57 protein-coding genes and 1 pseudogene (2 of these 58 cut by a window edge) are annotated in these 54,578 nt (G+C 70.6%); 24 read left to right on the top strand and 34 right to left on the bottom strand.

All coding sequences use genetic code 11. The features are described 5' to 3' along the window. The 3 genes from AB0J46_RS37530 to AB0J46_RS37520 all read right to left on the bottom strand — a co-directional run. A protein-coding gene (locus AB0J46_RS37530) for an acyltransferase (protein ID WP_364339050.1) crosses the window boundary here: on the bottom strand, window positions 1–179 show its beginning. 1,120 nt of this gene lie to the left of the window's left edge; 179 of the gene's 1,299 nt are visible here — the first part of the coding sequence; it begins with the start codon at window positions 177–179; the stop codon falls past the left edge of the window. A 155-nt stretch (window positions 180–334) separates the two neighbouring features. After that, window positions 335–1,231, bottom strand: a complete 897-nt coding sequence (locus AB0J46_RS37525) for a hypothetical protein (protein WP_364339047.1) — start codon at window positions 1,229–1,231, stop codon at window positions 335–337. Next, entirely contained in the window at window positions 1,228–1,770 is a 543-nt protein-coding gene (locus AB0J46_RS37520) for a sigma-70 family RNA polymerase sigma factor (protein ID WP_364339045.1), read from the bottom strand. The genes AB0J46_RS37525 and AB0J46_RS37520 overlap by 4 nt, the downstream gene beginning before the upstream one ends. 310 nt (window positions 1,771–2,080) lie before the next feature. On the opposite strand from AB0J46_RS37520, the gene AB0J46_RS37515 reads away from it, so the two are divergent. Genes AB0J46_RS37515 through AB0J46_RS37505 form a run of 3 tightly spaced genes read left to right on the top strand, consistent with a single transcriptional unit; the run spans window position 2,081 to window position 6,021 of the window. Next, window positions 2,081–3,334, top strand: a complete 1,254-nt coding sequence (locus tag AB0J46_RS37515) for an MFS transporter (protein ID WP_364339043.1) — start codon at window positions 2,081–2,083, stop codon at window positions 3,332–3,334. Further along, entirely contained in the window at window positions 3,331–4,803 is a 1,473-nt protein-coding gene (locus AB0J46_RS37510) for an amidohydrolase family protein (RefSeq protein WP_364339041.1), read from the top strand. The genes AB0J46_RS37515 and AB0J46_RS37510 overlap by 4 nt, the downstream gene beginning before the upstream one ends. Before the next feature lie 42 nt (window positions 4,804–4,845). Beyond that, window positions 4,846–6,021, top strand: coding sequence for an FAD-dependent oxidoreductase (locus AB0J46_RS37505; protein ID WP_364339039.1), 1,176 nt, complete (start codon window positions 4,846–4,848; stop codon window positions 6,019–6,021). Between the two features lie 83 nt (window positions 6,022–6,104). Here AB0J46_RS37505 and AB0J46_RS37500 read toward each other — a convergent pair whose 3' ends face one another. Continuing rightward, entirely contained in the window at window positions 6,105–7,220 is a 1,116-nt protein-coding gene (locus tag AB0J46_RS37500) for an ROK family transcriptional regulator (protein WP_364339037.1), read from the bottom strand. Window positions 7,221–7,320: 100 nt separating this feature from the next. On the opposite strand from AB0J46_RS37500, the gene AB0J46_RS37495 reads away from it, so the two are divergent. The 4 genes from AB0J46_RS37495 to AB0J46_RS37480 are packed head-to-tail and all read left to right on the top strand — an operon-like array spanning window position 7,321 to window position 11,572. Further along, on the top strand, window positions 7,321–8,574 hold the full coding sequence (locus tag AB0J46_RS37495; protein ID WP_364339035.1) for a sugar ABC transporter substrate-binding protein: 1,254 nt from the start codon (window positions 7,321–7,323) through the stop codon (window positions 8,572–8,574). Then, complete coding sequence (locus AB0J46_RS37490) at window positions 8,571–9,407, top strand: sugar ABC transporter permease (protein WP_357980176.1); 837 nt, start codon at window positions 8,571–8,573, stop codon at window positions 9,405–9,407. Before AB0J46_RS37495 ends, AB0J46_RS37490 begins: the two co-directional genes overlap by 4 nt. After that, window positions 9,397–10,218, top strand: coding sequence for a carbohydrate ABC transporter permease (locus AB0J46_RS37485; RefSeq protein ID WP_357980179.1), 822 nt, complete (start codon window positions 9,397–9,399; stop codon window positions 10,216–10,218). The genes AB0J46_RS37490 and AB0J46_RS37485 overlap by 11 nt, the downstream gene beginning before the upstream one ends. 10 nt (window positions 10,219–10,228) lie before the next feature. Beyond that, window positions 10,229–11,572 (top strand): alpha-L-fucosidase, encoded by a 1,344-nt coding sequence (locus AB0J46_RS37480; RefSeq protein ID WP_364339032.1) that lies wholly within the window; start codon window positions 10,229–10,231, stop codon window positions 11,570–11,572. Window positions 11,573–11,733: 161 nt separating this feature from the next. On the opposite strand, the gene AB0J46_RS37475 is transcribed toward AB0J46_RS37480, so the two are convergent. After that, a complete protein-coding gene (locus tag AB0J46_RS37475; protein ID WP_364339030.1) occupies window positions 11,734–11,988 on the bottom strand; it encodes a hypothetical protein in 255 nt (84 codons plus the stop codon). A gap of 491 nt (window positions 11,989–12,479) precedes the next feature. Between AB0J46_RS37475 and AB0J46_RS37470 the strand changes: the two genes are divergently transcribed. Continuing rightward, a complete protein-coding gene (locus AB0J46_RS37470; protein ID WP_364339028.1) occupies window positions 12,480–13,268 on the top strand; it encodes a hypothetical protein in 789 nt (262 codons plus the stop codon). 73 nt (window positions 13,269–13,341) lie between these two features. Here AB0J46_RS37470 and AB0J46_RS37465 read toward each other — a convergent pair whose 3' ends face one another. Then, window positions 13,342–14,139 carry an HXXEE domain-containing protein gene (locus AB0J46_RS37465; protein ID WP_364339026.1) on the bottom strand — a complete coding sequence of 266 codons (798 nt, stop codon included), beginning with the start codon at window positions 14,137–14,139 and terminating at the stop codon, window positions 13,342–13,344. A gap of 134 nt (window positions 14,140–14,273) precedes the next feature. On the opposite strand from AB0J46_RS37465, the gene AB0J46_RS37460 reads away from it, so the two are divergent. Further along, entirely contained in the window at window positions 14,274–14,900 is a 627-nt protein-coding gene (locus AB0J46_RS37460; protein WP_364339025.1) for a TetR family transcriptional regulator, read from the top strand. A gap of 164 nt (window positions 14,901–15,064) precedes the next feature. Here AB0J46_RS37460 and AB0J46_RS37455 read toward each other — a convergent pair whose 3' ends face one another. Then, on the bottom strand, window positions 15,065–16,630 hold the full coding sequence (locus AB0J46_RS37455) for a carboxylesterase family protein (RefSeq protein ID WP_364339024.1): 1,566 nt from the start codon (window positions 16,628–16,630) through the stop codon (window positions 15,065–15,067). Continuing rightward, entirely contained in the window at window positions 16,627–16,848 is a 222-nt protein-coding gene (locus AB0J46_RS37450) for a hypothetical protein (protein ID WP_364339022.1), read from the bottom strand. The genes AB0J46_RS37455 and AB0J46_RS37450 overlap by 4 nt, the downstream gene beginning before the upstream one ends. A 135-nt stretch (window positions 16,849–16,983) precedes the next feature. Between AB0J46_RS37450 and AB0J46_RS37445 the strand changes: the two genes are divergently transcribed. Next, window positions 16,984–17,595, top strand: coding sequence for a TetR/AcrR family transcriptional regulator (locus AB0J46_RS37445; RefSeq protein WP_364339020.1), 612 nt, complete (start codon window positions 16,984–16,986; stop codon window positions 17,593–17,595). A 607-nt stretch (window positions 17,596–18,202) separates the two neighbouring features. On the opposite strand, the gene AB0J46_RS37440 is transcribed toward AB0J46_RS37445, so the two are convergent. After that, complete coding sequence (locus AB0J46_RS37440) at window positions 18,203–18,667, bottom strand: GNAT family N-acetyltransferase (protein WP_364339018.1); 465 nt, start codon at window positions 18,665–18,667, stop codon at window positions 18,203–18,205. A gap of 468 nt (window positions 18,668–19,135) precedes the next feature. Here AB0J46_RS37440 and AB0J46_RS37435 point away from each other — a divergent pair, with 468 nt between their 5' ends. Next, window positions 19,136–19,543: a hypothetical protein gene (locus AB0J46_RS37435; protein ID WP_364339017.1), complete on the top strand. Its 408-nt coding sequence runs from the start codon at window positions 19,136–19,138 to the stop codon at window positions 19,541–19,543. A gap of 417 nt (window positions 19,544–19,960) precedes the next feature. Here the strand turns inward: AB0J46_RS37435 and AB0J46_RS37430 are convergent, their stop codons facing one another. Continuing rightward, complete coding sequence (locus AB0J46_RS37430; protein WP_364339015.1) at window positions 19,961–20,299, bottom strand: beta/gamma crystallin domain-containing protein; 339 nt, start codon at window positions 20,297–20,299, stop codon at window positions 19,961–19,963. Window positions 20,300–20,537: 238 nt separating this feature from the next. Between AB0J46_RS37430 and AB0J46_RS37425 the strand changes: the two genes are divergently transcribed. Further along, window positions 20,538–21,038: a SigE family RNA polymerase sigma factor gene (locus AB0J46_RS37425; RefSeq protein WP_364339013.1), complete on the top strand. Its 501-nt coding sequence runs from the start codon at window positions 20,538–20,540 to the stop codon at window positions 21,036–21,038. Further along, on the top strand, window positions 21,035–21,907 hold the full coding sequence (locus AB0J46_RS37420) for a PASTA domain-containing protein (protein WP_364339011.1): 873 nt from the start codon (window positions 21,035–21,037) through the stop codon (window positions 21,905–21,907). The genes AB0J46_RS37425 and AB0J46_RS37420 overlap by 4 nt, the downstream gene beginning before the upstream one ends. Before the next feature lie 26 nt (window positions 21,908–21,933). Here the strand turns inward: AB0J46_RS37420 and AB0J46_RS37415 are convergent, their stop codons facing one another. The 5 genes from AB0J46_RS37415 to AB0J46_RS37395 all read right to left on the bottom strand — a co-directional run bounded on the left by AB0J46_RS37415 (window position 21,934) and on the right by AB0J46_RS37395 (window position 25,614). Further along, window positions 21,934–22,398: a S26 family signal peptidase gene (locus tag AB0J46_RS37415; protein ID WP_364339009.1), complete on the bottom strand. Its 465-nt coding sequence runs from the start codon at window positions 22,396–22,398 to the stop codon at window positions 21,934–21,936. Next, window positions 22,395–24,221: an ABC transporter ATP-binding protein gene (locus AB0J46_RS37410; RefSeq protein ID WP_364339007.1), complete on the bottom strand. Its 1,827-nt coding sequence runs from the start codon at window positions 24,219–24,221 to the stop codon at window positions 22,395–22,397. The genes AB0J46_RS37415 and AB0J46_RS37410 overlap by 4 nt, the downstream gene beginning before the upstream one ends. Beyond that, window positions 24,218–24,754: a hypothetical protein gene (locus AB0J46_RS37405; protein ID WP_364339005.1), complete on the bottom strand. Its 537-nt coding sequence runs from the start codon at window positions 24,752–24,754 to the stop codon at window positions 24,218–24,220. Before AB0J46_RS37405 ends, AB0J46_RS37410 begins: the two co-directional genes overlap by 4 nt. 22 nt (window positions 24,755–24,776) lie before the next feature. Beyond that, on the bottom strand, window positions 24,777–25,355 hold the full coding sequence (locus AB0J46_RS37400) for a hypothetical protein (RefSeq protein WP_364339004.1): 579 nt from the start codon (window positions 25,353–25,355) through the stop codon (window positions 24,777–24,779). A 70-nt stretch (window positions 25,356–25,425) separates the two neighbouring features. Beyond that, window positions 25,426–25,614, bottom strand: coding sequence for a hypothetical protein (locus tag AB0J46_RS37395; RefSeq protein ID WP_364339002.1), 189 nt, complete (start codon window positions 25,612–25,614; stop codon window positions 25,426–25,428). Window positions 25,615–25,932: 318 nt separating this feature from the next. Between AB0J46_RS37395 and AB0J46_RS37390 the strand changes: the two genes are divergently transcribed. Continuing rightward, on the top strand, window positions 25,933–26,454 hold the full coding sequence (locus AB0J46_RS37390) for a MauE/DoxX family redox-associated membrane protein (protein ID WP_364339000.1): 522 nt from the start codon (window positions 25,933–25,935) through the stop codon (window positions 26,452–26,454). Between the two features lie 227 nt (window positions 26,455–26,681). Here the strand turns inward: AB0J46_RS37390 and AB0J46_RS37385 are convergent, their stop codons facing one another. Together AB0J46_RS37385 and AB0J46_RS37380 are read right to left on the bottom strand one after the other, a co-directional pair. Beyond that, entirely contained in the window at window positions 26,682–27,482 is an 801-nt protein-coding gene (locus AB0J46_RS37385) for an alpha/beta hydrolase (RefSeq protein ID WP_364338997.1), read from the bottom strand. Then, window positions 27,479–28,087 carry a PadR family transcriptional regulator gene (locus AB0J46_RS37380; protein WP_364338995.1) on the bottom strand — a complete coding sequence of 203 codons (609 nt, stop codon included), beginning with the start codon at window positions 28,085–28,087 and terminating at the stop codon, window positions 27,479–27,481. Before AB0J46_RS37380 ends, AB0J46_RS37385 begins: the two co-directional genes overlap by 4 nt. A gap of 229 nt (window positions 28,088–28,316) precedes the next feature. On the opposite strand from AB0J46_RS37380, the gene AB0J46_RS37375 reads away from it, so the two are divergent. The 4 genes and pseudogenes from AB0J46_RS37375 to AB0J46_RS37360 all read left to right on the top strand — a co-directional run. Continuing rightward, window positions 28,317–29,006 (top strand): Pr6Pr family membrane protein, encoded by a 690-nt coding sequence (locus tag AB0J46_RS37375; RefSeq protein ID WP_364338993.1) that lies wholly within the window; start codon window positions 28,317–28,319, stop codon window positions 29,004–29,006. Window positions 29,007–29,205: 199 nt separating this feature from the next. Beyond that, entirely contained in the window at window positions 29,206–30,372 is a 1,167-nt protein-coding gene (locus AB0J46_RS37370; RefSeq protein WP_364338991.1) for a hypothetical protein, read from the top strand. Continuing rightward, entirely contained in the window at window positions 30,372–30,905 is a 534-nt protein-coding gene (locus AB0J46_RS37365) for a hypothetical protein (protein WP_364338989.1), read from the top strand. The genes AB0J46_RS37370 and AB0J46_RS37365 overlap by 1 nt, the downstream gene beginning before the upstream one ends. A 15-nt stretch (window positions 30,906–30,920) precedes the next feature. Continuing rightward, window positions 30,921–31,145 (top strand): annotated as a pseudogene (locus AB0J46_RS37360) (ABC transporter permease subunit); the annotation flags it as partial. Window positions 31,146–31,288: 143 nt separating this feature from the next. On the opposite strand, the gene AB0J46_RS37355 reads toward AB0J46_RS37360, so the two are convergent. Continuing rightward, window positions 31,289–32,119: a helix-turn-helix transcriptional regulator gene (locus AB0J46_RS37355; protein ID WP_364338987.1), complete on the bottom strand. Its 831-nt coding sequence runs from the start codon at window positions 32,117–32,119 to the stop codon at window positions 31,289–31,291. An 84-nt stretch (window positions 32,120–32,203) separates the two neighbouring features. On the opposite strand from AB0J46_RS37355, the gene AB0J46_RS37350 reads away from it, so the two are divergent. Continuing rightward, window positions 32,204–33,658 carry an MFS transporter gene (locus AB0J46_RS37350; protein ID WP_364338984.1) on the top strand — a complete coding sequence of 485 codons (1,455 nt, stop codon included), beginning with the start codon at window positions 32,204–32,206 and terminating at the stop codon, window positions 33,656–33,658. Between the two features lie 117 nt (window positions 33,659–33,775). Here the strand turns inward: AB0J46_RS37350 and AB0J46_RS37345 are convergent, their stop codons facing one another. Further along, entirely contained in the window at window positions 33,776–34,708 is a 933-nt protein-coding gene (locus tag AB0J46_RS37345; RefSeq protein ID WP_364338982.1) for a LysR family transcriptional regulator, read from the bottom strand. Between the two features lie 123 nt (window positions 34,709–34,831). Between AB0J46_RS37345 and AB0J46_RS37340 the strand changes: the two genes are divergently transcribed. Beyond that, window positions 34,832–35,530, top strand: coding sequence for an MBL fold metallo-hydrolase (locus tag AB0J46_RS37340; RefSeq protein ID WP_364338980.1), 699 nt, complete (start codon window positions 34,832–34,834; stop codon window positions 35,528–35,530). Between the two features lie 237 nt (window positions 35,531–35,767). Here the strand turns inward: AB0J46_RS37340 and AB0J46_RS37335 are convergent, their stop codons facing one another. The 6 genes from AB0J46_RS37335 to AB0J46_RS37310 form a co-directional block, all read right to left on the bottom strand. Beyond that, window positions 35,768–36,343: a zinc-binding dehydrogenase gene (locus tag AB0J46_RS37335; RefSeq protein WP_364338978.1), complete on the bottom strand. Its 576-nt coding sequence runs from the start codon at window positions 36,341–36,343 to the stop codon at window positions 35,768–35,770. A gap of 90 nt (window positions 36,344–36,433) precedes the next feature. Beyond that, entirely contained in the window at window positions 36,434–37,084 is a 651-nt protein-coding gene (locus tag AB0J46_RS37330; RefSeq protein ID WP_364338976.1) for a response regulator transcription factor, read from the bottom strand. Continuing rightward, a complete protein-coding gene (locus AB0J46_RS37325; RefSeq protein ID WP_364338974.1) occupies window positions 37,081–37,278 on the bottom strand; it encodes an ATP-binding protein in 198 nt (65 codons plus the stop codon). The genes AB0J46_RS37330 and AB0J46_RS37325 overlap by 4 nt, the downstream gene beginning before the upstream one ends. Next, window positions 37,217–38,344, bottom strand: coding sequence for a histidine kinase (locus AB0J46_RS37320; protein ID WP_364338972.1), 1,128 nt, complete (start codon window positions 38,342–38,344; stop codon window positions 37,217–37,219). Before AB0J46_RS37320 ends, AB0J46_RS37325 begins: the two co-directional genes overlap by 62 nt. Window positions 38,345–38,461: 117 nt before the next feature. Continuing rightward, complete coding sequence (locus AB0J46_RS37315; protein ID WP_364338970.1) at window positions 38,462–38,821, bottom strand: hypothetical protein; 360 nt, start codon at window positions 38,819–38,821, stop codon at window positions 38,462–38,464. A gap of 238 nt (window positions 38,822–39,059) precedes the next feature. After that, on the bottom strand, window positions 39,060–39,635 hold the full coding sequence (locus AB0J46_RS37310) for a TetR family transcriptional regulator (RefSeq protein ID WP_364338968.1): 576 nt from the start codon (window positions 39,633–39,635) through the stop codon (window positions 39,060–39,062). Between the two features lie 95 nt (window positions 39,636–39,730). On the opposite strand from AB0J46_RS37310, the gene AB0J46_RS37305 reads away from it, so the two are divergent. Further along, a complete protein-coding gene (locus AB0J46_RS37305) occupies window positions 39,731–39,952 on the top strand; it encodes a hypothetical protein (RefSeq protein WP_364338966.1) in 222 nt (73 codons plus the stop codon). A gap of 104 nt (window positions 39,953–40,056) precedes the next feature. Here AB0J46_RS37305 and AB0J46_RS37300 read toward each other — a convergent pair whose 3' ends face one another. From AB0J46_RS37300 to AB0J46_RS37275, 6 genes are all read right to left on the bottom strand, one after another. Further along, on the bottom strand, window positions 40,057–41,439 hold the full coding sequence (locus tag AB0J46_RS37300) for a glycoside hydrolase family 43 protein (RefSeq protein WP_364339309.1): 1,383 nt from the start codon (window positions 41,437–41,439) through the stop codon (window positions 40,057–40,059). Between the two features lie 27 nt (window positions 41,440–41,466). Further along, window positions 41,467–43,044 carry a lectin gene (locus AB0J46_RS37295; protein WP_364338964.1) on the bottom strand — a complete coding sequence of 526 codons (1,578 nt, stop codon included), beginning with the start codon at window positions 43,042–43,044 and terminating at the stop codon, window positions 41,467–41,469. Between the two features lie 26 nt (window positions 43,045–43,070). Beyond that, window positions 43,071–44,192 carry a lectin gene (locus AB0J46_RS37290; protein WP_364338962.1) on the bottom strand — a complete coding sequence of 374 codons (1,122 nt, stop codon included), beginning with the start codon at window positions 44,190–44,192 and terminating at the stop codon, window positions 43,071–43,073. 220 nt (window positions 44,193–44,412) lie between these two features. Then, a complete protein-coding gene (locus AB0J46_RS37285) occupies window positions 44,413–45,795 on the bottom strand; it encodes a PHB depolymerase family esterase (protein ID WP_364338960.1) in 1,383 nt (460 codons plus the stop codon). After that, window positions 45,780–47,111 (bottom strand): PHB depolymerase family esterase, encoded by a 1,332-nt coding sequence (locus AB0J46_RS37280; RefSeq protein WP_364338958.1) that lies wholly within the window; start codon window positions 47,109–47,111, stop codon window positions 45,780–45,782. The genes AB0J46_RS37285 and AB0J46_RS37280 overlap by 16 nt, the downstream gene beginning before the upstream one ends. A gap of 320 nt (window positions 47,112–47,431) precedes the next feature. Beyond that, window positions 47,432–48,484 (bottom strand): hypothetical protein, encoded by a 1,053-nt coding sequence (locus tag AB0J46_RS37275; protein ID WP_364338956.1) that lies wholly within the window; start codon window positions 48,482–48,484, stop codon window positions 47,432–47,434. A 164-nt stretch (window positions 48,485–48,648) separates the two neighbouring features. Here AB0J46_RS37275 and AB0J46_RS37270 point away from each other — a divergent pair, with 164 nt between their 5' ends. After that, a complete protein-coding gene (locus AB0J46_RS37270) occupies window positions 48,649–49,314 on the top strand; it encodes a response regulator transcription factor (RefSeq protein WP_364338954.1) in 666 nt (221 codons plus the stop codon). Continuing rightward, window positions 49,311–50,405, top strand: a complete 1,095-nt coding sequence (locus tag AB0J46_RS37265) for a HAMP domain-containing sensor histidine kinase (RefSeq protein ID WP_364338952.1) — start codon at window positions 49,311–49,313, stop codon at window positions 50,403–50,405. The genes AB0J46_RS37270 and AB0J46_RS37265 overlap by 4 nt, the downstream gene beginning before the upstream one ends. A gap of 225 nt (window positions 50,406–50,630) precedes the next feature. On the opposite strand, the gene AB0J46_RS37260 is transcribed toward AB0J46_RS37265, so the two are convergent. Beyond that, the gene (locus AB0J46_RS37260) at window positions 50,631–51,137 is read right to left on the bottom strand and encodes a GNAT family N-acetyltransferase (protein WP_364338950.1); all 507 of its coding nucleotides are present in this window, start codon (window positions 51,135–51,137) and stop codon (window positions 50,631–50,633) included. A gap of 357 nt (window positions 51,138–51,494) precedes the next feature. Between AB0J46_RS37260 and AB0J46_RS37255 the strand changes: the two genes are divergently transcribed. Beyond that, window positions 51,495–53,054, top strand: a complete 1,560-nt coding sequence (locus AB0J46_RS37255) for a PHP domain-containing protein (RefSeq protein WP_364338948.1) — start codon at window positions 51,495–51,497, stop codon at window positions 53,052–53,054. Between the two features lie 88 nt (window positions 53,055–53,142). Here AB0J46_RS37255 and AB0J46_RS37250 read toward each other — a convergent pair whose 3' ends face one another. After that, the gene (locus AB0J46_RS37250) at window positions 53,143–53,850 is read right to left on the bottom strand and encodes a response regulator transcription factor (RefSeq protein ID WP_364338946.1); all 708 of its coding nucleotides are present in this window, start codon (window positions 53,848–53,850) and stop codon (window positions 53,143–53,145) included. Further along, a protein-coding gene (locus AB0J46_RS37245) for a sensor histidine kinase (RefSeq protein WP_364338944.1) crosses the window boundary here: on the bottom strand, window positions 53,847–54,578 show its 3' portion. 501 nt of this gene lie beyond the right edge of the window; the window shows 732 of its 1,233 coding nt (coding positions 502–1,233); the start codon falls outside the window, past its right edge; its stop codon occupies window positions 53,847–53,849. The genes AB0J46_RS37250 and AB0J46_RS37245 overlap by 4 nt, the downstream gene beginning before the upstream one ends.

The following is a 54,578-nucleotide window of genomic DNA, read 5'->3' as shown; positions in this document are numbered from 1 at the left end:
GGCCACAGCGGTCCGAGCGCGTGCTCGAAGACCACCACCATCGCGGCCAGTCCCCGCAGCGCGTCCAGCCAGGCCAGACGCCGGGTGTGCGGCGTAGCCGCGCCGCCGGCGGCGCGAGGAGCAGGCAGGAGGCTCCGCGCCTCGATCGTCCACCGCCGTACCACCAACGCCACCGTCATCGACACCCTCTCCTACCGATTTGTCCGATCACACCAACCCGCACGCCCACCTCACCTGACCTTCAGAACGACCCGGCCTGCTCGTGGCAGCCGGAACCGGCCCACCCCGAGACGTGGGCAGAGGCGGACCGGGGCGAGGTCGATCTGCCGCCGGCTCAGCCCGGCATGTCGTACCACTGGGGTTGCGGGTGCGGGCTGGGGGCCGGGCCCGCGTCCGCGCCGGGGGTCACGTACAGGTCGACGGTGTCGGCGCTGTGGAAGCGGGTGGACGCCACGATCCAGTCGTCCTTGATCCGGCTCCCCGGCGCGGCCTCGTCGAACCACGAGGTTCCGCCGTCGTCCTTGTCGCTGTACTTCCAGACCAGCCGGTAGCCGACCTGCAGCCCGCGCCTGCTCAGCTCGGCCCGTACGTCCGCGACCGTCCTGCCGTGGCTGGTGTAGCCGGGCAGGGCCTCGTCGCCGCCCTCCGGGTCGACAGGGCCGTCCTCGACGTACGGCTCGCCCGGCTTGGCGGGCCGGCCGACGCCGAACACCACCCGGCCGGGAAAGTCGGCCGGCATCCAGACCCTGGCGCAGAACGCCGACGAGCACGGCGTGATCCCCTGAGTGCCGATGCTGCCGTGCCACTTGAAGCCGCCCGGGACGACCGGGCCGATCAGCTTCCCCACGTCGGAGGGCGCCACCGGCACCACCTTGACCGTGACGTTCAGCCCGACCGCCCGGAACGCCTCCTCGAAGCGACGGCGGTCGGCCGTGGGATCGGTGATGTTCACGCTGAAGTACTCGCCGGTCTTCTCGATGGAGACGGCGGCGTTGGCGTAACTGGTCACCGGTCCGCCGGCCAGACCGGTGCCGACGGCGACGGCCGCGGCCGTCGCCACGGTGGCGAGGCCCAGCACCAGCCTTCGGCGGATCTTGCGGCGGGGCCGTGTCACGATGACCTCCTTGCGTTCCTCGGACATGATCGCGTGCATGAGTTCCCGAGCCTCCGGCGCGGACGCCTCTCCGGCGAGATCCTGGTCACCGACGCGGGCGAGATCGGCGAGGTTCACAGCGAGCTCCCTTCCAGGACGACGGCGCGGGGGTGGTCGATCCCGGCCTTCGCCAGGCCCCGGGCGAAACGCTTGCGGGCGCGGTAGAGCCTGATCCGTACCGCGTTGCGGGAGATGCCGAGCATGCGGGCGATCTGGCCATGGTCCAGCGCCTCCCAGGCGACCAAGGAGAGCAGCTCCCGGTCGTCGTCGGGCAGGGCGCGGAAGACGCTTCCCATCTGCGACATCTCGTCCTCGGGCGGGCGGGCCAGCGCCGGGGCGGCGGCGAGCCGCTGGCGCAGGGCCGCCGTACGCTGCTCGTGGCGCTCCTCGCCGCGCCGATGGTTGGCGAGCACCCGCCGCGCCACGCCGTACAGCCACAGCCGCGCCTCGTCCCCCTCGGGCAGCTCGTCGATGCGACGCCACGCCGTGGTGAACGTCTCGGCCACCACGTCGGCCGCGTCCTCCGGGTGCCGGCAGCGGCGCAGGACGTACCCGAGTACGGGTTCGTAGGCGGATTCGTAGATCTCCACGAACCGGCTACGGGGATCGGCTCCCATCCGGTCTCCTTAACTGGATCATCTGTCATATATGTCGATGTCCGGAACTTTGAGGGCATTTCCCGGGAGATCTCGCGACCGAGGACCATCCGGCTTGTCGGCGCGACCTCGCGGCGAAAGCGCTCAGCCCCTTCGGCCGGCACACCGCGAGGCCGACTGACGATCTTGCAGGCGTTTCGACGTCGGCGGACCGAGCTTGGTGCAATTGCACCGCTGGCGGCTCCGACTTCATGTCCCTGCACGAAGCACTCCCGGGTCACGTGTTGGAGGGTTGCTGGAACATTGACGTGAAAGCTCCGGAGGTCTGTGAATGGGACTCGCCGAAGACACTCGCCCCCTGGCGCCCGCGCAGATACGCAGGACGGCGACCGTCACCGTAGGGCTGCTCATGGGCGTCTGGGTGATCGACTACGTCGATCGGGTGATGATGGCCGTCGCGTTGCCGTTCATCGGCGAGGACTTCGCACTCACCAAAACCGAGCAAGGCTGGCTGATCACCGCCTTCTCCCTGGTCTATCTGCTGTGCCAGATACCGGGCGGCATCCTCGCCGACCGGTTCGGCGCCCGACGCCAGCTCATGGTCTCCCTGCTGCTCTGGTCGGTCTTCACCGCCCTCACCGGCATCGCCTGGGGCCTGGCATCTCTCCTGGTCATCCGTGCCCTCTTCGGCGTCGGCCAGGGCCTGTTCCCCGGCGCGTCCTTCAAGGCCATCGCCGAACGCACCACCCCCGCCGTCCGCGCCACCGCCGCCGGCGCCATGCTCGCCTCCAACCAGCTCGGCGCCGGCGTCGCCCCGCTCATCGTCGCGCCGCTCATCCTCGTCCTCGGCTGGCGCCACACCTTCTGGGTCACCGCCGCCGCCGGCGTCGCCATCGGGGTTCTGCTCTGGAAGCTGCTGCCCAAGGCGCTGCCCGCCCACCTCAACGGCTCCGACGTCGTTCAGGACAAGGGGCTCGGCCTCGGCGCCGTGATGCGCTCGGCGTCGGTCTGGAAGTTCGCCGCTCTCTTCTGCGCCACCAACATGCTCGGCTACGGCTTGATCACCTGGGTGCCGAGTTACCTGCTGGAGGAGCGCGGGATCTCCCTCATCAACACCGGCGTCATGTCCGCCATCCCCGGCCTGGTCATGTGCGCGACCGTCTTCCTCGGCGGCTGGCTGTTCGACCGCTTCTTCCATGACAGGGCCCGGCTCTACGTCATCCCCCTGCTGCTGGTCACCGCCGTGCTCCTGGTGCTCATGCTGATGGCCGAGTCCGCTGTCGGGTTCACCGTCTACCAGACCCTCGCCATGGGGGTGGCGGGCCTCTCCTCGATGGGCATCCTCGGCATGCCCGTGCGCGCCCTGCCGCCCGCCATCATCGGATCCGGCATGAGCATCGTCAACGTCGGCGGTCAGATCGCCGGCGTTCTCGCCCCCGTCCTCATGGGCTTCCTGGTCGACAAGTTCTCCTACACCGCCGCTTTCGGCCTGCTCATCGCCACCACCGTCCTCGGCGCGCTGATCGCGTTGATCGTGCCCCAGCGCCCTGAGCAGTTCAGCCTCGCAACGAAGGAGCTCGCGTGACAACGTACGATCTGGTCCTGGCCCGCGGCCGGGTCATCGACCCCGAGACCGGTCTGGATGCCGTGCGCGACGTCGGCGTCAACGGCGGGGTCATCCAGGCCGTCTCCGACCAGCCGCTCGACGGCGTCGCCCATGTCGACGCGACCGGCCTGGTCGTCAGCCCAGGCTTCATCGACCTGCACAGCCACAGCACGGACGTCGCCGGCCACCGGCTTCAGGCACTCGACGGCGTCACCACCGTCCTGGAACTCGAAGCCGGCGCCTACCCGGTCGCCGCCGCCTACCGCAGAGCCGAGACCGAGGGCAGGCCGCTCAACTACGGCTTCGCCACCTCCTGGGCCGTGGCCCGCATGGCCGTCCTCCTCGGCCTTGACAGCGACGGCGACCTGACGACCGACTTCCTCGCCAACATCGGTCGCGAGGAATGGCAGCGTGCCGCCCCTCGGCAGACCGTCGACCGTATCACCGGCATGTTGGAGCGTGACCTCGGCGACGGCGCCCTCGGCATCGGAATCCTCGTCGGCTACGCCCCTCGCATCGACCCCTCCGAGTACCTCGCCATAGCCGCCCTCGCCGCCCGCGCCGGGCTGCCCACCTATACCCACGCCCGCGAACTTGTCGAGATGGACCCCACCACTCCCGTCGACGGCGCTGAAGAGATCCTCCGCGCCGCCGCCGAGACCGGCGCGCACATGCACTACTGCCACGTCAACAGCACCTCCATACGCCATGTCGACCGCGTGCTCGGACTGGTGGAGAAGGTCCGCGCCGAAGGCTCGCGCGTCACCACCGAGGCCTACCCCTACGGCGCGGGCATGACCGGCATCGGCGCGGCCTTCCTCGCCCCGGAACTCCTCCACCGGCGCGGACTGACCCCGCACTCCATCGGCCTGCTGGGCACCCATGGGCGTATCCCCGACGCCGACGCCCTGCGCCGGGTCCGCGAGAGCGCACCCGGCTCGGCCGCCTTCGTCCACCTGCTCGACGAGGACGACCCCGCCCAGTTCGACTACATCCGGCGGGCCATCACCTTCACCGACGCCGCCGTCGCCACCGACGCCGTACCCCTCCTGTGGCGCTCCGGAGCGCCTGACCCGCTCTCATGGCCGCTCCGTCCCGACGCCGTCACCCATCCCCGTACTGCCGGCACCTATGGCCGGACCCTACGCAGGCTCGTCCGTGAGGACGGCGTCCTGTCGCTGCCCGAGGCTGTGCGCCGGTGCACACTCATCCCCGCCGACGTCGTGGGCTCAGGCGTCCCGGCGATGCGGCGCAAAGGTCGCGTTCAGCCGGGCTGCGACGCCGACCTGACCGTTTTCGACCCCGAGACCGTCAGCGACCATGCCGACTACACCGAGACGGTCCGGCATTCCTCCGGTTTCGTTCACGTCCTCGTCGGTGGCCAGTTCGTGGTCCGCGACGAGCAGCTGCTGCCGACCGCCCTGCCCGGCCGCGCCGTCAGAGCCTGATGCCTGCCCAAGGCCGCCCGGTCGACAAGGCCGACTGCCGTCATGGCCTTGACGTGCTGCAGCGTGATCCGCTGTTCGTGCGAGAATCGGGTCGTGGAGCGGCCTGGATGTGTTGCTGTCATCGGGGTGGGCGTTCTCGGAGCCTGTGTGGGCTGGAATGTGGCACGGCACGGCGTCAAGGTGGTCTTCGTCGACGCGGGCCGGCCGGGTGAAGGGGTCACCGACTGGTCGTTCTCGTGGGTCAACGCCAGCGCGAAGACCGCGAGCAGGTCCTACTTCGACCTGAACGTCGCGAGCATGGCGGCGTACCGCGAGCTTGCCGGGATCATCGGGCCGGACCCATGGTGGCACCCCGGCGGCCACCTGCGCTGGGCGGACGACCCCGCGGCGGAGGCGAGCCTCCTGGAAACGGCCGGGCTGCTGGCCGGCTGGGGCTACCGGGCCGAGGTACGCACGGGAGCCGAGGTACGCCGCCACCTCGAACCCGCGCTCACGGTGTCCGACGAGATTCCGGTCGTGTTCTTCCCCGACGAAGCCTGGGTGCACGGACGCCATCTCGTCGGCCGCCTGGTCGGCCAGGCCGTCGCGTCCGGCGCCGAGCACCGGTTCGGCACCACGGTCCATGACGTCGGCACCGGCGCCGACGGGAGCGTACGGACCGTCGCCCTGTCCGACGGCAGCCGCCTCGACGTCGACGTCGTCGTGAACGCCGCGGGACCCGGCGCCGCCCACGTCGCCGGGCTCGTCGCGCGGCACCTGCCGATGCGCCGGGAGCCCGGCCTCGTCACCCGGATCGAGTGTGCCCAGGCGCCGATCCGCCGGACCATGCACGCGCCGCGCGTCGCGATCCGTCCTGACGGAGACGCTTCGGTGGTCCTCCACAGCCGCGAGGTCGACGCGCTCATCGACGCCGGCGAAGATCCAGCGGCGCTCGAACGGCTGCTCCACGAGTCGGCGCGGCACGTCGTTCCCGGGTTCGAGTACTCCCGCATCGTCGGGACACGGGTGGTCGACCGGCCCATCCCGGGCGACGGATACCCCTCGGTGGGATCGGTGCCGTCCGTGCCGGGCTACTACGAGGCCGTCTCCCACAGCGGCATCACGCTCGGGCCGGTGATCGGCCGGCTGCTCGCGTCGGAGATCGTCAGCGGGAGGAGGGACGAGAGGCTCGCCGACTTCCGCCCGGAACGGTTCTCCCATGACACCCCGGCGAGCTGACGGTACGCGTCCCTGGTGCTGCCCCACCTGGAGGACTGAGCGCCGGCACTGCCCGAGACACTTCGGGCGATCAGCCCCGCCGGTCAGCGGGTGGCGACCGTGGCCGACAGGGCCAGGGTGGCGGCGCCGCGGGCGTGGCCGCTGTCGTCCCAGGGGCGGACCATGATCTCCACTCCCGACAGCACGCCGCTCTCCACCGCCGGCCGGAACCCGGGCTCCAGATACGGCCACAGCACGTGGCTCTCGCCGATCACCGCCAGCGCCCGTACGGCCAGGACGTTCACCACGCCCGCGGCCGCCCTCCCGAGCGCCGCCCCCGCCTCGGCCATCAGGTCGCGCACGCCCGGCACGTCCTCGGCGGCCAGCCGGGGCAGCTCGGCCACCGGCACCGGCACCGGCGTCAGCCCGCGCTCGTACGCGCGGGCGGCCAGGGCGTAGTCGGCCGCGTAGGACTCCAGGCAGCCGCGCCGCCCGCACACGCAGGGCGGCCCCTGCGGGTCGATCGGCACGTGCCCGAACTCGCCCGCGACGCCGTCGGGCCCGCGATGGATGCGCCGCCCGAGCACGATGCCCATGCCGATGCCGCCGCCGACGGCCAGCACCAGGAAGTCGTCGTGGTCGCACCCGGCGCCGAACAGCAGTTCGGCGCTGGTGCTGGCGCGGGTGTCGTTGTCGATGAGGACGGGGACCGGCAGGCGTTCGGCCAGCAGGGGCCGCAGCGGCAGGTCCGACCAGCCCAGGTGCGGCGAGATGCGCACGATCCCCCTGGCCTGGTCGATCACGCCGGGGACGGCCAGGCCGATGCCGCGCACCCGGCCGCCGGCGGCGGGGTCGGCCAGCTCGCGGGCGCACACGGCGGCGAGCTGCCCGACGGGGTCGGCGCGGGGGTCGAAGGGCACCGTGAAGCGGCGCGCCTCGCTGCCGTTGAGCCGCATGAGCACGCCGACCACGTGCGTGTGGTGCACCCGCAGACCGAGCGTGTACGCGGCGTCCGGCACCAGCTCAAGGGGCACTTTCGGGCGACCACGCCCGGCCGCCTGCGGCGCCAGCTCGCGTACGTAGCCGAGCTCGATGAGGCGCCGGGTGTGCTCGGTCACCGTCGCCGCGCCGAGCCCCAGCCTGAGGGCGAGCTGGGTGCGGTTGAGCGGCCCGGACCCGAGCGTCGTCAGGATCTCCGTCCTGGCCAGGTCCTCGCGCATCCGCGGTCCTCCCTCTTGACGTGTGTTCCGGAGCAAGCCTAGGGTTCCGCATCAATAATAAATTCGACCCCGAAAAATATACCTTGACGGAGGTCCCCCCATGAAGGCACTCCTGGCCGCGGGGCTCGTACTCCTCGCCGGCGTCACCGCGTGCGGCGGCGGCGGGGCGGGCACGGCGGGCGGCGCCGAACAGGACGACGGTACGGTCACCCTCGACTGGGAGATGTGGGCGGGCAGCGAGGAGGAGAAGGCCCAGCTCGACCACCTGGCCAAGCTGGTCACCCAGCAGGACCCGAAGATCAGGATCAACCTGCGGACCGCGCCCTTCAACGCCTACTTCACCAAGCTGCAGACCGAGTTCGCCGCGGGCGAGCAGCCATGCCTGGTCTCCATGCAGAGCCTGCGCCTGGGCGCCTACGCCGATCTCCTCGAACCCCTCACCGCTCCCGAAGGCTTCGCCCCCGCGGCGCTGGACGCGCTGAAGATGAACGGCCGGCAACTGGCCCTCCCCTACGACCTGGGCCCGATGCTCCTCTACTACAACAAGGACGCCTTCACCAAGGCCGGCCTGGCCGAGCCCAAGCCCGGCTGGACCACCGCCGACTTCGAGCAGGCCGCCAGGAAGCTGACCACCGGCGGCAAGTACGGGTTCGGCATGTCCTTCTCCGACCTGCACCTGCTGTCGATGCTGCTGTCCTACAACGGCGCCAAGCCGGTCACCGACGACGTGAAGCTGCAGCTCGACAGCGAGCCCATGGTCGCGGCCACCACCTGGTACGCGGGCCTGGCCGGGAACAAGTCGGCCAGCGTGCCGGCCGGGTCGGCGGAGCTGGGCTGGGGCGAGACGCAGTTCGTCAACGGCAACGCCATGATGGCGGTCGACGGCTCCTGGAACATCGGATCCACGATCAAGGAAGCCAAGTTCCGGGTGGGCATCGCGCAGCTTCCCGCCGGGTCCGGGGGTGCGAAGACGTACGTGGCCAACTCCGGGTTCGGGGTGGCCAAGGGCTGCCCGTACAAGGAGCAGGCGGTCAAGGCGGTCTCCGTGCTCAGCGGCAGGCAGGCGCAGGCGTACCTGGCGGGCGAGGGGCGCGGCTTCCCCGCGATGACCTCCGAGCAGTCGGCGTACGAGAACTTCCTGGTCGGCAAGAACCAGGACAAGGCCGACGACGTGCGGGCGGCTGTGTCGGCGGTCAAGGAGGCGGTGGCCGGCGGCGTGCCGCTGTTCACCACCAAGAACTGGGACGACGTCACCAAGCTCATGGCCCAGCACCTGCTCCAGGTCTACACCGGCGCGAGCGGCGCCAAGGAGGCGCTCGCCACCATCCAGCAGCAGGGGGCGCGCGGGCAGTGAGGTCGCGAGAGCAGTGGAGCGCGCTGGGGTTCGCCACGCCCAGCGTGCTCGGCCTCGGGTTGTTCACTCTGTTCCCGGTCGGCATGGCCGTGGTGATGAGCTTCTTCGACTGGCCGATGCTGGGTGGGAGCAGCTTCATCGGCCTGGAGAACTTCCGCTACCTGTTCGGCGAGGACCCGGCCTTCCTGTCCGCGCTGCGCAACACGTTCGTCTTCACCGGCCTGTACGTGCCGCTCAACATCGTCCTGGCGCTGGCGCTGGCGTTCTGGATCAGCAGGTCGCGGTGGCAGAACCTGTGGCGGGTGCTGTTCTTCATCCCGGCGATCACGCCGATGGTGGCCAACGCGGTCATCTGGAAGTTGCTGTTCCAGATGGTCGGCACCGAGCCGAACCTGCTGGCCGACGGGCGCACCGCGCTGGTGTCAGTGGTGGCCATGAGCGTCTGGCAGGGGTTCGGGTACAACCTGATCGTCTTCTCCGCGGCGATCAACGAGATGTCGCCGTCGGTCCTGGAGGCGGCCTCGCTCGACGGGGCCACGGGGCTGCGCAAGCTGGTCAGCGTGCAGCTCCCGCTGATCTCGCCGGCGCTGTTCTTCGCCACGACGATGACGGTGATCAACTCGTTGCAGGTGTTCACGCAGCCGTACATCCTCACGGCCGGCGGGCCGGGCAACGCCACGGAGACGCTCGTCATGACCGTCTACCAGGCCGGGTTCCAGTCGCGCGAGCTCGGGCTGGCGGCGGCGGGCGCGTGGGTGCTGTTCGCGATCATCCTGCTCGTGACCGCCGCGCAGTTCCTCGGGCAGAGACGGTGGGTGCACTATGAGAGTTAGATCCGTCGTCTCCCACGTGCTGCTGGCGGCGGTGACGCTGGCCTTCCTCTATCCGCTGATCTTCGCGGTGGCCACCGCGCTGAAGCCGGCGGGCGAGACGTTCAGCGATCCCGGGTCGCTGGTCGGCTCGCGGATCCGGTGGCAGAACTTCGGCGACGTGTTCACGTACGTGCCGTTCCAGCGCTACATCCTCAACGGCGTGCTGGTGGCGGGCGTGGGCACGCTGGTCGTGCTGGCCGCCTCCGCCCTGTCCGCCTACGCCTTCGCCTCGCTGCGCTGGCGCGGCCGGGACGGCGTCTTCCTGCTGTTCCTGGCCACGCTGATGGTGCCGCAGGAGGTGCTGGTCGTGCCCATGTTCATCCTCATGCAGAAGTTCGGCTGGGTGGACAGCTACCAGTCGCTGATCTTCCCGTGGGCCTTCACCGCGTTCGGGACGTTCCTGCTGCGGCAGTTCTTCCGCTCGGTGCCGCGCGAGATGCAGGAGGCGGCGCGCATCGACAGCGCGAGCGAGGCGCGGATCTTCCTGTCCATCATGCTGCCGCTGGCCAGGCCCGCGCTCGGGGTGCTGGCCGTGTTCACCTTCATCAACTACTGGAACAGCTTCCTGTGGCCGCTCATCATGGTCAACGACGTGACCGAGCGCGGCACCGTGCCGCTCGGCCTGCAGTTGTTCTTCGGCCAGAACGGCAACCAGTGGCATCTGGTGATGGCCGCCTCCATCGTGTCCATCCTGCCGACGCTGTTGCTCCTCCTCGCCCTTCAGAAGCATCTGGTCAAGGGCATCGCCACCGCCGGTCTCGCCGGCCGCTGAAAGGACCATAGTGCTGTTTTTCGACCGCCGTGTAGGCCCCGACCTGGGCGCCGACTACCCGGCGAGGGACGTGCCCGACTGGTACAGGGACGCCAAGTTCGGCGTCTTCGTCCACTGGGGGCTGTACTCGGTGCCCGCGTGGGCGACCGCCCGGCTGCCCGGCGAGCACGTGCCCGTGGAGCTGGAGTTCAGCTATCACCAGTACGCCGAATGGCACGCCAACACCGTCCGCATCCCCGGCTCGCCCGCCCGCGCCTTCCACGAGCGGGAGTACGGGGTCGGCACCCCGTACGAGGACCTGGCCGACTCCTGGCGGGCGGAGGCGTTCGACCCGGCGGCCTGGATGCGGCTGATCGCGGGGTCCGGCGCGCGCTACGTCGTGCCCACGGCCAAGCACCACGACGGGTTCTGCCTGTGGGACACCGCCACCACGGCCTTCAGCAGCGCGCGCCGCGGCCCCCGCCGCGACCTGATCGCCGAGCTGGACCGCGCCGCCCGGGCGGCGGGCCTGCGGTTCGGCCTGTACTACTCCGGCGCGCTGGACTGGCACGTGTCCGACTTCCCGCCGATCCAGTCGATGACGGACCTGTTCACGCTGCGCCGCAACGACGAGGCGTTCGCGCGCTACTGCTTCGAGCAGGCCATGGAGCTGATCGACCGGCACTCCCCCGACGTGCTGTGGAACGACATCGACTGGCCCGACTCGGGCAAGGCGGCCGGGCCGCACAGCCTGCAGGCGCTGTTCGAGCACTACTACGAGCGGGTGCCCGAGGGCATCGTGAACGACCGCTGGGGCGTGCCGCACCTGGGCTCGCGCACCCGAGAGTACGTCTCCGAGCAGCAGACCTCCCCGTGGGTGTGGGAGGCCACGCGCGGGCTCGGCCAGTCGTTCGGCTTCAACCGGGCCGAGGACGAGCGCCACCTCGTCCGGCCGGACGAGCTCGTCCACCTGCTGGTCGACACCGTCGCCAAGAACGGCAACCTGCTGCTCAACATCGGGCCGCGGGCCGATGGCTCGCTGCCGGAGTCCCAGGTCGAACGGCTGCGCCACCTGGGCGCCTGGCTGGCGGCCCACGGCGAGGCGATCTACGGCACCCGGCCGTGGGTCCGGCACGCCGAGCCCGTCGGCGACCCGGTCCGCTACACCGCCGCCCCCGACGGCGCCCTCCACGTGATCGCCCTGGACCCGGCCGCGGGACGGCTGACGCTCGCCGGCGACCTGGTCGAACGGGCGCGGGCCGGAGCCACCTGGGGTGACGGCCCGGCCGCGGTGGACCGTTCCGGCGGGGTCGTCGTCCCCGAGGCGTTGCGCGGGCTGCCGGCCGCCGTCCTCAGGCTGGCGCCCGGCGTCTGAACGAGGACACGATGGACCGCGCCATCGGCGCGGAAGACTGACGGGACCGGAGAAAGGGGGCGGCCGGCGCCGCAGTTCCCGGTGCCGCCCGCCGGCCTGGTCGACGTCATCCAGCCTGCGGCCGGGACGCCGGGCCTGCCAGGCTTCGAGCATCGCTGGTCCTACCTGGCTGCACGGATCTTCGCGATCTGCACGCCCTCGTAGTCGATGATCCAGGTTTCGGCGCCGATGGCGGTCAGTGACTTGGCGAGGGTTTCGGCCTGCTTGCCGGAGGCGAGTGACGTGAACACCTTGCGCATATCGGCCGGACTGGCGGTCCCGGTGAGGTGAGAGGTGATCGTGGTCTTGGTAGAGGTGCCCTTCTTGCAGGTGAAGGGCGCCTTCGGGCCGAGTCCCGTCTTGAGTGCGCCACACATCGCCTTGCTGAAGGCGGCAAACGCGGCCTTCTTCTCACTCTCCGGGGGCGTTTCGGTGTTCGAGGGTGAGGCGGTGGGGGACGAGGTGGGGCTACTGGTGGGGGATGAAGTGCCGGCCGGGAGCGAAAGCGTTAGCCCAGCTCATGTGGGCTGCGGGTGCTCGACTTCGACGTCTGATCCGACTGCTCCGGGCTCGGCATCCCCTCATGGCCCACCTGCCGACAACACGAACCGGTTCTCCCCACAGACATCCGCCGCTCCCCCGCTGTTGCGTCGCCTCGGGACCAGAGCAGAGACAGGAACAGGAACTGCAGAACGAGCTTCGAGGCCGCGCGGCTTGTGGTCGGCCAGGGGGCGCTGGCAGGCTCGCCATCATGACGAGACACAGCGACACGGGCGGTTGGGCCGCGAGCGTGGGCGGCGGCGTCCGTTTCACGGGCGGCATGCGGCACACGGGCGGCCGGTAGCCCGTACGGCATAGGGAGCATGGCATGCGTGCCGCGATCTGGCCGGGTGTGGGGCTCGCTCTCGCCGCGACGGTGACGCACTACGCGATCGACGCAGCCAGGGACGATCCGCCCGGTATCGGCGTGACGCTTCTAGTCGTGAGCGCGCTGGTGGCGGGCGGCTGGCTGGCCGGTCATCCAGCGACCAGAAGCGTCGGCTCGGTCTTCCTGGTCAGCGGGGTCCTTGGCACGGTCAAGCCGGTCTTGGAGCTGTGGAAAGAGCTCGGGCTGCCGATTGTCGAGATCGGCGACGGTGTCGGATTCGACTACTGGCTGACGTACTGGCTGTGGGTGCCGCAGGCGTGGCTGATACTCCTGATCGCCGTGGCCCTGTACCCGGACGGCGTGGTGCGCCGGCGAAGCATCGTGTGGGTGTCGGCGCTGGCGACCGGAGTGACCTCCACGGTGGTGGCGGGAGACAACTGGCCGCGCGGTGACGGCGGCGCGGGCGGCAACCCGATGAGCCTGCCGTGGAAGGCCGCTGCATGGATGCAGCCCGCGGCCGTCATCCTTTCGGCCACAGCCGTTCTCCTCGTGCTGGCCTCACTCGGTGCCCGCTGGCGCACCGCCGACAGGGCGACTCGCCGGCTACTGCTGATCCCGCCCCTCGTGTACGTCGCGGCACTGGGCCAACTCGTGCTCATGACCGTCATGCCGATGAAGGCTGCCGACCCTGCGTGGATCCCGATCGCCCTGATCTGCGCCTCGGCCACCGGGCTGACCTTGACCCGACGGATCCATCTCCCCGCCGACTCGGCAGCTTCGGCCAGGTGAGAGATCTCGACCTGCGGGGCGGCCGAGGGCTTCCTCGACCAGCGGGAGCCGGTGCAGCCGGTCAGCCCAGGTGTCAAGGGTGCGTTGTCGGCACGAGGCACGCAGCAGCACGGGCACCCGAGGGCGGTGAGCTGGGCGGCCGCAGTGGAAGTCGGCGTCGCTTGAAGAACGGCGCGGGCCTTAGGAGGAGGGCGCCGACCAGCAGGATGAGGCTTGCGTTGAGGAGCTGCAGCAGGTCGAGGACGGGTCGGGAGATGACGTCGTTCAGGAACAGGTTGATCGTGAGCGGCAGGGAGCCGTTGGCGGCCACGCCGACGGCGACGATGCCGAGCAGGCGCCACTTGCCGAGCGGCGGGTCCTGGTGCTTGAGGAAGACGCTGATCATCCAGGCCGAGGCGGGCAGGAACATCACGACCGCGGTGAGCAACCCCGGGTTGTACGTGCCGGTGGCGAGGGCGGGGACGATGTGAAAGAAGCAGTTGACGATGACGATGCCGTAGAACGCGAACCCCATCAGCAGGTGCTTGCGGGCGAGCAGGGCGCAGATCACCGCCACGACCCAGATCAACCCGATGTTGACGAACAGGTAGAACTCTGTCGGGATCGGGCATTCCGGGTAGGCGCCCTGATTGAGCGTGGTGCACAGGGAGTCGGGGAAGGCGTGGTGGGCGCCGTCGGCGGCGATGCCGTACTCCTCGAAGTTGTGGAACAGGTACACCACGACGGCGACCCAGCCCAGCCAGGCCGGGTCCTTCCACCGGGACAGGGCGCGGCTGCCGCGCAGCGCATCGCTTGCCAGGAGGACGACCGTCAAGACGATCGCGGCTCCGAGGCCGATCCAGGCGAACTCGACATCGAATGCAGAGAACATGCGCAGGGGCCTTCCAGGGGTTCTCGGTGCGGATCCCCTGCTGGGCGCGGGTCGCACATCGGGGTCCGGACCACCACACTGTATTTCAACATCTGTTGATGTCAACACTTGTTGATGCCCGGTAGAGTGCCCGCATGAGCGAGAAGGACTCCGAACGTCCTGGACGGCCGCCCGGCGGCGATGGCCGCAACCGGCACCGCATCCTGGCCGCGGCCAGGCAGGAGTTCGCGGCCAAGGGGTTCCGCGGGGCGACCATGCGGTCGATCGCCGCGGCGGCGGGGGTCGACGTCGCGCTGCTGGCCCACTACTTCGGCAACAAGGACGGCCTGTTCGCCGCCACCCTCCAGCTGCCCGACCAGGCGGTCCAGCAGATCCAGCGCGCTTTCGACGGACCTGTCGGCGAGCTCGGCGAGCGCCTGGCCCGCACCTACCTGTCGCTGTGGGAGGACCCCGGCCTGGCCGGGGCCCTGCGCGCCACGGTGGCGTCGGCCTTCGCCCACGAAGGCGCCCGCGAGCAGCTGCGCGCGCTGCTCACCGCCGCCCTGCCTGAAGACGTCCGCTCCCTGCTGCCCGGCGACGACCCGGACCTGCGCCTGGTCCTGGCGTTCAACCACCTGTTCGGCATCGCACTGGGCCGCCACCTGCTCGGGCTCCCGGCCCTGGCCGACCGCGACCTGCCCACCCTCCTCGCCGCCGTCGCCCCCACCGTCCAGCACTACCTCACGGGCCCCCTGGGCCGCCCCGAGCCCGCCACCACCTGAGCCGCGAGCAGCCACCGCCCAAGGCTCCGCCCCGCCCGCAGTTCCTCGACGTGACCCTTGACGCGTGTCGTAGGCGGCGGGGAGCCGGGTGGGGCGAGCGCCCGGACCGCGCTTCGTGATCTCGGAAGCTTTCACACTGAGGCGTCTCGGTCGAGATCCGGTCGTCAGAACCAGAGGCCGCAGTGGTGGGCGTTCTTCATGTTGATCGGTCGTACCGACTCCGGAGCGAGGTTGAGCGCACGGTCGGCGGCGTCGAGACGGGGCCAGGTGGTGCTGCCCGCCCCGTTGGGGTCACCGGTCCGGACGAACCGCGTCCAGTAGCCGACGATCCGGTCGGCCAGGCGCCGCTGGTCGGCGGTGAGCCCTGGGCCATCGGGGAAGTCGAACAGGTAGAAGGTCTCGGCTCCGTGCGCGGTGGCGGGGCGGACGTGGGCGGGCAGGGGCTGTCCGCTGGGGGTGGGCGCGGACGGGTCGGTGAACACGTAGGCGTAGGTGCGCGCTTTGCCGGCGTGCTCGCGGCCGGACTTCCAGGAGGGGCAGATCCAGCCGCTGTCGCTGAACACGCGGCTGGCCGCCGCGATGGGGGAGGGAAAGCGTCGCGCCGGGTAGCGTCGCTCGACACGTGGTGCGGCCGCTCCGAAGGCGGTTGTGAGCATGGCCGGGTACTGGCGGGCGGTGATGCCGTGCGGGTGGACGGCCAGGGTGAACTCGACGTGCTCGTCGCGGGTGTTGCCTTGCAGCAGCGGTATGGCCGCCTGCTTGCCTGCGGCGAAGACTTCGGCCGGCTCCTGCGGGACGAGGCTGGTGCCGTAGGCGAGTAGCGGGAACCGGGCGGTGTGCGGCAGCAGCTCGCCGGCGCTCTTGCGGCGCAGGCAGGCCACGTCGGCGCAGTCCAGCTGCTCGGCCAGGGCCTGGCCGGCGCGTCGGATCGTGCCGATCGGGTGCCAGGAGGAGAGTGCGGGCATGCCCGTGCCCATCGCTCCGGCCGGGTGGCTGGTACGGCACGATCCGCTCTGGACGATCGCCCGGTGGAACAGGCCCCGGGCGGCCGGTGAGGTCATGAGGGTGCAGGTGCTCATCGCGCCGGCCGAGGCTCCGGCGAGGGTGACCTGGCCGGGATCGCCGCCGAACGCGGCGATGTTGGCGCGCACCCAGCGCAGCGCCGCCACCTGGTCCTGGAGGCCGAAGTTGCCGGCCTCGCCGAGCTCGGGGTGGGCGAAGAAGCCGAACACACCGAGCCGGTAGTTGACCGTCACGACCACGATGTCGCCGGCCTTGACCAGCCGGGCCGGGTCGTAGATCGAGCCGGCGCCGGTGATGAAACCGCCGCCGGGCACCCAGACCATGACCGGCCGCCCCTTGCCGGGCCGGACGGGTGTGGTCACCTCCAGGGTCAGGCAGTCTTCGCTCTGCGGGGTGCCCTTCGGCATATCAGGCGCCTCCGGCTGCATGCACGCCGGTCCTGCCTTCGTCGCGTCGCGGATGCCGGTCCAGGAACTCGCCGGCCGGGGTGGCTGCCAGCGACCCTCTCCGGTGGGCGAGGCGGCGTACGGGATGCCGCGGAAGCGGCGGACCCCATTCTGATTCTTGCCCTGGACCTTGCCCGACGCCGTCACGACGACCGGGTCGGAGATGTCGTCGGCATGGGCGGTGGTGCCGCCCGCCACGAGCGTCCATGCGGTTGCCAGCAGGGCGAGGATCGCGGCCGGCGCTGGAGTGCGGCCGGTCATCGCCCGTGCCCGCTCTGCTTGGCCTTCTTGCTGCCCCAGCCGGCCAGCAAGGCTCCGGTGATGGCGGCCACCGCGTGACACGCCAGCCACACCGCGAATCCACCGGGCAGCCATGCGAGCAGCCCGGCGTTGTCGTGGTCGGCCAGCAGCCGGATGGCACCTTGTGCTCCCAGGACCAGCAGCAGCATGCCGATGATCAGCACGGTGACGTGCTTCATGTGCGCTTTGTCTCCCATCGCCCCGAAAGGCAGTGACGGCAGGCGTGAACACGCCCTCCACAGTTGTGGTGCGATCGAACCATAACACCGGTTTTGGTACGATCGCACCACAGACGATTAGCGAGGACGGATGGCATGCCCCGACAGGTGGACCACGACCAGCGCCGCCGCCAGATCGCCGAAGCCGTATGGCGCCTGGCCACCCGCGGTGGTCTGGAAGACGTCACCCTGAGGCAGGTCGCCGCGGAGGCCGGGGTTTCCGCCCGGCTGCTGCAGTACTACTTCGGCACCCGCGATGAGCTGCTGCTCGGCGCACTGGAGATCCTCAACGACGACGCCGAGCAGCGGGCCCGCGAACGCCTCGAAAAGCTCGGCGAAGCGCCCGGCATGCACGCGATCGTGCGCGGAGTGCTGTTCGAGCTGCTCCCGCTGGATGAGGAACGGCGCAGCCGGCACCTGGTGTACGCCGCCTACTTCGTCCGCTTCCTGACCGACCCCGCACTGGCCAAGGTCGCCCAAGACGCACCGCGCGCGCTGGAGAACCTGGTCACGGGCCTGCTCGTGCAAGGGCAGGAGTCCGGCCAGGTGCCCCTGACCATCGACGCCGCGGCCGAGGCCGCGTTCCTGGTGGCAGGCGCCGAGGGGATGCAGTCGAGCGTTCTGCTGAGGCAGCGGTCCGCCGAGGACGCCGTAGCCATGATCGACCACCAGCTTGCCCGCGTCTTCACCACGACCAACTCCGCATGACCCCACCTCTGCAACCCGTCCACGCCCGTCACCCGCCGTGCCGGCGGGCGAGGAGCCAGCGGCGCGGATCGCCGTGGTCAGCACGCTCGAACGCGTCGGCGTAGGGTCTGCCTGGCGATTCGGTAAGGGCCTGCCAGCAAGGATCTTGCTCCCTCGTACACGCGACGGTTCTGACCGTTCGACACACAAACCCCCGCGTGACCTGGGATGGCGGCTCCAGAAATGCCCTTCATTGCAGCACCCTCCCCCGGCACGACCTAGACGATCCGCCGTCCTGTGGCCTGAGGCGGTGCGGGCCGTCGCCTTGGTCACGGCCGCCGGCCGGGGTCCGACGGTGCGAGGCGTACGTCCGCCGGCCATGACGCGTCGGCAGCCGGCCGCGGACACCACGGATCCACCTGCCACCCGCCGCTACCGCGCAGGCGGGGGTCAGGTGTCCGACGGGCGTGGGGCTAGGCGCCGGAGAGCGCGTCGGTGTAGCGGCCCGGCGGCCGATCACCTCCGCCTGGTGCACCGCCACGTCCCACCTCTCATCCGAGGCCGTCAGGACGCCCCGCTCAAAAGTGTGCGCCTGACAACGCCCAGCACATCCGTGCACTGTCCGGAATCACTCTGCCCTTTCGGTGCTCGGAGAAGTACAGAGGTAGAAGACCTCAGGGTCACCTTCATCGAGGCCGTGCACCATCCCTACCGGCTGCCAGCCAACCCGCTGGAGCAGTCGCTGCATGGGATGGTTGGACAGGTTCGTTGAGGTGAACAGCTTCACGGTCTGGCATGAGGCTGCCGCAGCGCGCAGTAGCCTCTCGCCAACGCCATGACCCCGGGCCGGCTCAGCCACCATGAGCATCGTCACGAACCCCTGCTCGAAGAAGGTGTACTCAACGACGCAGTAGCCGACCAGCCCGGCCGGGGTGCCGGCTACAAGGACGGACCCGTCGCGGCACCAACGTTCGATGCTGCCGCGCCGCTCGCCACCATCGGATCTCGCGACGGGATCAAGGATCACGAGGGCCTCGGCATCGACCGCTCCGCCGGCTCGAACAGACAGTGCACGGAAGTTGTCGGTGTTCAAAGGCGCGATCTTCCTCTCCTGACGAGATCCCCCATGGTGCAGGGATACCCCAGACCTGGCTAGCAGCCTTCGGATGTACTTCGTGGCAACTTCGTTTCGACAGGCCAGGTCGCGCAGGCTTTGGGAAGTGGCGTCGGGACAATCGCTCCTGCGAGAAATCGATCACGGGCAGGGTCCGGCCGACCGTCCCGCGAACGACCGTTTCCGGGACGCCCTCAGGCGCAGGTCAGGGGGTTACACAAATCCGCGCCTCCGAATGAGGAAGACCGCCATCGAGGAGGAGGATCCCGCCGACGCCACGTTCTGGGGTGCGGCAGGCCGGGTAGCGGCGGCGCCGCTACCGGCGTGCTCCACGTCGGCCATCAGCCAGCACCCCAAGGCCCCGGTTCGAGGGTGGGGCCAGCACCACCCTCAAGTGGGAAAGCAGCACCATCGTTCGCCGGGGCCGCGAGTTCCTACCTTTGAGGCATGAAGAAGATCCTCGGAGCCACCGCCCTGCTGGCTGCTGCCGCGATCGCCGGGGGCGCGACACTGATCCACAGCAACAGCCGCGAGCCGGTCGTGCCCGCTTCGGAGACCACCCGCGGCACGTACCGACTGGCCGGAGACGAGCTGGAGGTCGACTCCAGCGGCCCGGTGACGATCACCGTGGTCACCGGGCCGGCGGGCGAGGTCGTGGTCGACCGCAGGCTGCGCTGGACCGGCCCCAAGCGTCACACCGAGTCGTGGAACGAGCACCGCATGACCATCGACTACGAATGCGGGGGCGGCGACTGCGGCGCCGACTACCGGCTGAGCGTGCCCGGCGGTACCCGGGTCAGGTTCGGCGGCGCGAAGGTCAGCTGCCCGCCCGAGATCGCATGCGAGGAGGCCTAGACCCGGCCTGGAACGGCCCTAGAGCCAAAAACGGGCACTGACCAGGTATCCAGCCTCTGGATCCCCGCCGGGAACGGCTGCCTTCCGGCAAACGCCGGGGGAGGCCAGGTCATCGCGGACGCGTACGAGGTCCGCGAACTACTGGCAACTGTCGGCGATCGTGGGACTTGGGCCAGTTCGCCGGCGGGCCCGCGCGTAAGTGGTCGTACTCCCGGCGTGGTTCCGCCTCGCTGGCGGCGTGAAGCCACGGCCGGCTGCCGTCTGCGAACCGCGGCCGGAGCGGGGCCGCCGCCACGCCACTGACAAGCTCGGCGCTCCCGACCCGGTGCCCCTCCGGGCGCCGCACCCCGCCGCCGGAATGCCGCGCCCAGGGCGGAACCGGGTCGCCGTCCGGCGGCCGCCCCGGGCGGCGACGTCTCAGAGGATCTCGATGGAGGCTACCTTCGGAGGGCGATTCGGGAAGCTGATCTCGGTCCAGCGATTGATCCTCACCGAGTCGCCGTTGGCGTCGTAGTAGATCAGATCGTTGTTGCCGGTGGAGATCCGGTCGACCCACCATCCGCCGAAGTCCGTCCTGCCCCTGTTGGCGTAGCAGTCAACGCTCTGGCGTCCGCCGGAGTGTGACCAGATCTTCAGGAAGTTCTCGCCGCCCCGGCATTCGACGTGGTCGATGGCGAAGGCGGGCCCCCCTGGGACGGTGATGGTGAGTGCGGCGGCTGCGGCGAATGTGGCCAGGGTGGTGAGTGTGCGTCGCACGATCGTGGTTCCTTCCGGGGGTCCAAGTGCAGCACGCGCTGCTCGCCCATTATGAACGCTGAGCACTCGGACAGTTACTGTCCGTAACGAAATGATGTTGTAGCTTACGAGAGCGCGAAGGCCCAGCCGGGCGTCCATGCGCGCGGACGGCGTCGTCATCTGACCTCGACTCTTCGAGAAGGCACTCAACCTCCGGGCGGGCTCGCGCGTTGGGGAGGGCGAAAGGGGACCTTCACTGATGACAGATGACGACGAGGCTGCCTTCGACGACTTCCTCGCCACAAGAAGCACCTCGTTGCTGCGTACCGCGATCCTGGTGTGCGGGGCGACGCGGCACGACGCCGAGGACCTGGTCCAGCACGCGCTGGAGAAGGTCTACCGGAACTGGCCTCGGATCAGGCACGACAACCCCGAGGCGTACGCGAGGAAGGTCGTCGTGAACGCGGCGATCAGCAGGGCGAGGCGGCGCAGGGTCGTCCAGGAGATCATGTTCGCCCGGCCGCCCGAGACCGCCGCCGACTCTCCCGACCTCGACCTGCGCGACACGCTCATCGGTGAGCTGCGCAGGCTGCCGCCCAGGATGCGCGCCGTGCTCGTCCTGCGCTACTGGGAGGACCAGTCCGAGCAGGCCACCGCGGCCCTGCTCGGCTGCTCGGCCGGGACGGTCAAGAGCCAGGCCGCGCGCGGGCTCGCCAGGATCCGCCAGAACATGGATGCCGCAAGGGAAGTGACGAGATGACGATCGAGGACGACCTCGCCGACGCCATGGCGGCGCACGTCGCCGAGGTTCAGGCCGGGCCCGGACTGGGCAGTGCCGTACGCCGGGGGCACCGCGCCCGCGTGACCAGGCTTCGCGTGGCGGGGGCGGCGATCGTGACGGCGGCCGTGGCCGTGACCGTGCCGGTGATGCTGAATCCCGGCGAACCCGCCGACAACGGCCAGAACCAGGTCGTGATGCGCGACGACGTGACCGTGCCCGACATGACGGGCCGGCGCGCCACCGAGGCGGCGAAGGCGCTCCAGGACGCCGGGCTGAAGGTCGCGCTCGCCGGGATGCGGAGCGACAACGGCCTGGTGGGCACGCAGGAACCGGCTGCCGGCGAGGTCGTCGCGCGGGGCAGTACGGTCACGCTCCACGTCCAGTTGCCGCCCGCACCGACGCCGCAGGCCCTGGGGGACCTCGGCGACGGGCGGAAGTTCGGCGGCATCCGGCTCACCTACCTGCCGGACGGGCTCGAATGGGGCAAATGGTCGAAGGACGATGTGGTCGGCCCCGGCAAGAGCTACACCACCAGCTTCCGGAAGCCGGGCCTCCAGCAGGCCGACTACGCCGTCCAGGTGATCGTGGCCCACGGCGCGTCCGCGGACGCCCTGTACGACTTCCGGCCGGAACCGCGGACCGAGACGGTGGACCTGGACGGCAGGCCCGCGCGACTGTCCAAGGACGGCGACTCGGGGGGCGCCGGCGGCCCGGTCACGCCCTCGGTCACCTGGAAGCTCCGCAAGGATTTGGCCGTCAAGGTGCTGATCGGCCCCGAGTACGCCAAGGAGATCGACGCCATGAGTGAGTTGAGGAAGATCGCGAAAGGCGTCCGACCGGTCCGCTGACGCACGCCGACTCCGCGCTCGTCCGATCATGGTGCGCGCGGGACCCGAGGGGCATCCGTGCTCTCGACCTTGCGCAGCACCACGCCGAGCAGCCGGTCGGCGGTCAGGTAGCCGGTGCGTCGGGAGTCGAGCGAGCGCCGCGGGTTGTCGCCCAGCACGACGAGGTGGCCGTCCGGGACGCGCGTTCCCGGCACGCTGCGAAGGGCGGGCACGGTCGCGCGGGGAATGGGGTCGCCGGGGACGGCCGCGAGCCGCTTGATCATCCAGCGCGCCTGCCCGTCCTCGGCCGCCTCCACGAGCCGGGCCAGGACGACGACCTGGCCGGTGCGCAGCCGCCGCGGCCCGGCCCTGCGCACCAGCACGCGCTCCCCGGGCCGGTAGGTGGGCAGCATGCTCTCCCCCTCCACGGTCACCACCACGTACGCGCGCCGCAGCCAGGCGAGCCCGAGCACGATCAGCACGAGCCCGGCGACCAGGCCGGTGAGGATCATCCGGACACCTCCACGTCGTCCCGGTAGCCGCTGGCCTGCCGGGTGAACAGCCGGGCGTACGTGCCGTCCAGGGCCATCAGCTCGCCGTGCGTGCCCAGCTCGGTGACCACGCCGTCGCCGAGCACCACGATGTCGTCGGCGTCGCGGATCGCGCCGAGCCGGTGGGAGACGACGACGCTGGTCCGTCCGGCCCGCAGGCGGGCGAGCTGCCGGTGGACCTCGTGCTCGGCCTCGGCGTCGAGGCCGGCGCTCGGCTCGTCCAGGATCATCAGGTCGGCGTCGCGCCGCAGGAAGGCCCTGGCCAGCGCCAGCCGCTGCCATTGCCCGCCGGACAGCAGCACGCCGTCCTCCTCCTCGTCCTGCTCCGGCGCGAACTCGCGGCTCAGCATCGTGTCGTAGCCGTGCGGCAGGGCGGAGAGGGCGTCGTGGACGCCGGCCTCGCGGGCGGCGCGCTCCAGGCGGTCGCGATCGCCCTCCGCGGTGAGGTCGCCCACGGCGATGTTGTCGGCCGCGGTCAGCTCGTAGGGGACGAAGTCCTGGAACACCGCCCCCATGCGGGCGCGCAACGTCTCGGGGGCCACGTCCCGGATGTCCACGCCGTCCCACAGGATCGAGCCGCGGGTCGGGTCGTAGAACCGGCACAGCAGCTTGACCAGCGTGCTCTTGCCCGCGCCGTTCCGCCCTACCAGCGCGACCGTGTGCCCGTACGGGATGAACAGGTCGACGCCGCGCAGCACCCACGGGTGCTCGTCGCTGTAGCGGAACCACACGTCGCGCAGCTCGACGCCGCGGCGCAGCGCCGGCAGCGGGACGGGCCGCGCGGGCGAGGGCAGCCCCGGGCCCGAGTCCAGGATCGTGACGTGGTGGTGGAAGGTCAGCAACTGCTCGTGGGCCATCGTCCCGGCCGAGACGGTGACGTTCAGCGCCGCCTGCACGCCCGCGACGGCCGCCACGAACATCGCCACGTCGCCCACGCTCAGCCGCCCCTGGCCGGCCGCCAGGATCGCCCACACCATGCCGGCCCCGGCGACCAGCGCCGACGCGCCCGCCAGGCCCGCCTGCATCCCGAACTCGCGCCGGTCCATCGTCCGGCGGGCCCTGATGGCGGTCCACGCCTCGCCCAGCATGCGCAGCCGCAGGAACGACCCGAGGTCGAACAGCCGGATCTCCTTGGCCGCGTCGGTCGTGGACATCAGGTGGGCGTAGAACATCTCCCGGCGCTCGGCCGGCCCGATGCGCCACATCATGTCCACCCGCTGGCGGGCCAGCCGCAGCTCGATCAGCAGCGCGGGGACCGCCGACAGCAGCACCAGCCCGGTGAAGGCCGGACTGATCACCACCAGCGACCCGACGAACCCGGCGACGGTGATCACGCTGCTGGTCGTCGAGAGCGCGGTGTCCACCAGCCTGCCCGGGTTGCTGGCGCTCTGCTGGGCCATGCGCAGCCGGTTCAGGAAGGTCGGGCTCTCGAACCTGGCCAGCCCGGTGAACCCGCACACCGCGGCGAACAGCTCGGCCTTGGCCCGCACCGACACCTGCCGGTCGACCTCGGCCCGCAGGTACTGGGCCGCCTGCGCGGCGCCGGCCGCCAGCGTCGTGACGGCCGCGACGGCCAGCGCCTGCCCGAGCAGCGAGGCGACCCGCCCGTTCGCGACGCCGTCGAGCACCGCCTTGGTCAGCCACGCGAGCACGACCGGGGTGACGCCGCTCACCAGCGTGACCGTGACGTACCCCAGGACGTACAGCGGCGCGGCCCGCCACACCAGCCCGACGCCCCGCACCGCGCACGCGGCCAGGACGCGCGGGCCCGGCCCGTCCGTCATGCCGCCGAGCCGGCCGGCAGCTGGGCGACGCCGCGGATGCGCGCCAGGACACCGCCTCCCGCGGCGACCTGGAAGAAGCTGGGGAAGGAGTCCACCTGGAACGCGCCGGTCACCGGCCCGCCGTCCGGCTCGACGACCACCTGGGCCACCGGCGCGAGCGTGCGGGCCAGCGGCTCGGCGTCCACGACCACGAGCACCCGCGACCGGTCCTGCCGGGCCGCCCAGGAGGCCAGCTCGGGCAGCTCGGTCCGGCACCGGCCGCAGTCGGAGGACAGGAAGGCGACCACGGCGCCCTCGGGCAGCAGGTCGCGGGCGACGCGGTCGCCGTCGACCGTCCGCACGTCGAACGCGCCGGCCACCTCACCGGCCGCCAGCCCCTTCGCGCCGGGCCCGCCGCGCTGCTCGACGACCTCGTCCAGGGCGTCGAGCAGCTTGCCGTGCTCCTGCAGCCGCCGGGCCAGCCCCAGCATCAGCACCAGGCCCGCCAGGCACAACACGCACAACAGACTCGAGACGATCAGCAATGGGGTCACGGGTTCACCTCCGGTTCGACGTTCACGACGGGTTGCTCGCCGCCCGCTCGGCCCCGCGGCTCCCGGCGGTCTCGGGGAGCCGCGTGACGCTGCGGACGCGGGACAGGACCGTCCCGCCCGCGGCGACGCGGAAGACGGTCGGCACGGTCCGCGCCCCGAAGGCCTCGGCGACGTGCGCGTGGTCGCGCTCCACCACCACCCGCGCCACGGCGGAGAGCGCCGCGACCATCCGGGCGGGGTCCCCGGCGCGGGCGTCCACGACCGCCAGGACCCGCGACCGGTCCTGCCCGGCCGCCCAGGCGGTCAGCTCGGCCAGCTCCGCCCGGCAGCCCTCGCAGTCGGGCGACAGGAAGGCCACCACGCCGCCCTCCGGCAGCGAGTCCCGTGTCACGGGGGCCGCGTCCAGGTCCGTCGCGGAGAAGTCGCCGACCAGGTCGCCCGCGGCGGGGCCGTCGAGGTCGGGGGCGCCGGCGACGACCTCGTACAGGTGGTCGATGCGGGCGGTGTGCCTGCGCAGGCGCCGCAGCACCGCGAGCGCCAGCACCAGGTTCATCAGGAACAGAACGCCGGCGAGAGCCGGCACGGCAATTGCGTAGGACACTGTCCAACTCCCGGAGAGGGGCACGAACGACGTGCCCGGCCGCCGGACGGCAGCCGGGCACCGGTCGGTCTCAGCACCAATCCCTGGCGCTCGAGTTGGTGATGCAGGAGCCGCAGTACGAGGTGCCGTTCGGGTAGTAGCAGCAGTACTTCCAGTAGTCCGCCCTGCAACACTGGTAGTCGCAGTCGGTCGCCCGGGCGACGGTGTGCGGGGCGACCATCTCCAGCAGCCGATCGGCCAATTTGGTCATGGCACGCATGAAGCCTTCCTTTCGGTCGGTGGCCTGGTGGCCGCAGCATGCGTCACCCTCCTGAACGATTTCTCAATGGTTTCTCAACGGCCTCCCATCGGCCCAGGCAGAGCGCCGGTTCTCCGGACGCCGCGGCCCGGCCGGCCGATCGGGGGTGTTGCGCTGGGCGGGAATCACCTGCCAGCATGCGGGCGGTAAGGGATCAACCGCGAGAATCCGTCCCACTGGCCTCGGCGCGCCCGGTGCGGGCCGGCGACTCCACCACCGACGGGTCCCGGCCGCGCTCCGGCCCGTCATCCCCGTTGCCCGATTCGTGAGGTTGCGATCATGCAGTACGTCGACGTGGCGTGCCGGCTGTTGCTGCTCACCACGTTCGCGCTCGCGCTGGCGAGCAAGGTGACCAGCCGCACGGCCTGGAGAGAGTTCGTCGAGTCCGTCAGGGCGATGAGGGTCGCCCGAGGCGAGGCGGCCCGGCCGGTCGCCGTCGCGGCCGCCGTGGCGGAGGCCCTCGTGGTCGTCCTGGCCGCGATCCCGCTGCCGTGGGCGGGGACGGCGGCGTTCGTGCTGGCGGCCGGGTTGCTGGCCTGCCTCACGGTCGCCATCGTGCGGGTCGTCCGGAGCGGGGCCGCCGTGTCGTGCCGCTGTTTCGGCGCCTCGACCACGCCCATGGGAGTGCCGCACGTGGTGCGCAACCTCGTCCTTCTCGCGGTCGCCCTGCTCGGGCTGGCCGGCGCGTCGGCCCCCGAGCCCGCCGACCTCGCGCTCGCCGCCGTCGTCGGCGTCTTCGGCGCCGTCGCCGGGCTGCTCATGTCCCGCTGGGACGACCTCACCGCCCTGCTGCGCGGCTGACCGGGGTCAGAGGCGCAGGGTGCTCGCGAACTCGTTGACGCGGCCGGACGGACGGCCGGGTAGCGGTCGTCGTCCAGCGGGTTCAGTTTGGCCTTGCCGGCGACCATGCCTGAGGGGTACTGGGGGCGACCGTACTCCGCCGGGTGGGTGGCCGTCACCTGCCGCCGCCTGTTCTCGGCCGCCAACTCGTCATCACCGCGCAGGCCGCGCGAGGATGGAATGGGTGTTCAGTAGGCCAGGATTTGGCGGAGTTTGTGGGCGAATGCGGTTGGGTGGGTGACGAAGCCTGAATGCCCGCCCGGGACCATGATCGGTTTGACGCCCAGTCGTTCGGCCAGCGCCAGTGCCGTGTCGTGGGGCAGTTGCCCGCGCGACTGCTCACCGACTGCCACCACGACGTGGATCGAGGGGTCCACGACGGGCTTGTACGACATGTACGGCAGTGCCGCATGCCCGAAGAAGAACTCCAGGTTGGTCTGCATCCGGGCGAGCTTGGCCTGCATCTGCGCCATCGCTTCCGGTGACTCCGCGATTCCGCCCGGCGGGTCCGGGTCCCACTTGTCGAAACCGGCGCCGGCCGCGAAGAGCGTCATCGCCGCATCCACCCCACCGCTTCGGTACGCCTCGTCCACCTCGTGGCCCAGCTTCCTGCGGGGATCGTCGGCAGAGAGGAGGGAGATCGCGGGCGGTTCGTGGGTGACCACCGTGCGTACCAGGTCGGGATGGCGGGCGGCGAGTGCGAGGGCGATCAGACCGCCGCTGCTGTTGCCGAAGACGTGCGCCGGTCCACCGCCGGCGGCCTTCAGGACCCAGTGGGCGTCCTCCACCTGCGTCTCCATCGACACGTCCGGAGGCGGGCCGTCAGACCGGCTGCGGGAGATGCCGCGGCAGTCGTAGGAGACCACCGTGTAGCCGTCGGACAGCAGCGGCGTCATCCCGGCGAAGTCCCTGGTGTCGTCGGTGCCGCCTGCGATCAGCAGCAGTAACGGGCCCGAGCCCGTCACTTCGTAGTACAGCTCCTTGCTCATGTCTCTTCCTCCGGTGGTTCGAGGGCGGCCGCGATCGCGCGCCGCCATGGTTCGTCCCAGGTCAGCCGTCCCTGCCGCAGGTCCTCGATCACGCCGCGGACCCACTCCAGTTCGGCGGTGAGCACCGCGCGGCGGTACTCCTCCTCCAGCAGGAACAGCCGTGGCACCTCACCGGAGGACTTCAGCGTCGACTCGACCTCCGCCAGGGCCCCGGCCAGCGCGTGGGCGCGTGTTTCCAGCTCCTTGAGCGCTGTTTCCGGTGGGAGCCCGACCAGTATGGAGATGGCCGCGACGAACTCGGGGAACTCGCCGCCCGTGGTGCGCAGCATCTCGCGCAGCCAGCGTTCGGCGGTTTCGCGCCCCAGGTCGGTGATGGCGTAGACGGTGCGGTCCGGGTGGCTCTCGGTGCTCTCCCGCTGCAGCACCTCCACCAGGCCGAGGCGGGTCAGCCGGTCGATGGTCTGGTAGAGACTCGCCCGGCGCCTGACGTTCACGACGCGGTCCTTGCCGTACAGCTCGATGAGCTTCTGCATGCGGTAGACGTGCATGGGTTCCTCGGTGAGCAACCCCAGCACGATGAGTCCAAGGACGGAACGTTGCGCCATAGTCATACTCTAACTAGTCATATTATGGCTAGCAAGCGTGAAGAGCATTCGGCGGACTGGGGACCCTGGGAGATCGCTTCCCGCGGCAGGAGTGATCGTTTCCGGAACCAGGCTGGGGCGATGGGATGGGTGGCCTCGCAGGAGGCCACCGCGGCCAGGGCCCGATCCTTGCCTGCGGCGTTCCAGCGATCGGCGCATTCCGGGTCGGTACGATGCGCTTCGTGCGACCATGATCCCTGTGATTTGGGTGACGGCGTACCGCTTGATGCTGATAGCGGCTGCCATGGTTGGCCTGATCTATACCTGGATGGGCCTGGGCAGCCCGCTGAACCCGCTCGTGCTCTTCACCGTGCAGAGCAATCTGCTGCTCATGGGGTTCTACACCTGGAAAGTGATCGGCAGATGGCGCCCCTCGGCCGAGTTCAAGGGAGCCGTGACGCTCTACATCGTGATCACTGGGTTGGTCTGGCACTTTCTACGCATGCGTGGAGCGAGCCCCTTTGCACACCTCTCCCTGCACGGCTACGGTCTGGGCAACTTCCTCCTCCACTATGTGACGCCCGTCATGGCTGTGATCGACTGGCTGTTCTTCGACCGGAACGCTCCTCGGCCAAGATGGGCGGCCGCGCTCAGCTGGCTGGTCTACCCGATGGCGTATCTGGCCTTCGCCCTGGTCAGAGGCGCCCTGCTGCCTCCCGGCGCGTGGAAGCGGTATCCCTATCCCTTTCTGGATGTGGACAAGTTCGGGTACGACGGGGTGGCACTCATGGCCCTGGCGCTGGCCGTGTGCTTCGTGCTGCTCGGAGACGGGTTGATCGCCCTGCGCAGCCTGGCCGATCGCGCCGGTCGCAGGCTCCCGATCTTCACCCCTTCGGCTCCCGCCGACACCGCAGACCCTGCCACTCCAGCGAGACGCTGAGACCAGGGGATCCGCGCTTCACCAGCGTCACCCGTAGGCGTGAGCCGGCCAGATGAATCGCTTCCCTGGCTGCACCGACCGCAGAGAGCCTCGTAGGCCGCACCGGTCCGGTATGCGGCTGCGTGCTCAACGGCGCGGCCGTAGACGGCGGCGGCTTCGTGCGGGCCGAGCAGCAGGCTGTGTCCCGGCCGGCTTCGACATGTCGATCTGCCGCGTCCCGTCGATCACCACCGCCGACGACCGGCCGTTCGGCGCGCTGTGCGCCAAGGCGGGCGAGCCGTACGTCATCCCGCGCGACGCCGCCAACACCGCCGGCGGCCTGGAGTTCCTGCGGGCGATGCTGGCCGACGACAGCGCCGCCGGCTTCATCGCCCAGGCCGGCACCCTGTCGGCCAACCGCAGGGCCGAGCTGCACGGGGACGCCAGGCACGGGCTCGTGTCGATCAACGCCGCGCTGGCCGAGGCCGGCGACAACGTCTTCGGGGTCAAGCTCGACACCCGCAACAGCCGCCTGTGGAACGACATCGCCATGGTGATGGGCCGCTTCATGAACGGCGACGTGAAGGCCGCCCAGCTCGCCACGGAGGCCCAGCGCCTCACCGACGCGGCCCGGCGCCGAGGCGGACGATCCATGCGCAACCGGCACCAGAGCCGCATCATCCTCGGATTCCTGGCCGCGCCCGTCCTCCTCTACACGGTGTTCGTGGCCTCGCCCTACGTCCAGGCGTTCTACAGCGCCCTGACCGACTGGCGGGGCCTGTCGGCCGAGCTCGGCTTCGTCGGGCTCGGCAACTTCGCCGAACTGGCCGGCGACCCGGTGTTCTGGAAGGCCCTCGGCAACAACGTGATCCTCCTGGTGACGCTGCCACTCGTCACCATCCGGGCTGGCGTTGTTCCTGGCCTTCCAGCTCAACGTCGCGGCCGGCCCCCGCGGCAGGGAGTCGATCGCGATCATCGGCGTGTTGTGGATGAACGTCTACAACCCCATCAACGGCCTGCTCAACGGCGCGCTGCGGGCCGTCGGCCTCGGCGGGGTGCAGCCGTCGTGGCTCGGCGACGAACGGCCGGCCTTCTGGGCCGTGCTCGCCGTACTGGTCTGGAACGGCGTCGGATCTGGGAGAACATCAGGACGGCCGCCGTCTACCTGGGGATCGCCGCCCTTGACGCCATCGCCGTCGTGCAGATCATGACCGGCGGCGGGCCGAACGACTCCACCCAGGTCGGCTCGTTCTACCTCCACCAGAACGCGTTCTCCTACGGCCGGTTCGGCTACGCCTCGGCGATGGGCGTCGTGCTCTTCGGCGTCACCCTGGCCCGGTCCGCGTTCACGCTTTCCGCGACCCGCCGAGAGAGGATCGAATTCTGATGGCCATCGCCACGCATGACCGGGTGAGCGGGCGGACGGCCGCGAGCCCGCGCGGGTCGCGGCCTGGGCGGCGCGGTTCCGTCGGCCCGACGGTCGCCGTCGCGCAGGCGTTCCTCGTCCTGTGGGCCGTGGTGTCGATCCTGCCGCTGGTCTGGGCGGTCGTCAGCGCCTTCAAGTCCGATCCCGAGATCGTCGCGGACGCGCGGTCGCTGCCCGGAGCCCTGCGCTGGGAGAACTTCGCCCGCGCCTGGGCGACCGCATCGATCGGGACGTACTTCGGCAACACGGTCGTCGTGGTCGGCGGCGGCGTCGCGCTGACGCTGCTGCTGTCGGCCATGGGCGCCTACATCTTCGCCCGCTTCGAGTTCCGGCTGAAGAACGCCCTGTACTACTTCTTCATCGCCGGGATGACCTTTCCCGTCTTCATGGCGCTGGTCCCGCTGTTCTTCGTCGTCCAGAACCTCGGGCTCGGCAAGTCGCTGCCGTTCTCGATGTTCTTCCTGGTGGCCTTCTTCCGGACGCTGCCCGAGTAGGTCGCCGAGGCCGCCAAGCTCGACGGGTGCGGCGAGGCGCGCATCTTCTTCCGGGTCATGTTGCCGCCGGCCCGGCCGGGGCTCATCAGCGTCGGGATCTTCAACTTCATCGGCCAGTGGAACCAGTACCTGATCCCCCTGGTCCTGGTCAGCGACGACGACAAGTTCGTCCCGAGAAGGCACTCTCACTCGTGGGAGGGAGACCGGGAACAGGGGCCGCGTCCTGGGGGGCGGCAATGAGAGCACACGTACGACCGGCGCGCGCTGGAAGGTGACGACCTGAGCGGCCCGGCAGACCAGACCTGCCAGCCAGAGGAGCGTTGAGGCGGGCGCAGCAACCTTGACGAGCCGCCGATGCGCCCGTCTCCGTCACCGCGCCCGTCTCAGACGGGCGCGGTGGCGGAGCGCAGCCAGGCGAGCTTGTCCGCGGTGTCGGTGCGGGACAGCGGGTTGTACAGCACCATGGTCAGGTCGGGTCTGGCGGGCAGTCTCAGCTGGCTGCTCTCGAAGGTCAGCGTGCCCACGACGGGATGGTCGACCTCGTTGATCCAGATTCCCGCTGCCTGGACGTCCTGTCGTGCCCACAGCCGGGCGAACTCGGGACTGGTCGCGTCCAGTGCGCGGACCACGTCGTGGATGTCGTGATCGCGGGGCTGCTCAGCCGCCGTGGCGCGGAAGGCCGCCACCACGGTCGGCGCCAGGTCCTGCCAGGCCCGCTCCCGGCGTCGGTACCGCGGGTCGTGGAAGAAGCCCACCAGGCAGTTGCGCTCGGCCTGCGCCATGTCCAGCGCGAGCCTGGCCGACTCGTTCCAGGCCACGTGGTTCCAGGAGGCGTCCAGCATGGTCGCCGGCTTGGGGTCCCAGGCTTCGATCAGTCGTTGCAGTCCCTCGCAGTAGGCGTGCGGGTGCCCGGCCGGAGGCGGCGGGTTGAGCCCGGCCAGCGTGTACAGGTGCCGCCGTTCGACCTCGTCCAGTTGCAGGACCCGGGCCACGGCGTCCAGCACCTGCGCGGAGACGTTGATGTCGCGTCCCTGCTCCAGCCACTGGTACCACCCCGGGCTCACCCCGGCCAGCACCGCGACCTCCTCACGGCGCAGCCCCGGCGTGCGGCGGCGCCCGCCCGCCGGCAGGCCGGCGGAGGCGGGGCTGACGCGGGCGCGTCTGCTCACCAGGAAGTCACGCAGGTCCCGGCGACGTTCCTCTCCCGGCCTCACCGCGCACCGCTTCGACTGGTGGTGCCACCACCGGTGTCACCACGCTCTCCCCGCGCAGACCGGTGATGGCCGAGCGTGGACGCCATGACGATCGACCCCTTGTCCAGGGACGCCGAGGCCGGTGCCGGAACCTCCTCCGGGGAGCACGGCGCTCGGTTCACCACGCGTGCCAAACTCATCCTCGCCATCCTGTGTGCCGCACAATTCATCATTTCTTTGGATTTTTCGATTCTAAATGTGGCCTTGCCCGATCTCGGCAGGGAGCTGGGGATGGAACAGGCCGACCTGCAATGGGCGATCACGGCGTTCGCGCTGCCCTCGGGCGGATGCCTGTTGCTGTTCGGCCGCATGGCAGACCTGTACGGCAGGCGCAGGCTTTTCCTGGGCGGCGTCCTGCTGTTCACCGTGGCCTCCGTGGTGGCCGCCCTCGCGTGGAACCCGGGGGTGTTCGTCGCGGGGCGGGTCCTGCAGGGGCTGGGGGCCGCCGCCGTCATTCCCACCGGCATGTCGCTGCTGACGACGACCTTTGCCGAAGGAACGCAGCGCAACCGGGCGCTCGGCGCCAGCGGGTCGGTGCTATCGCTCGGATTCACCGTCGGCATGCTGGTCGGCGGCACCATGACCGACACGCTGGGGTGGCGTTCGACGATGGCGCTGCTGGCCGTCGCGGGCGGCGTCCTCGCCGTGGCGGCGCCCGGACTGCTGACCGAGAGCCGGGGCGCCCGCTCTCCCCGGCTGGATCTGCCCGGAGCCGCCACAGTCAGCGGCGGCCTGGTCTGCCTCATCCTTGCCCTGTCGGCGGTGGGAGCGGTGAGAGTGGTGGCCGTGGCGGCGGCCGTACTGTTGCTGGGCGGGTTCGTGGTCATCGAGTCGCGAGCCGCGCAGCCGCTGGTTTCGCTGACGATGTTGCGCAGGCCCACGGTCGCCTTCGGCAGCCTGGGCGGCCTGATCACCTTCTCCATGATGAGCTCGTTCATCTTCCTGCTGACTCTCTACCTGCAGGACGTCGTGGCGCTGTCACCCCTGTGGACAGGTCTGTTCTTCGGCGGCCAGGGCGTCGTCCTGGCCGTGACGGGCATGGTCTCCTCCTCGGTGATCCGGGTGCTGGGCGCGGGGCGGACGCTGGTCGCGGGGCTGGCCCTGCAGGGCGTCTGCACCGCCGCGATGACCGTGACCGAGGGTGCCTGGCCGGCCTTGGCCGTGATCTGCCTGGCCTCCGTGGGGCACATGTCGGTCGTGGTCTCCTACGGCGTCACCGTGACGTCCGGGCTTCCCGACACGGCTCAAGGGGTCGCGACCGGGCTGGTGACTAGCGCCCAGCAGATCGGCATCACCGTCGGCACCCCGATCCTCAGCGCCATCTGCATGGCGCAGGTGTCCGCGCTCCAGGCCGCCGGTCAGGCCGCGGCCCCGGCTCTGCTGAGCGGTGTCCGGCTGGCCGCCGCCGTGGACGCCGGCGTGGTGCTGGCCGTCTCGTTCCTGATCGGGTACGCCCTGCTCCGCCCCCCCTCCCGCCGGCCACGAAGGACGCACGCGTGAACGGACCGCGGCCCCCTCCGGCGGCAGCGGATGACGGCCCAACCCGCGGACGCCGCACGCCTGTCTCGTCTCACCGGCGAACTGCCGGCCGGAGTCCGGCCATAGAGGCGGGCGACCCTACGGGAGAGCACGGTCGGCGTCGGGGATCCAGTGCCGCCCGTCCGACGGGTCCGGCGGGCGCACGCGTGGAAGTTGGCCGAGCAGCGTACGGAGCAGCGGGTGCGGGTTGCGGCGGTGCCAGACCACCCACCACGGCAGGAGGGGGATCGGGTCCACGATGGGGATGCGGCGCAGCCCGCCCCCCGTCGCGCCGATGCTCCACTCCCCCAGGCCGACGGCGCTCTTCTCGCGCAGGAACTGCTGGACCAGGTGCCCCTGGCCGATGGCGGGCTCGGTGAAGCGCAAGGGGACGCCGAGACGGTCGGCGAGGCGTCTCAGGTAGGCGCGCCATTCGGCGGCGCCCGCCGGGTCGGGCATCGCGATGCCGCCCGCCCGCAGGTCGGCGGGCCGCAGCTCCCTCAGGTGCGCGAGCGCGTGATCCTCCGGGACGAACGCGGCCAGGGGCTCCAGGTGGACCAGCCGCTGGGCCAGCTCTTCCGGCCACGGCAGGTCGCGCGCCCGTCCGAAGGCCGCGTCGATCTCCTGGCGGCGCAGCGCCGGCAGCGCCACCGCGAGCCCCTGCCGCATGCTCACCTCCACGCGCAGCCGCGGGTCGCGCTCGCTCGCCTCCCTGACCATGCGCAGGGGCGTGAAGCGCTCGTCGTAGACGTCCACGCGGACGGGGCTGTCCACCACGCGCACCGCCCCCACGGCCTCGTCGAACGCCGCCACCGCCGCCACGGCCAAGGGCAGGAACCGTCTTCCGGCGGCGGTCAGCTCGATGGACCGGGTGCTCCGTTCGAACAGCGGCGTGCCGAGGGCGTCCTCCAGCCTGCGGACGCGTTTCGACAACGCCTGCTGGGTGATGAACATGCCCGCGGCGGCCCTGCCGAAGTGCAGTTCTTCGGCGGTCGCGATGAAGGCGCGTACGCCGGAAACGTCTGCTTCCACGCCCAGACCCTGCATCGACAACCATCGGTTGTCAATCCGCGGTCCCCTGGCTGTTGGACAGTGCCGCCGGTGGACCGGTTACCTGTTTCCCTGACATCCGTGCTGATGAGAGGGGGTCCCGCGATGGAGGTCGTGGAGGTCGACCGGCGCCTGCACCTGCTGCGGCTGACGTTCGGGCAGGCGTACCTGTGGAACGACGACGGCGCGCTCACCCTGGTGGACACCGGCATCGCCACCTCGGCCGGGGAGATCGCCGAGGCGATCGGCCGGCTCGGGCTGCGCACCGACGCCGTACGGCGGGTCGTCCTCACCCACTACCACGAGGACCACTGCGGCGGCGCGGCGGACGTGACGGCGTGGGGCGAGGTCACGGTGATGGCCCATCGCCTGGAGGCCCCGGTGATCCGAGGGGACGTGCCCGCCCCGCCGCCGAACTTCACCGACGAGGAGCGGGCCCTGCATCGCAGTCTGGGCGCCCACCTGCTGCCGCCCGCGCCGCCGTGCCGGGTGGACCGCGAGCTTGATGACGGCGACGTGATCGCCTTCGGGGGCGGGGCCCGCGTGATCGCCACCCCCGGGCACACCGCCGGCAGCATCGCCCTGCACCTGCCGGAGCACGGAGTCCTCTTCACGGGCGACACCGTGGCGCACGTGTCCGGGCTGGTCATGCCGGGAGTGTTCAACATGGACCGTGACGAGATGCTCCGCTCGTTCCGGCGGCTGGCCGAACTGGACGTCCGGACGGCCTGCGTGGGCCACGGCGACCCCGTCACTGACGCCGGCGACGCCCTCCGGAAGGCAGCCGCCGACATCCCCGCCTGACCCGCTGCTCAGGCGTTCTCAGCCGTCCTCTTCGAGGCGTACCAGCCAGGCCGTCGGCGAGGCGTCGAGCGCAGGCTCATCGTGGACACCGATCCGCGGGCAGCGAGCGCGATCTTGGCGGTCACCGTTCGCCCTTCGGGTCGGTCCAGTCGAAGCAGAGGGCTCCGGGCGGTGCGCCGCCGTCCCGCAGGCGTGCGTAGGTGGATTCCGCGTCCATGGGAGACACCCGTTCGGAGATCATTCCGGCGGTGCGGAACGTGCCGGAGGCGAGGCGGCGGAAGTACAGGTCGGCCACCGCGTCGCGGTTGAGCGGGCCGGCTGACGGGTCGTCGGAGACGAGGGCGGCGTGCGCCCCGAGGATGTCAGCGAGTTGCTGACCACGCCGGGGCCGAGCATCTGCCGGGACGGCGTGGGCGTGTCGCCGAGCAGGACGACACGGCCCAGCGTACGGGCCAGCCGTACCGCCTGGGAGAGCACGGCGGGGTTGCCGGTGACGTCGAAGACCACCTCGGCGAGCCGGCCGCCGGTCAGGTCGGCGACGGCGGCGCGGGCGTCGGCCGCGGTGACCGCGAGCAGGTCGCTCGCGCCGCTCGTCCGTGCCAGGCCGAGCCGCCTGGCATCGGTGTCGACGGCGATGACGCGGGAGGCTCCATGCGCGACCGCGTACTGGACGACCAGCTGCCCCACCGGGCCGAGCCCGAGGACCACGACGGTCTCGCCCAGGGCGATCGCGGCTCTGGCGGTGCCCGCCGCCGCCGTGACGACGAGGGGCGCTGCGCACGTTGCGTTCGGCACGTTCGTGCGCGGCATCATGAGTACCGGGGTGGAGAAATGACACCGGCGGCCGTACTCGCCGTCTCAAGACGAGGTGTCGTGGCGGCTTCCGCGCGCGGGGCGGCGGGGCTACGGGCGCTCGGGCGTCCCCAGCAGGCCGCGGTTGTACGCCTCCGCCACCGCGGACGCGCGGTCGTTGACGTCGAGCTTCGCGTAGATGTTGAGTAAGTGCGTCTTGACCGTGGCCTCGGTGATGAAGAGCCGGACGGCGGCCTTGCGGTTGCTGTGGCCGGCCGCGACCAGCCGTAGCACCTCCAGTTCGCGCTGGCTCAACGGCCCGGCCGAAGGGGCCGGGGTGCGGAGCCGGCTCACCAGGCGGGCGGCCACCGACGGCGAGAGCGCGACCTCGCCGCGCGCGGCCGAGCGTACGGCACGGACGAGTTCCTCGCGCGGCGCGTCCTTGAGCAGGTAGCCGGTGGCGCCCGCCTCGATCGCGGGCAGCACGTGGCTGTCGGTGTCGTACGTCGTCAGCACCAGCACCCGGGCCGGCACGCCGCGCCTGGCCAGCTCGCCGATCGCGGTGACGCCGTCCATGCCCGGCATCCGCAGGTCCATCAGGATCACGTCCGGCACGAGGGCCTCGGCCAGCCGGACGGCCTCGGCCCCGTCCGACGCCTCCCCCACCACGACGAACTCGGGATCGCGGGCGAACATGCTGCTCAGCCCGTCACGCACGACGGGGTGGTCGTCGACCACGAGCAGCCTGATGGCGTCACTCATGTGCCTGCCTCCGGCGTGTCCGCGGGCAGACAGGCCGAGATCCCGGTCCCGCCGCCCACCTCTGATTCGATTCGCAACGCGCCCGACAGCGCCTCGATCCGCTGCCGCATCGCCACCAGCCCGAAGCCCCCGTCATGACCGGCGCGCACGTCCGGGTCGAAGCCGGGGCCGTCGTCGCGGACGTCGAGCACCACCTGCCGATCCGTGTAGGAGGGTGAGGCCGACACGGGTGGCGGTGGACGCGTGCTTGAAGACGTTGGCCAGCGCCTCCTGGGCGACCCGTAACAGGGCGACCTCGGCCTGCGGCGGCATCGTCCGGGTCTCGCCGGTGACGGCCACCTGGACCGGAAGGCCGTGGCGTGCCGACCACTTGGCGGCGACCTCGGTGACGGCGTCGGCCAGACGGCCGGACTCCAGGGGTTCGGGGCGCAGCTCGTCCACCGAGCGCCGCGCCTCGGTGAGGCTCTCCCTGGCCAGCGCGGTCGCCGCCGCGTGGTGCCGCCGCCACGCGGCCGGGTCGTCGGCCGCCTGCTCGGCCGCCTGCAACTGCGTGACGATGCCGGTCAGGCCCTGGGCCAGGATGTCGTGGATCTCCCGCGCCATCCGGGCCCGCTCGTCCAGGACGCCGGTCTCGTGAGCCTGCTCGACCAGCCGTTCCTGGAGTGCCGCGTTCTCGGCCAGGGCCGCGGCCAGCCGGGCGTTGGCCTCCCTGCTCTCGCGCAGCGCCGTCTCCCGTGCCGCGTAGTAGCGTGCGCCGACCTCGCCGAGCCAGGCCATCAGGCACATCGGCACGACGTTGACGGCCAGGACTCCCAGATACTCCAGCAGGCCCATCCAGGTGCCGACGTCGAGACCGGCCGACTGCGCCGTGCCCGCCACCACCGCGACGCCCGCGATGAAGTACAGCTCACGCGGCCAGCCGATGATCCGGAAGGCGTAGAAGTACAGCGCGGGCGTGTAGACGCCGAACCACGGATCGCGTACGACCATGACCAGCCCGAACAGGATCAGGCCCGCGATGAACACGCTCATCACGCCGACTCGCCCGCGCCACTGCGGGTGCAGCGTGAAGAGCACGAGCTTCCACACCGCGGCTGCCGCGCAGAGCGCGAGGTCGAGGGCGAGCGAGCCCGGCTGGTCGTGCTTGACGACGATCGTCAGCGCGGCCATGACGGCCAGCAGCACGTACGGGACCACGGTGACCATGGGAAGGAGCCGTCGCTCCCAGCCCGCCGGCGCGGCCATCTGCCAATTGTCCATCGCTCACCTGCTCCCAGAACAATCTAGCCGCCGCCGTCGAGACTCCCGCACCGCTGGAAGCGCCGCCCGGCGCCCTCGGGTCGGCGCGCTCCAGCGCCGCCTCGTCGGTCGGCGCGCTCAGCGCCGGTCCGCCGGCCGCCGGTTGAGCCGGACGACCACGGGCAGCAGGAGCAGGCCGCAGACACCCTGCTCCAGCTTGAACCAGAGCGGGAACAGACCGGGCAGCGCGATGATCACCACGATCGCGACCAGCATGATCGAGGTGACGATCCGCAGCCGCAGCAACATCTTCCGCTCACCTCTGGCCGCCCGTACCGCGAACAACCAGGTGACCAGCGAGGCGACGGCGACGAGCGAGCCGCGGATCCACACCGAGTCGGGGACCATCGCCGCGTCGTTCCGGAACACGACCATCGTGACCAGCGTCAGCACGCTGACCAGGACGTACCCTCTGACCAGCCACACCACATTGCGCATCTCGACCATCTCCGTCCTTGGTGCTCACCGACGGGATCCAGCGTCGCAACGGAGGCGCCCCGCGCGGATCGCCCGATCCTCCGAGTGGGCGGTGGATTCGGGTGACCGTTCAGGTGGTGGAGCCGATCAACCGATCGGTGGAGCACGCCCTCACGAGCGCCCCGGCCCGGGACGGCCGCCCCGGGCACGAGGACGGTGAGCGCTCACCATGCGGGCAAGGTCTGCTTCTGGAGTGGCGTCATGCGACGATCTTGGCGACCAGGCGGACGAGGGTGTCGCGAGCGTCGTCCGCGCCGTCCGGCCCCATGATCATGTGAACGAGCTGCGGCGTGGCGTACCACCATCCGGCCAGGGCGATCACGGCGTGGAGCAGTTCGCCCGGCGCGAAGTCCGCGTTCAGGGCGCCCGCCTTCTGGGCGGCGGCGAGCGCTGCCAGCTTGGAGGCGTAGTGGGCGCCGCGCTGCTCCCCCGCCACGACGGGACCGGTGGCGCGGTGCAGCCCCTCCCAGTGCAGCAGGCGGATGAACTGCGGATGTTCGCGGTGGTAGTCGTACACGCGGCCGGCGTACTCCGGCAGGTCGCCGGCCAGCTCCTCGTCCAGCGGCACGGCCTCGGCGAGCTGTTTCAGCGCCCAGGTCAGCACGGCGGCGAACAGTTGTTCCTTGTTGCCGAAGTACTGGTAGATGCGCTCCTTGTTGACGCCCGCGGCGGCGGCGACCCGATCCAGCCGGGCCGCCTCGGGGCCGTGGTCGGCGAACTCCCGCACCGCCGCGTCCAGCAGGAGCTGCCGCGTTCTCTCCGTGTTCCAGGCCATGGCCGAATCATAGCCGGAAATCCAACTGGACAGTTGGAGTCTGGCGTGCCAATATCCAACCAGAGAGTTGGAAGTGCGTCTCGAAAGGCTTGATCATGACTCCCGTTCCCTCCGTTCACCAGCGCGCCGCGATCACCTGGCTGTCGGTCTACTCGATGATCATGCTGGTCCAGGCCGTGATGGGACCGGTCCTCGCGCCGCTGCCGCTTCCGCTGCGCACCCTGGTGCTCACCGGAATCGTGGTTCCCGCCGTGGTGTACGCCCTCGTCCCCGGCCTCCTGCGCGTCCGCACCCGCTTCCACCGGCGCCCCCGCTGACGCCGGAAGATCGGGTGTCAGTCGCACGGGAACCGCCACCCCCTCTCACCGGCGGGGCAGGAGGCGGGTGGCGGTGACACCGGTGACGCGCGGGAGAGGCGACGTCAGCTGAACTGCCACCAGTTCACGTTGAACAGGTAGCCGCTGCCGCCGGTGAACTTCAGGTACAGGTCGCGGGTGCCGGTCGCGCCGCTGACCGGACACGACACGGTGGTCCAGGTCTGCCAGCCGCCCGTGCCCGGCACGGTGCACGTCCCGGCCGACGGGCCGTTGACGCCGTCCAGGCGCAGTTCGAGCCTGCCGCCGCTCGACGCCGAGGCGACCCGCGCGGTGAAGGTCCTGGCGCCGGCGCCGAACGCGACGCCCTTGACCTTGACGTAGTCGCCGTTCTCGATCCAGCCGACGTTCATCCCGCCTTCGCTGGAGGGCTCGGTCTCGACCCCGGACTCCCAGGCGATCGTCTCGGCCTCCTGGCGGACGTACGGGTTGAGGGTGCCCACCTGGGGCGCCCCGGACGCGGTCATGTTGATCGTCGGAATCGTGCCGCCGGCGCCGTAGGCGAACTTCTCCACGGCCACCGAACGGGTGAAGCCGCCGCCGCCCGGCAGCGCGCCGTTGTGGTAGAAGAAGTACGAGCCGCCCTGGTAGTCGACGATGCCCGCGTGGTTGGTGAAGCTGCCGCCCTGGGTGGGCATGATCGTCCCTCGGTAGGTCCAGGGTCCGGTGGGGCCGGGGGCCGTGGAGTAGGCGATGAACTCCGAGCAGCACTTGGCCGCGAACACGAGGTAGTACAGGCCGTTCCGCTTGTAGACCCAGGGCCCCTCCTCGAACAGCGTCGGGCGGTTGGCGTCACCCGTCCTGGTGCCGAATCCCGCCGTGGTGAGCGGGATCTGCGTCGCGCTTCCCGAGTACGAGGTCATGTCGGCGTTCAGCTTCACGTACCACAGGTGCGGATTGCCCCAGTAGAGGTAGGCCTGCCCGTCGTCGTCGATGAAGACCGTCGGGTCGATCTCGCCGTTCTCGATCAGCGGCCGTCCGAGTGCGTCCCTGAACGGCCCGGTCGGACTGTCGGAGACGGCCACCCCGATGGCCATCCGGCCGGTCGCCCGGTTGGTCGTGGGCACGTACCAGTAGAACAGGCCGTTCCGGTAGATGGTCTGCCCCGCCCAGGCGTCGGACTTCGCCCAGCTGAAGGTGGTCAGGCTCAGCGGGGATCCGTGGTCGGTCCAGTTCACCATGTCGGCGGAGGACCAGACCCGCCACTCCTTCATGGTGAACCAGGTCGAGCCGTCCTCGTCATGGCCGGTGTAGACGTACACCCGTCCGTTGTGCACCAGCGGCGCCGGATCGGCGGTGTAGACGGTCTGGATGATCGGGTTGTCCGCCCTTGCCGGGTGGGCGGGCAGGAACGCCACGAGGCCGAGCAGGACCAGCACCCAGACGATTCCGCGTCCGGCTCTTGTGGTGGCCGGCAACCGTAATGCCATTCTCACGATCGCTCCCGGGATGACGGGTCAGTTACGGGTCCAGCGCTGGTTGGCGCCGCCGTTGCACGACCAGATGGTCAGCTTGGTGCCGTTGGCGGTGGCGTTGTTCGGCACGTCCAGGCACTTGTTCGCACCGACGGCGGTGATGGAGCCGTCGGCGTTGAAGCGCCACTGCTGATTGCTCTGGCCGTTGCAGTCCCAGATGATGACGTTGGTGCCGTCGGCGGTTCCACCGTCGTACACGTCCAGGCACTTGCCGCCGTAGACGCGCAGTTCGCCGCTCGCGGTGGGCGTCCACTGCTGGTTGGCCTGGCCGTGGCAGTCCCAGATCTGCGCCTGCGAGCCGTTGGCCTGCGAGGCGCCGGCGACGTCGAGGCACCTTCCCGAGCCCACTCCCTTGATCGCGACCGCGGTGGGCGGGACGATGCCGCCTCCCGTCACGACATACATGGCCGCCCCGTGCCCGGGGACCGGCGCACTGATCGTCCCCGGCGAGGAGGACGTCGCGTGCGCCCACAGGTCACGCACGGAGTAGGAGGACGCCGAGCCCAGCCCCAGGGCCGCGGCGGTGGTGGAGACGGTCGCGGTCGAGGTGCCCCGGTTGAGCAGGACGACCGCGACCGAGCCGTCCTTCATCGGCTTGCGCCAGACCTCCAGGTTGCCGTTGTCGCTGATCTTGTGGCCCTGCCGGCCACCCCAGTCCTGGTTGACCGCGATGACCTCGGTGTTGGTGAGGATGGTGCGCGTGTCGGCGCTCATCGTGCGGAGGTCGTTGCCGGCGATGAGGGGCGCGTTCAGCAGCGACCACAGGCTGAAGTGCGCGCGCCCCTCGGTGCCCGTCACCGAACCGACGCCGACCTCCAGCATGTCCGGGTCGTTCCAGCCCCCCGGGCCCGAGTACGACTCCAGCCCGACCTGCTGGTCCAGGATGCCCATGATGGAATTCCAGTTGGCCGCGATGTCGCCGGTGTCACGCCAGGAGTTGCCCACCGGCGCCCCCCAGGTCCACACGTTCTCCTGACCCCAGTTGCACAGGCTGTACACGATCGGGCGGCCGGTGGCGGCCAGCGCGTCCCGCATGGCCGTGTACCGCTGCTGCCCGTTCATGCCACGGTGGTCGCCGCAGTTGTCGTATTTCAGATAGTCGATCCCCCACGACGCCCACAGGGCCGCGTCCCGCCGCTCGTAGCCCAGACTGGCCGGGTAGCCCGCGCACGTCGTGGTGCCCGCCGAGGAGTAGATGCCGAGCTTGAGCCCCTTGGAGTGCACGTAGTCGGCCAGGGCCTTGATGCCGTTGGGGAACTTCTGCGGATCCGGCACCAGGTCGCCGCTCGCGTTCCGGCTCTTGGTGGACCAGCAGTCGTCGATGTTGACGTAGGTGTAGCCCGCCGCCGCCATGCCACTGGAGACCATGGCGTCGGCCGTCTGGCGGATGAGGCCGTCGTTGACGTTGCAGCCGAAGCTGTTCCAGTCGTTCCAGCCCATCTGCGGGGTACGGGCGAGGCCGTTCTCCAGCGCGACGGCCGGGGACGTGACAACGCCGATCGCGACGAGGGAGCCGGCCGCCAGTAACACGGCCGTCGTCAGGCCGAGAATTGTCCGCATTTCGCTTCTCCACCTCCTGGGTGTCGTCATGAGCCGGCGCGGGTCCAGCGCTGGTTGGCGGCGCCGCTGCAGGACCAGATCTGGAGCTTGACGCCGTTGGCGGTGCTGTTGCTCGGCACGTCCAGGCACTTGTTCGCACCGACGGCGGTGATGGAGCCGTCGGCGTTGAAGCGCCACTGCTGATTGCTCTGGCCGCTGCAGTCCCAGATGATCACGCCGGCGCCGTCGGCGGTGCTCCGGTTGGCCACGTCCAGGCACTTGCCGCCGTACACGCGCAGCTCACCGGCGCTGGTCGGCGTCCAGCGCTGGTTGCTCTGGCCGTTGCAGTCCCAGATCTGCGCCTGCGCGCCGTTCGCCTGCGACACGCCGGTGACATCCAGGCAACGGCCCGAGCCCACGCCTTTGATCTCCGTCCCGCCGGAGGGTTCGCCCTGCGGCTGGCCGATGCTGCCGGGGACCGATTGCAGCGCCGCGTACCAGGCGGCGGCCATCTTGTCGTAGCCGCCGGCGGTCGGGTGGACGCCGTCGATCAGGTCCGAGGTGGTCAACCTGCTGTGCATGTCGACCAGGTGGACGTGCTTGCCACTGTTCACCTTGCTCTGGACGATGCCGGGGATCGCCGCGTTGAAGGTGCGGGCGGCGGACTCCTGTCCGGCGTTGGACAGCGGGATGACGGTCGCGACGAAGACGTCCGCGTCCGGCACGGCCGCGGTGATGTGGTCGATCAGCGTGGACAGCCGTTGCGGAGCGCCGGCCACGTTGTAGTTCTGCAGGATGTCGTTGGTGCCCAGGTGCAGCAGCAGCGTGCGCGGCGTGTACGTACGCAGCCAGCCGGTGAGGTTCGCGTCGATCTGGTCGATCCGCCAGCCTGGGTGGCCCTCGTGATCATGATCGCCCAGGCCGGCGGGCCCGTTGAACTGTGAACCGACGAGGTCGACCGTGTAGCGGCCCCCGGCCAGGCGCTGCCACAGGCCGATCCGGTAGCCGCCCGGCACCTGCGTGCCCTCGGTGATCGAGTCGCCGAGGGGCATGACCCGTACCCCGCCGTTGGTCTCGGCTCCGGCGACCCCCGTCCCCATCGCCGTGCCGACCGCCAGTACCGTCGCCACCGTCAGCACGGCGGCCCGCCATCGCCTCCAGGTACGCATGCTCACCCCTTCACGACCGGCCGCGACCCGGGCGCGTCGGCCGATGACGCCCGCGCTGACGCGTCGCGCGCCCTTGAGGCATGCGGGCCGCGCATCGACCCCGCTGCTGGTTGGGACATCAGGACCTCCTGTGATCACGTTCGCTGTCGCAGACATCGCGCCGGTGTCCGACGCCCGGCCGGGGCCCGCCGGACGGCGTGATCCGGCGGCGCCACCGGCCTCAGGTGCGGGTCCAGCGTTGGTTGGAGCCGCCGTTGCAGCTCCAGATCTGGAGCTTGACGCCGTTGGCGGTGCTGTTGCTCGGCACGTCCAGGCACTTGTTCGCACCGACGGCGGTGATGGAGCCGTCGGCGTTGAAGCGCCACTGCTGGTTGCTCTGGCCGCTGCAGTCCCAGATGATCACGCCGCTGCCGTCGGCGGTGGCGCGGTTGGCGACGTCCAGGCACTTGCCGCCGTACACGCGCAGCTCACCGGAGGCGGTGGACGTCCACTGCTGGTTGGGCTGCCCGTGGCAGTCCCAGATCTGCGCCTGGGCGCCGTTGGCCTGGGAGGCGCCCGCGACGTCGAGACACCTGCCCGACCCGGCGTTCCTGACCTGGCCGCCGGGCGCCGGGCCGGGCGAGGTGCCGTCGAGTCCGAGGAAGGAGAGGGCGTGGGGGAACATGCCCGTCAACGGCAGGGAGTGGCCGTCCCCCGCGAAGCTGAGCCCCTCGACCCGCGGCTGGGCTCCGGTGCCGCCGTACCGGGTGCGGGTGACGCCCGAGCGCGGGCTGTCGGTGTACGCAGGGGTCTGGCTCACCCCGTTCAGGCCGGACCACTGCTTGATCTCCTCACCGAAGTTGGCGTAGGCCAGTGTGGTGTCGACGGTGCCGTGCCAGAGCTGCATGCGCGGGTAGGCGCCGGTGTAGCCGGGGAACATGGCGCGGGCCTGGTCGCCCCACTGCTGGGCGGTCTTGACGATCCGGCCGCCGGAGCACTCGCTGTTCCACAAGGATCCGTTGGTAGTGGCGAAGCATCCGGCCGGGACGCCGGAGAACGCCGCGGCGGCCGAGAACACGTCGGGGTACTGCGCGGCGAGTACGTTGGTCATCATCGCGCCCGAGGAGAAGCCGCTGACCACGATCTTGGCGGGGTCGACATTGTGGCGCTGCCGGGCATAGCTGACCATCGACATGATCCCGGTGGAGTCCCCGCCGCCGTCACGTGTCAGCGCGGCCGGAGTGGACACGTCGAAGCACTGGCCGCTGCGGGTGGCCTCCGGGACCACGATGATGTATCCGTACTGGTCGGCGGCGGTGACGTAGTCGTGCCCGACGCCGTTGAACACCCCGGCGGCCGAGCCGGTGCAGTAGTGCACCATGATCAGCAGCGCCGGCCTCGCCGCCACCCGATCCGGGACATAGATGTACATGTTCAGGTTGGTCGGGTTGTTGCCGAAGCCGGTTACCCGGGTCAGCGACGCGGCCGCGGCGGGTCTGACGCCCAGCAGCACCGCGGCGGCCATCAGGAGGACGGCGGCGGCCGCGAGTGCGGCACGCGATGCCCGGGTCGTCGCGGGGCCGCGGTCGGCGCGGCGGGCCAGGGGCATCACGTCCAGGTCCACTTCTGGTTGGTGCCGCCGTGGCAGGTGTAGAGCTGGAGGCCGGTGCCGTTGCCGGTGCCTGCGCCGACGGCGTCGAGGCACAGCCCGGACTGCATCCCCGTGAGGGTGCCGTCGGGGTTCAGGCGCCACTTCTGGTTGTCGCCGCCCCAGCAGGAGTAGATCTGGATCTTGGCGCCGTTTCCGGTACCTCCGGCGTCCAGGCATTTGTTGCCGTACACCCTGAGCTCTCCGGCCGAGGTCCGCGTCCACTGCTGGTTGGTGCGGCCGTTGCAGTCCCACAGCTGTACGGCGGTGCCGTCGGCGGTGCCGGCGTTGGGCACGTCCACGCAGCGGCCGGAGGCCACTCCCCTGATCTGACCTGCGGGTGGTGGAGTCGGCGTCGTGGTGGACGAGCCGCCGTCCAGGCCGAAGAAGCGGACGGCGAGCGCCGCCATCCCCGGGTGGGGCAGGTCGTGTCCGGCGCCGGTGACGGTGTACGCCTCGACCTGCCCGGATCCGAACACCCGCCGGGTCCAGCCGGGCTGCGGGCTGTCGGTGGAGGTCGGGGTCTGGCTCAGGCCGTGGACGTCGGTCCACTGGTCGACCTGCTCCTGCAACATCGTGTACGGCAGGACGGAGTCGGCGGTGCCGTGCCAGGCCATCACGCGCGGCCGGGGCCCGGTGTAGCCGGGGTAGGCGTTCCTGGCCAGGTCGCCCCACTGCCGCGGCGTCTTGTCCCCGCATCCGGCGGGCCCCAGACAGCCGTAGGGGACGCCCGAGAACGGCGCTCCCGCCTTGAACACGTCGGGGTAGGTGGCGAGCAGGTTGCCGGTCTCCATCGCCCCTGAGGAGAAACCGGTCGCGAACACCCGGTCCGGGTCGCCGCCGTAGCGTTGCAGCACGTAGTTCGTCATGGAGACGATCGACACCGGGTCGCTGCCGCCGCCGTGCCGCAGGGCCTCGTTCGACCACACGTCGAAGCAGTTCGACAGGCCGTTGGCGCTCTTGTTCGCCTGCGGGTAGATGACGATGAAGCCGTACCGGTCGGCCAGCGAGGCGAACTCGGTGCCCTGGTGGAAGCCGGGAGCCCAGCCGTTGCAGCCGTGCATCGCCACCAGGACGCCCGGCCTGGCCGCCACCCTGTCGGGGACGTAGAGGTACATCCGCAGCCCGCCCGGGTTGGCCCCGAAGCTCGTCACCTCGGTCAGGACCGCCGCCGACGCCTGCGGCGCGCCCACCAGCAGCATGGACAGACCGGTGACCGCCGCCGTGATCACAGCCGCCAGAGCGGCTCCGATGCCCGCGCGCCTTGTCCTGCGCGATTCGCCTGGCTTCATGCATCCACCTCTCGTGTGTTAGCGCTAACAAAGCGCTAACCGGTCGAGCTCTTCTGGCCGATGGAAGGGACGGAGGGAGCAAATACGAGCCGGAAAGGCGCTGTCAAGAACGCCATGGCGCGCGGCGGCCGGAGGAGGCGGCCGCCGAGCGCGCTCACCTTGACTTATCGAGGCGGGCCGGCGAGAGCGTCGCCATGAAACTTTCATCAGCCTCCCGCGACCGCAGCTGACGAAACTCTCCGGCCACCAAGTTGCACGTCGTACCTGCGCAATCGAGACGAACGGCACGGGTGGGGCCGGAAGCGCCCTGGCCGGCGCTGTCAGGCGCAGTCCACGGGAGGTGACGAGGGCAGGGAGATCGGCTGCTGCCGCCGGTACGCCTCCAGGTCGACGAGGTTCCCGTTGATCGCGTTGCGTCTCTGCAGCTCCGCCCAGTACGCCGGATCGAGGAAGATCGCGGGATTCCACAGCGGCCGCGTCAGGTCCTTCAGCTGCCCCAGGTACAGGACGGCGTCGGCCAGCTTCCCCAGCGGGAAGCCGCACAGCCGGGGCGCGTCCATGAACTGTCCCGCGTCGGCCGACGCCAGCCAGTTGCCGGAGCACGCGATCACGGTACGCCGTGGGCAGGCCGCCAGGCGGGGATGGCTGCCGGCCACGATCACGTACACGCGCCGGCCGGTCTGCTCCTCGATCAGCGGAACCGCGTGGTCGGCGTTCTGGCCTCGCTCCGGCGAGTGCGTCACGTGCCCGCTGCCGTAGCAGATCAACGCCCGGCGGTTCCTGGCGAGCACCTCCCGCCGCACCAGGGACGCCATGTGGGTGTCACGCTGGGCGAGGAAGCCGTCCACCTGGTCCTGGGTGGTGATGCGGGACCAGTCGATGGGCGGGTCCCCGAGGAGCACCCGGATCCTCCGCGCGGCGGGCAGCGTCCAGTTGACGGCGCGGACCGTACGGAAGAACTGCTCACGGATCGGCTGGTCGCCGGTGCCCCCGGGCGATTGCGTGGTGTTCCGCCAGACCTGCCGCAACACGTGGTCCTCGACAGCCGCGCCGGCGACGAACCGGTCGATGACCGGCTGGTAGAGCGCGTTGCCGAATTCGACGACGATGTCGTCGACCACGTCCGGCAGCCGCGGGTCCGTGAGCAGCATCTGCTGCGCGTCACCGTGTTCCTGCTGGCCGTGCGACTCGCCGACGGCGACGAGCCGGTGGTGTTCGAAGGCCGACAGGACGGCCTGCGTGAGGCCCCGTGCGAACACCTCGCCCGTGCCCTTCGAGCCGGCCGTCGAGCTGGTCGTCAGCAGTCCGCCGGCGGCCGTACCGGCCCCGGTGACGGCGAGGAACCTGCGCCGGGTCAACCGCGGATCTGTCACGTCTCGTCCTTTCCGAAGGGGAATCACGGACGGTTGTACGGCACGGCCGGTGTCGGCCGGGTGTCAGCCGCTGACACCCACCCGACACCCGATCCCTGGCATCGTGTCCAGTGACCGGACGCGGTGGACGGAACGGCGCCACCGCCGGGGTGAGGAGGACGGTCGTGCGAGTGCTGGTCGTCGAGGACTTCGAGGTTCTGGCGCGGGCGATCGGGACCGGGTTGCGGCGCGAGGGCATGGCGGTGGACGTCGTCCTCGACGGCGACGACGCTCTGGCCCGCCTGGCCGCCACCCGGTACGACGTGGTGGTGCTGGACCGCGATCTGCCGGGCACGCCCGGCGACGAGGTGTGCCGCGCGATCGCCGCCGGTGACGCGGGGTCGCGGGTGCTGATGCTCACCGCCGCGGGCACCGTACGGGACAGGGTCGAGGGTCTGGGGCTGGGCGCGGACGACTACCTGCCCAAGCCGTTCGACTTCGCCGAACTCGTGGCCCGCGTGCGCGCGCTGGGACGCCGCTCGGCGCCCGCCGTGCCGCCGATCCTCCGGGCGGAGGACCTGATCCTGGACCCGAGCAGGCGGGTGGCCTTTCGCGGCGGGCGGCGCCTGGAGCTGACCCCGAAGGAGTTCGCGCTGCTGGAGTGCCTGCTCGCCGCCGGTGACCGGGTCGTGTCCACGGAGGAGCTGCTGGAACGGGTCTGGGACGAGGCCGCTGACCCGTTCACCACGGCCGTCAAGACGACCGTGCGCCGGTTACGGGCCAAACTCGGCGAACCACCGGTGATCGGCACCGTCCGTGAGGGCGGCTACCGCATCGGGGTCCCGCGATGAACCTGACGGTGACCGGCCGCGCTCGGCGCCACTTGCGACGGCCGTCCCTCCGCGCGCAGCTCACGACGCTGTACGCCGGACTGGTTCTGGCCGTCGTCGTCCCGATGATGCTGGTCGCCGGATTCCTGTTCGGCAGGGACCAGGTCCGCCTCCGGGCCGGGGACGCCGCTCCACCGCCCGACAGCTCCGCCCAGCAGGTCGACACCGTGCTCACGGTCACCGGGATCGTCGTCGTGGTCCTGACCGTGCTGGCCGCGTGGTGGCTGGCCGGGCGCTTCCTCCGCCCGCTGCGCGCCATGACCGTGACCGCCCGGGAGATCTCGGCCACCAACCTCAACCGTCGGCTCGGCCTGCGCGGCCCGGACGACGAGCTGACCAGGCTGGGGCGTACGCTCGACGACCTGTTCGAGCGGCTGGACTCCTCGTTCGCGGCGCAGCGCCACTTCGTGGCCAACGCCTCGCATGAGCTGCGCACCCCGCTGGCCGGTCAGCGCGCCGTGCTCCAGGTAGCGCTCGCCGACCCCGAGGCGGGTGAGGCGAGCTTGCGGGCCGCGTGCGAGGAGGCACTCGCCCTCGGAGTGCGGCAGGAACGCCTGATCGGCGCTCTCCTCACGCTGGCCGAAGGAGAGAAGGGCATCGAGCACCGGGAGCCGGTCGACCTGGCCGAGGTCACCGAGCAGGTGGTGTCGTCGCGCCGCTCGGAGGCCGCCGGGCGAACGGTCACGGTTCGTACGTCGCTGGACCCCGCGCCCGTCAGCGGTGACCCCGATCTGATCGCCAGCATGATCGGCAATCTGGTCGACAACGCGCTCCACCACAACGTTCCCGGCGGACACGTCACCATCGCCACCGGCCTCACCGGCGACGGCGCCCGCCTGACGATCGGCAACACCGGCCCGCCCATCCGGCCGCAGGACCTGCGGCGGCTCTTCCAGCCGTTCCAGCGGCTCGGCGCCCCACGCACCCACACGACCGACGGTCACGGGCTGGGCCTGGCGATCGTCCGGGCCGTCGCCCAGGCGCACGGCGCACGGCTGACGGCCCTTCCACGCGCCGATGGCGGCTTGGACGTGACGATACTGTTCGGCTGATCCCGGTTCGGGGCGGCGGTCGATCGGCGCCGGCAGTCCCAGCAGACAGGCCCGTGCCTGCCGAGGCGGCTCCACCCGCGCAAACCGGCCAGCCACCCGCCCGAACAGCACATCCAGCCCCGTGACCCACTCCTGCAGATTCGTCCTGCGTGTCGATGACCCCGGCTGACGAGAGGCGTTCTTGGGCTACGTCAAGGCTCGGCAGGCGGTGGAGCGCGGCGTGCATCAACTTCCGGGATTTCCTCTTCGAGGATCATGCACGTCACTGGATGCTTCGGTGTGCTCCGTTCGCAGACGGAGCTCCAGGACGTCCTCCCTGCCGAAGACCTGCCCGGTGGGAACGAACCCGGCAGAGGTGTAGAGCGCCCTGGCCGCGATGTTGTCGCCACGCACTCCCAACCGCAGCACCGGTACGTCGAACGCGTCCCGCACGTGGGCGATGACCTGTTGGAGGGCGGCTCGGCCCAGCCCCTTCCCCTGGTGATCCTTGTCGATCATCAAGCGATAGAGCCAGATCTGGCCGTCATCGGGATCGGGGCCGTACATCGCGAAGCCCACGGCGCGCTCGTCGTGCATCACCGCGCGGGTCACGAAGCCCGGCAAGAACCGGCTCTCCGCAATCGAGTACAGGTTCGACGCGATGAGATCAGCCTGGTCGTCAGCCACCCTCAGCTCGGCCACCGCTTCCCAGGTCTCCCGGCACAGGTCGTCAAGGCGCACACGAATCGACATGGGTCCTCTCTATCGGATCATTGCGCGGACCGTCATGCGAATATCACCGCGATCAGGCACGGGTGACCATGGCGCGAATCGCCGCACGTCACGCACGGATGCCGGATGGCTCGCCGGAGGCTTCCGCCGTTCGGCAAGAAGTCGCCCAGCATTCGCTTCCTCCCCATGCAAACCGTCATGCTCCTCTGCGAGCGTGACGAACGGCCTCAGGTTCACCTGCTCGGCCCCACTTCGTGCGCAAGCTCATGGGCCACCCGAGAACGACGCACCAGGTATTCCAGATGAGAGGTATGTCCCATGTGCCGCACCCATGCACACTCCCACAGCGCACCGGAAGGAACGGCTGCGTTCGCCGACTTGTCGGTCTCAGAGACCGAACTGTCGCCCGCCGACCTCGGTCGGCGCCGCTTTCTGCTGAACAGTGGGCTGCTCGGCATCAGCAGTCTCGCCGTCACCGCTCTGGGAGGGCTGACCACGCGTCCCGCCGCCGCAACCAGCAGAGGCTCCCGCGGGCTCCACTGGCTGGCCGGCGACCATCACGTTCATACGCAGTACAGCTACGACGGCATGTACACCATTGAGCAGCAGGCTGCGGGCGCTCTCAAGCACGGCCTGGACTGGCTGGTCATCACCGACCACGGGCACGCCGCGCACGAGAAGTTCGCGGTCGAGTCCACCTATGCCGACATCGTCACCTCCCGGGCCAAGCACCCTGAGCTGCTGTTGTGGCAGGGGCTCGAATGGAACGTTCCGGGAGGCGAGCACGCCACGGTGTTCTTCGACGGTGCTCGCGACGAGATCCAACTGCTGCGCGCGTTCGAGCGGCTCTTCGACTCCAGGATCAACGGCACCGGCGCCGGCAGCCCGGCGAACGAGGCCAAGGCGCTGGAGGCGCTCGCCTGGCTGGAGACCGCGCTGCGCACGGGTTCGGCGAGTTCCGCGCTGTTCCTGATCAACCACGTGATGCGGCGCGGCAGGTACTCCCCGCGTGACCTGCGCACCTATCGCGACAAGGCGCCGAACATCGCAGTCGGCATGGAGGGCGCGCCTGGCGCCCAGAACGAGCCCAGGGCCCGCGGCGACTTCAACAACACCGCCGACGCCGACTCCTGGGCCGGCTGGCGGCCGGAACACTACCCGACGTACGGCGGCTTCGACTCCATGACCGGAATCCTGGGCGGCATGTGGGACTCGATGCTCGCCGAGGGCAAGGGCTGGTGGATCACCGCCAACTCCGACGGCCACTTCTACAACGGTGACACGACCGTCGAGCCCTCCCGACCTGCTGACTGGTACGACCAGCACGGTAGATACCCCGATCCCGTCGACGGCGGCGTCCCGCTGCGGCACGCCGACTTCTGGCCCGGTCAGTTCAGCCGCACGGTTGTGGGGGCGACCTCACGCAGCTATGGCGCGGTCATGGAGGCGATCAAGGCCGGGCGATCCTGGGTGTCGATGGGCGGCCTCATCGACGGGCTGCACGTCGACGCGCACGCCCCCGGCAACGCCCCGGCCACATTCGGCGGACGGCTGTCGGTGCGGCGCGGCGACGACGTCACCATCACCATTTCCGTCGATCTCGCCGGCCGTCCCAACGCCAATGAAGAGATCCCCCGGCTCGCCCGCCTGGATCTGATCCGCGGTGCGATCACCGGGCCGGCTGCCGACCCCGACGTCTTCACCGCCCCGGACGTGCGTGTGGTCGAGTCGTTCATGCCGAAGGGCAAGGGCCGGGTCGCCCAGTTCCACTACAAGTTCCGCGACGTGCGCGAACCGTTCTACTTCCGGCTGCGCGGCACCGACGGCAGGCGCAGCGCTCCCGGCGGGATGGAGCCGGCGGCGGACACAGGCCGCAACGAGAACCCCTGGCACGACCTCTGGTGCTACACCAATCCCACCTTCGTAGAACTGGCATAGAACGATTCGCCGTGCGACCAGAGCGACAAGTGGGACCATCGCCGGGCGTGGCTCTCGCTTGTCCACCGGTCGGTTAGAGGTCTTGTGGTCACCGGCGACCTCGATCTGCGGCTCCAGGGACGATCAAGCCGGTCTCGTATGCGATGACCACGGCTTGGGCGCGGCTGGACAGCTTGAGCTTGGTCATGAGGCGGCCCAGGTGGGATTTGACGGTGGCCTCGGCGATGTTCAGGCGGGTGGCGATCTGCTGGTTGGTCAGGCCCTGGCCGACCAGGTGGAGCACGGCGGTTTCCTGGCTGGTGAGCCGGGCGAGTTCCTCGGGCCGGCGCCGGTCGGGTTCGGGCGCGGTGACGAAATGGTGGACCAGGCGCCGGGTGACACTGGGCGCCAGCAGCACCTCGCCGCGGGCGACCGTGGCGATCGCGGCCAGCATCTGGTCGGCGGGGGTGTCCTTGAGCAGAAATCCCGAGGCGCCGGCGCGCAGGGCGGCGAAGACGTGTTCGTCCAGGTCGAAGGTGGTCAGGATGAGGATCTTCGGTGCCGGGCCGGCGGCGTGGGCGAGGATGTGGCGCGTGGCGGCGACGCCGTCCAGGTTGGGCATGCGGATGTCCATCAGGATGACGTCCGGGGCGGTCGCCGCGGCCTGGGCGATGGCTTCGTGGCCGTCGGCGGCCTCGCCGACGACCGCGAGGGCGGCGTCGGTGCGGAGGAGGGCGACCAGGCCCGCGCGGACCAGGGCCTGGTCGTCGACGACCAGGACGCGGATGGTCCCGCGGTCGGTGTCGGGGCCGGTCATCGGGGCGCCCCGGGTCGTGGTGCGCTCTGCCGCGGGTGGGCCGTGGCGAGAGCGGGCTCGGCGAGCGGGGAGGCAGGCAGGTGCGCGGTCACGGTGAAGCCGCCGTCCGTACGTGGGCCGGCGGTGAGGGTGCCGCCGTAGAGGGTGGCTCGTTCGCGCATGCCGATCAGGCCGTGCCCGTCGGCGCTGTGCCCGGTGGTGGCCGGGCCGCTGTTGCCGACCTGCAGCGTGACCGCGGCGGGCTGGTAGGTCAGGGTGAGGGTCACGTCGGCGTGTGGGGCGTGTTTGAGCACGTTGGTCAATGATTCCTGGGTGATGCGGTACAGGCACCGGTCCACGCCGGGCGGCAGCGGGCGTACCTGACCGGAGGTTTCCCGCCGGATCGACAGGCCGGACAGGCGGGAGCGTTCCAGCAGCGTGTCCAGCTGGGCCAGCCCCGGCTGCGGGGCGTAGGAGTCCTCGCCGGTGTCGGACGTGAGGCGCAGGACCGACAGCATGTTCCGGAGTTCGGCCAGTGCCTCGCGGGTGGTGGCGGCGATCGCGGTGAATGCCTCGCGTGCGGCGTCGGGCTCGGTGTCGATCAGGCGGCCGCCGGCGCCGGACTGGATCGAGACGACCGACAGGTGGTGGGCGACCACGTCGTGCAGTTCCCTGGCGATGCGCACGCGTTCTTCGGCGACCGCTCGCAGGGCTTTCTCCTCGCGTTCGATCTCCAGGTGGCGGGCGTG

The sequence above is a fragment of the Nonomuraea sp. NPDC049758 genome (assembly GCF_040674635.1).
GTDB lineage: Bacteria > Actinomycetota > Actinomycetes > Streptosporangiales > Streptosporangiaceae > Nonomuraea.
Note: the sequence above shows the minus strand (reverse complement) of the source record. Positions and strands in the feature narration are given on the sequence as shown.

Excerpts from the sequence above, each read along its gene's own strand:
- AB0J46_RS37455 (WP_364339024.1), bottom strand. The coding sequence starts at position 16,630 with ATGACCGGCCGCACTCCAGCGCCGGCCGCGATCCTCGCCCTGCTGGCA.
- AB0J46_RS37385 (WP_364338997.1), bottom strand. The coding sequence starts at position 27,482 with ATGAGCAAGGAGCTGTACTACGAAGTGACGGGCTCGGGCCCGTTACTG.
- AB0J46_RS37335 (WP_364338978.1), bottom strand. The coding sequence starts at position 36,343 with ATGATGCCGCGCACGAACGTGCCGAACGCAACGTGCGCAGCGCCCCTC.
- AB0J46_RS37375 (WP_364338993.1), top strand. The coding sequence starts at position 28,317 with ATGATCCCTGTGATTTGGGTGACGGCGTACCGCTTGATGCTGATAGCG.
- AB0J46_RS37420 (WP_364339011.1), top strand. The coding sequence starts at position 21,035 with ATGACGATCGAGGACGACCTCGCCGACGCCATGGCGGCGCACGTCGCC.
- AB0J46_RS37465 (WP_364339026.1), bottom strand. The coding sequence starts at position 14,139 with ATGTTCTCTGCATTCGATGTCGAGTTCGCCTGGATCGGCCTCGGAGCC.
- AB0J46_RS37300 (WP_364339309.1), bottom strand. The coding sequence starts at position 41,439 with ATGGCATTACGGTTGCCGGCCACCACAAGAGCCGGACGCGGAATCGTC.
- AB0J46_RS37520 (WP_364339045.1), bottom strand. The coding sequence starts at position 1,770 with ATGGGAGCCGATCCCCGTAGCCGGTTCGTGGAGATCTACGAATCCGCC.
- AB0J46_RS37415 (WP_364339009.1), bottom strand. The coding sequence starts at position 22,398 with ATGATCCTCACCGGCCTGGTCGCCGGGCTCGTGCTGATCGTGCTCGGG.
- AB0J46_RS37365 (WP_364338989.1), top strand. The coding sequence starts at position 30,372 with ATGGCCATCGCCACGCATGACCGGGTGAGCGGGCGGACGGCCGCGAGC.
- AB0J46_RS37515 (WP_364339043.1), top strand. The coding sequence starts at position 2,081 with ATGGGACTCGCCGAAGACACTCGCCCCCTGGCGCCCGCGCAGATACGC.
- AB0J46_RS37290 (WP_364338962.1), bottom strand. The coding sequence starts at position 44,192 with ATGCGTACCTGGAGGCGATGGCGGGCCGCCGTGCTGACGGTGGCGACG.
- AB0J46_RS37445 (WP_364339020.1), top strand. The coding sequence starts at position 16,984 with ATGCCCCGACAGGTGGACCACGACCAGCGCCGCCGCCAGATCGCCGAA.
- AB0J46_RS37295 (WP_364338964.1), bottom strand. The coding sequence starts at position 43,044 with ATGCGGACAATTCTCGGCCTGACGACGGCCGTGTTACTGGCGGCCGGC.
- AB0J46_RS37340 (WP_364338980.1), top strand. The coding sequence starts at position 34,832 with ATGGAGGTCGTGGAGGTCGACCGGCGCCTGCACCTGCTGCGGCTGACG.
- AB0J46_RS37380 (WP_364338995.1), bottom strand. The coding sequence starts at position 28,087 with ATGGCGCAACGTTCCGTCCTTGGACTCATCGTGCTGGGGTTGCTCACC.
- AB0J46_RS37305 (WP_364338966.1), top strand. The coding sequence starts at position 39,731 with ATGACTCCCGTTCCCTCCGTTCACCAGCGCGCCGCGATCACCTGGCTG.
- AB0J46_RS37370 (WP_364338991.1), top strand. The coding sequence starts at position 29,206 with ATGTCGATCTGCCGCGTCCCGTCGATCACCACCGCCGACGACCGGCCG.
- AB0J46_RS37450 (WP_364339022.1), bottom strand. The coding sequence starts at position 16,848 with ATGAAGCACGTCACCGTGCTGATCATCGGCATGCTGCTGCTGGTCCTG.
- AB0J46_RS37280 (WP_364338958.1), bottom strand. The coding sequence starts at position 47,111 with ATGAAGCCAGGCGAATCGCGCAGGACAAGGCGCGCGGGCATCGGAGCC.
- AB0J46_RS37315 (WP_364338970.1), bottom strand. The coding sequence starts at position 38,821 with ATGCGCAATGTGGTGTGGCTGGTCAGAGGGTACGTCCTGGTCAGCGTG.
- AB0J46_RS37505 (WP_364339039.1), top strand. The coding sequence starts at position 4,846 with ATGGCCTTGACGTGCTGCAGCGTGATCCGCTGTTCGTGCGAGAATCGG.
- AB0J46_RS37310 (WP_364338968.1), bottom strand. The coding sequence starts at position 39,635 with ATGGCCTGGAACACGGAGAGAACGCGGCAGCTCCTGCTGGACGCGGCG.
- AB0J46_RS37500 (WP_364339037.1), bottom strand. The coding sequence starts at position 7,220 with ATGCGCGAGGACCTGGCCAGGACGGAGATCCTGACGACGCTCGGGTCC.
- AB0J46_RS37425 (WP_364339013.1), top strand. The coding sequence starts at position 20,538 with ATGACAGATGACGACGAGGCTGCCTTCGACGACTTCCTCGCCACAAGA.
- AB0J46_RS37260 (WP_364338950.1), bottom strand. The coding sequence starts at position 51,137 with ATGTCGATTCGTGTGCGCCTTGACGACCTGTGCCGGGAGACCTGGGAA.
- AB0J46_RS37265 (WP_364338952.1), top strand. The coding sequence starts at position 49,311 with ATGAACCTGACGGTGACCGGCCGCGCTCGGCGCCACTTGCGACGGCCG.
- AB0J46_RS37320 (WP_364338972.1), bottom strand. The coding sequence starts at position 38,344 with ATGGACAATTGGCAGATGGCCGCGCCGGCGGGCTGGGAGCGACGGCTC.
- AB0J46_RS37495 (WP_364339035.1), top strand. The coding sequence starts at position 7,321 with ATGAAGGCACTCCTGGCCGCGGGGCTCGTACTCCTCGCCGGCGTCACC.
- AB0J46_RS37350 (WP_364338984.1), top strand. The coding sequence starts at position 32,204 with ATGACGATCGACCCCTTGTCCAGGGACGCCGAGGCCGGTGCCGGAACC.
- AB0J46_RS37470 (WP_364339028.1), top strand. The coding sequence starts at position 12,480 with ATGCGTGCCGCGATCTGGCCGGGTGTGGGGCTCGCTCTCGCCGCGACG.
- AB0J46_RS37460 (WP_364339025.1), top strand. The coding sequence starts at position 14,274 with ATGAGCGAGAAGGACTCCGAACGTCCTGGACGGCCGCCCGGCGGCGAT.
- AB0J46_RS37435 (WP_364339017.1), top strand. The coding sequence starts at position 19,136 with ATGAAGAAGATCCTCGGAGCCACCGCCCTGCTGGCTGCTGCCGCGATC.
- AB0J46_RS37390 (WP_364339000.1), top strand. The coding sequence starts at position 25,933 with ATGCAGTACGTCGACGTGGCGTGCCGGCTGTTGCTGCTCACCACGTTC.
- AB0J46_RS37330 (WP_364338976.1), bottom strand. The coding sequence starts at position 37,084 with ATGAGTGACGCCATCAGGCTGCTCGTGGTCGACGACCACCCCGTCGTG.
- AB0J46_RS37485 (WP_357980179.1), top strand. The coding sequence starts at position 9,397 with ATGAGAGTTAGATCCGTCGTCTCCCACGTGCTGCTGGCGGCGGTGACG.
- AB0J46_RS37475 (WP_364339030.1), bottom strand. The coding sequence starts at position 11,988 with ATGTGTGGCGCACTCAAGACGGGACTCGGCCCGAAGGCGCCCTTCACC.
- AB0J46_RS37250 (WP_364338946.1), bottom strand. The coding sequence starts at position 53,850 with ATGACCGGCCCCGACACCGACCGCGGGACCATCCGCGTCCTGGTCGTC.
- AB0J46_RS37395 (WP_364339002.1), bottom strand. The coding sequence starts at position 25,614 with ATGCGTGCCATGACCAAATTGGCCGATCGGCTGCTGGAGATGGTCGCC.
- AB0J46_RS37410 (WP_364339007.1), bottom strand. The coding sequence starts at position 24,221 with ATGACGGACGGGCCGGGCCCGCGCGTCCTGGCCGCGTGCGCGGTGCGG.